We start from the raw sequence: 57,671 nt of genomic DNA on the forward strand, positions 1-57,671 counted from the left end.
TTGTAGCCGGCGAAGCGTTAGTGCCATTTATGGTGAAGGTGGCATTGGGATCGGTTGTTATGGCGGTTAGGGTAACTGTGCCAACCGTATCAGGTACTACTGTTGTATACTCCACATTAGTTGGCGTTGCGCTTACCAAAGCCAGTGCTGAATGAGGATTTAGTACCAATGCGTTTAACCGGGCATTATTTGAACCCACTTTGTTTACTGTAACATAGTAGGTTTTGGTGGTTACGCCATCCGGCGCTGTTACCACGGTAGTTACAATCGTAGGCCCGCTGTTAAGCGTTATCGCACCAGAAGTGGAACCGCTGTTTACCGCAACGCCATTTATCGTTGCGGTTGCGCCGGTTCGCAGCCCCGAGGGGGTAAAGGTTACACTGCTCACGGTTGGATCAACAGAGGTTGTGTAATTTACGGTAGTGGTGTTTGAATTGGTAAGAAAAAGCGTCGACCCCGGGTTCATGACCAATGACCCCAATGTGGCATTGTTTGATGCTGTGTGGTTCACGGTAACCAGGTAGGTTTTTGTAGTGCTGCCATCGGCCGCTGTTACCACAGTGGTTACTAAAGTGGGACCGCTGTTCAGCCATATTACTTCTGAAGCAGAACCGTTATTTACAGGTACGCCATTTACCATTACTGTGGCGTTTACATCCTGGGGCGTTGGCGTAAAAGTCACGTTGCTGACAGAAGGGTCAACATTTGTGGTATAATTCACATTATTGGAAGTTGCATTTGCGAGGATGAGCGCTGAACCCGTATTTATAAGCAACGAGGCCAACGTGCCGTTATTTGAACCCGTTCTGTTTACTATTAGCGAATAGGTTTTGGTGGTTATGCCGTCTGCTGCGGTTACTACAGTAGTTATCGCCGTAGGCCCGGTGTTCAGCAATATCGGTGCTGAAGCTGACCCGCTGCTAACCGGTATGCCGTTTATGGTTATCGTAGCGCCTGCGTACGGAATTGTTGGGGTTAAGGTAACGCTGCTGACAGAAGGATCTACACCGGTGGTATAATTCATTACGCCCAGCGTTGAGCTTGTATAGATCAGGGGCGAACCCGGGCTAAGTACGAGCGAACTTAAAGCGGCGTTATTTAAAGTGTTATTTACGGTAATATTAAAGGTAGTTGATGCGCCGCTGCAATCTGAACCACCGACAAGTGCTATTCGACCCGCACTATGCGAAAGAGTGATAGTGCCTGTTATTGTATTTGTTGCTGTACTGATTACATTGACCAGGTTTGAAAATGTATAGGAAACATACAAAAGCTTCCCATCGGGGCTGATTGAAAGATTCTCGGGGGCAGCACCCAGCGGGATGACTACTACAGCGTTGGTAGCTGTGTTGAATACCGAAAGCGTATTCATACCGGAGCCGAAGCTTGGACCGACGATATATATCTTGCCGCCATCCGGACTTATCACCATTGAGGTTGGAAATTTTTCGATTGGTGTAGCAGATATAAGCTCGTTGGTAGTCGCATTTACGACACTAATATTGATATCACCCATTAGATATAACCGGCTACCATCAGGACTTATTGCAAGTTGTTTAACATAGGTGGTGTTGGTGATGGTAGATGTGCTGTTGGTTGCAGTGTTTATAACAGCAATAATATTTGAAAGGTAGTTGGTTACACATGCTTTGCCTCCATCCGGGCTTATCGTAATGCTTGTAGGAGAGTTGCTGCTTATGGGTATGGTGGATATGATAGTGTTTGTTGCAGTATTGATAACAGAAACTGCGCCAACATTTGCCGAAGTAGCACCTGCAACATATAAACGGGTGCCATCGGGGCTAAACGCAATAGCACGAGGGTAGTACGCCCCCAAATCAATAGTAGCGGTTTCTGTGTTAGTTGCAGTGTTTATTATGGATATATTTTTGTATACCTGATGTGTCACATAGATGCTGCTGCCATCCGGCATTGCTACGATCTTTGAAGGGCCCGGACCTACCACAACAGTCGCTGCCAGCAAATTTGTTAAAGTATTGATCACCGAAATATTAGAGGGGCCCGGGCTTTCCGTCCCCTGAGTTATATATGCAAATCCGGCTTTTACAGGGGTAGCCGTAATAGTAGCCGTAACCGGGCTGCTGCCCGCATTTAATGCATTAAATGAAGGGATGTTACCTGTCCCGCTTGCTGCCAGGCCTATGCCGGGCGTATCATTAACCCAGTTAAAAGTGTTACCAGTGCCGGTAAAATTAATTGCAGCGGTAGCAGTGCCATCGTTAAGTGTTTGATTTGATACGGAATTAATAGTCGGTATTTCGTTTACGATACCGCTTACCGCCACATTTTGACTGCTCACTCCTGTAGAGGCCAGCACTACATTGCCGGATATATTTCCTGCCGGGGCAGTAGCCGCCGACCGTACATATATCAAAGTCGTATCAACCTTACCTGCTATTTGTGTAAGTGTTACATTGCCGCCATAACCGCTGGCGGCCGATAAGGACATTTCGAAGCCGGTTGGCGCAGTTGCAGTAATATCGCCGGATAAGCCTATACCGGCAACTGTAAACTGCTGGATGTTGGGGCTCGTTGAAGCGAAACCGGCACAAGCAGTAATAATGCCGTCTGGCGTACCGGCTATTATAGTTCGCGGTGCCGGGTTCACCGTTATTGTAAACGTGACCGACACTCCGCTACAACCTGGACCACCAAAAAAATTCCCAAATGACATAGGGGCCTGGCCTACAGGTATGGTTGATATTACTGTGTTAGTAGCTGTGTTTATTACTAAAACCACGTCATTAGCTGTTACGTACAAAAGACCGCTGGCAGGATCTACCTGCGAGTATTCGGCAAATAAACCGACCGGAATAGTAGCTATGACTGAATTGTCAGACGTATTAATTACCGACATTACTGTACTATAGACATTCGTTACATACAGCCTGGTGCCGTCCGGGCTTATAGACACTCCATTTGGACCATCGCCGACATTTATACTTGCCGTTACTGTATTGTTTGAGGTGTTAATAACAGTTATGGTGTGGTAATTAAAATTTGCCACATATGCCCGGTTGCCGTCGGGACTCAATGTTATTTGACTCGCGCCAGCATCTACTCCGATGCTGGCTAGCCGTGCGTTTGTGGCTAAACTTATTACAGAAACCGTATTTGTACGGTTATTAGTTACATATAAGCGTGCACCATCGAGGCTTACAGCTACGCCATAACATCCCGCAGGGGAGGCAAATATAATCCCGGTCACAGTATTGGTCGTGGTATTGATTACAGAAATCGTTCCATCATCATGATTTGCAACATAAACCCGTGCGCCATCCGGACTTATGGCTATCCCCACCGGCAGGGCCCCTACCGGGATAGTGGCAACGACTGAATTGCTGAATGTGTTAATTACGGAAACAGTACCCGGAGACTGTGTTTGAACTACATAAACAAGGCTGCCATCAGGGCTTACTGCTACTCCCTGGATACCCAGCCCGACAGGAATTGTAGCTACAACTGTTTTGGTAATTGTGTTAATTACCGAAACAGTCCCGCTATTTCTGTTTGTAATATAAGCAAACCCCCGTGATAGGGGAGTGGCTGTAATGGTAGCCGTTACCGGGCTGCTACCGTTATTTATAGCAGCAAACGATGGTAAATGGCCTGTGCCACTTGCAGCCAGGCCAATAGCCGGAGTATTGTTAACCCATGTATAAGCACCTGCTGTACCGGTAAAATTTACAGCCCCAGTTTGTGAGCCGCCATTAACGGTTATATTCGGTACCGTATTTATAGTAGCTAATACGTTTACTATACCGCTTACCGCCACATTTTGCCTGCTCACTCCTGTAGAGGCCAGCACCACATTGCCGGATATAACCCCTGCCGGTGCAGTAGCCGCCGACCGAACATACACCGCGGTGCTGCTTACCACGCCGCCTGACTGTGTAAGCGTTACATTGCCGCCATAACCGGTGCCGGAGGCAAGTGATAACTCGAAGCCTGTTGGGGCAGTTGCTATTATATTACCTGTTAAACCGGTGCCTGCAACTGTAAACTGTTGCAGGTTCGGGCTTGCCGAAGCGGTACCCTGGCATGCAGAAATATTGCCGGTAACAGCACCTGCGTTAATAGTTTGTGCTTGTACTTTGGCGAACACGGCAGATAATAATATTATTAAACTCACAGTGAACAGGCGGTGTAGGTTTTTTTTCATAATGTTGGTTTAAAAAGCAGGAAATTTTAATAGCAATTAATACCTCTGCCACTATATATAAACCGGGAGTCGGGGATAAAAAATAAAACCATGCCCATTTACACCGATAAGTGCAGCCTACGGCCTGGGTTGATCAACTTTTACCTGTACTTTTTTTGATTTTTGGTTCCTGGTGCTTGATTCAATTTTTTTTATAAAGTGACTAAGGTCAGATATGCCCTGTTCCTAAAAAAAGATATAACCCCAAAACAGCCGTAAAATAACATCGTGTTTTAACTGTTTGGTATGCCTTATTTAGGAATAGTTAATATTCAGTCGAAAATACTTAAAATGTTTTGAATCAGGCAGTAATTAGAAAAAAAAGTGCGCTGTAAAATAACGGGGAGGAAAAACCGTTGCCAGGCCATTGAAGTCATGATCATTACGTATTGAAAGCTTGTGGAGCGGCCCTGAATGTTGCGTTTGTTATATTTGAAAATCCGCCGCAAATTTTAAAAACCAAACAACCCAAACCCAATTCTCACCAATGACCAATGACCAATGACCAATGACTAATGACCAATGATTAAAGATTTATTTCAAATTTATCGGCGTCTTTTAAAAACGGCAGGGCACGGCGGGCTTTTTGCACCTCATCGGCGATGATGGAGAAGGTGTATACATCGTCCTCATCGCGCTTGTAGTAAACCACGTTGCCGTTTGGATCGATACAGGTTGAATCGCCTGAATGGTAAACTTCGTTGCCATCATGGCCTACCCGGTTTACACCAATTACATAGGCCTGGTTTTCAACGGCGCGGGCGGGCAGTAAGGTACGCCAGTGCGGGGCCCGGCGTTCGGGCCAGTTGGCCACAACTATTAGCAAATCGTAGGGGTTATCGGCAAGGTTGCGTAGCCAAACCGGGAAACGCAGATCGTAGCAAATCATGGGGCATATTTTCCAACCATTCAGCTCTACCATAATTTTTTTGGTGCCGGCAGTGTACGTATTGTGTTCTTTGCCTAAAGCAAACAGGTGGCGTTTATCATAATACTCATAAGTACCGTCAGTACGCATCCAAATCAGGCGGTTGTAATAATGATCGTTTTCTTTGATGATGATACTGCCGGTAACTACACAATCGTGCTGTTTGGCAGTTTGGTGCATCCATTGCATGGTTTTGCCTTCCATTGGTTCGGCAAGTGCAGCGGCATTCATGGTAAAGCCGGTGCTAAACATTTCGGGCAGGATGATAAGGTCTGTTTTTTCCCTTATTCCGCCAGATAAGCGTAAAGTGATATTTTGTAAATTTTTATCAGTATTTTCCCAAAAAAGGTAGCCTTGAAAAACGGTAATTTTAAGATTATCCATAAGCGGTGTTTAGTCGATAGACCATAATTGATGGCCTATAGTTTTTAAAGTTAATGGATGATAGCTAATTATCTTTAACCAGATTATTCAGTTCTGTGCTTTTACCATGGACTATCGACCATGGTTTATTAACTCAAAATTAAACTTTCAATAACCTATCAACGGCTTTATCTAAAGTTTCTTGCCTTTTGGCGAAACAAAACCTTAACACATGATGATCAATCCCCTTGCTGTAAAAGGCCGAAACCGGTATCGCAGCTACCCCAAACTCCTTAGTGAGGCGTAGTACAAAATCGGCATCTTTCTCGTCGGTGATGTTGCTGTAACGTACTGATTGAAAGTACGATCCATAGCAAGGTAGTAGTTCAAAACGTGTTTGTTCCAACCCCTGGCGAAAGTAGTCTCGTTTTTGCTGAAAAAACTCCGGTAAACCCGTATAAGTTTCTTCATTTTTTAAATGCTCGGCAATGGCATATTGTATCGGCGTATTAACCGCGAATACTAAAAACTGGTGAATTTTCCTGAATTCCTGCATCAGGTAAGCCGGCGCCATACAGTAGCCAACTTTCCAGCCGGTAGCGTGAAAAGGCTTGCCAAATGATGCCACTATAAAGCTGCGCTGCTGTAAGTCGGGGTAGCGGGCCATGCTGTGGTGCGTTTGGCCGTCATATATCAGGTGTTCGTAAACCTCGTCGCTTAGTATTAAAATATCCTGGTTTTTAACCAAGGCGCTTAATTCGTCAATATCCTCCTTATGCAAGATAGTTGCAGTTGGGTTTTGCGGCGAATTAAGGATAATCATTTTGGTTTTATGATTGATGAGCCTTTTTACCATATCCCAGGCAATGCGGTAGTTTGGCGGTTCAAGCGGTAATGATTTTACCACGCCGCCCATCAGCTTTATGGCAGGGGCATAGCAATCAAAAGCAGGCTCAAAAATAATAACCTCATCATTAGGGTGTATAACTGCGCTAATGGCTGTAAATATAGCCTGGGTACCGCCCGCGGTGATGGTTATTTCAGTTTCGGGGTTGTAAACGGCGCCGTAAAGTTTCTCGGTTTTTTCGGCAATGCGCTCCCTTAAGCTCATTACACCGGCCATAGGCGCGTATTGGTTATGGCCATCGTTCATAGCCTTGTTAACCAGCCCGATCAGGTCGGCCGAGCAATTGTAATCGGGAAATCCCTGCGACAAGTTTATAGCACCAACCTCGTTGGCCAGGGCAGACATTACCGTAAATATGGTTGTGCCCGTTTGGGGTAATTTTGAAACTACAGAAATCATCTAAGGGCTAAAGTAAGCAAAAAACCACGAACCGGTAAACGTAATAATACGTATTTTTAGTTTTTTGAAAGTATTTAGCGTTGTAAGAAATATAATAGCGCTGTTATAAAACTGTAGGTGAGCAGTATTTTAACTTGATAATGATTATTAATGCCGATGCGCAATTTACCCCTTAATTTTACCTCGACATCGAACAGCAAGGTTATAAAAAGTGCTTCACGATCTCTCAAGCCGCAATCCCAATTCAAAAAATAATCCTATTTTTGCACCTCAAAATATACAATCACTTTGTAGGTGATTGTGCAAACGTAATTTTATAAACTTTAAATCATAGTTGTAGATGATTAGTATTACACTTCCCGATGGTTCCGTTCGTCAGTACGACAAGGGGATCTCTTCTGCCCAGATCGCGTTGTCGATCTCTGAAGGGTTAGCACGTAACGTTTTAGCAGCCGAAGTTGATGGCGAGGTTTGGGATTCCAGCCGCCCTATCGAAAAGGATTCGCACGTTAAATTATTAACCTGGAACGATGCTTCAGGCAAATCAACCTTCTGGCATTCATCAGCCCACTTATTGGCCGAAGCTTTGGAGGCGCTTTATCCGGGTACCAAATTTGGCATTGGCCCTCCGGTTAAGGACGGCGCCGGGTTTTATTACGATGTTGACTTTGGCGATAAGGTTTTATCAAGCGATGAGTTTAAACAGATCGAAGATAAAATGATCGAGCTGGCTAAAACCAAATCGGAATACATCCGCAAACCGGTTAGCAAAGCTGACGCTGTTGAATATTTTACCGAGAAAAATGATGAGTATAAGCTGGACCTGATTAAAGACCTGGCCGATGGCGAAATCACATTTTATACACAAGGAAACTTTACCGATCTGTGCCGCGGGCCGCATATCCCAAACACTGGTTTTATAAAAGCTGTGAAGATCATGAGCCTTGCCGGTGCTTATTGGCGCGGCGATGAAACACGCAAGCAATTAACCCGTATTTACGGTGTTACTTTCCCTAAAGCCAGCGAGCTTACCGAATACCTGCACATGATTGAAGAAGCCAAAAAGCGCGATCACAGGAAACTAGGTAAAGAGCTGGAACTGTTTGCCTTCTCAGAAAAAGTAGGCATGGGCTTGCCCTTATGGTTGCCTAAAGGAACAGCCCTGCGCGAACGCCTGCAAAACTTTTTGCAAAAAGCACAGGTTAAAGCCGGTTACGAGCAGGTAATTACACCGCACATCGGCCACAAAAACCTGTATGTAACATCTGGTCACTATGAAAAATATGGTGCCGATTCATTTCAGCCTATAAAAACCCCGCAGGAAGGGGAGGAGTTCTTTTTAAAACCGATGAACTGCCCGCACCACTGCGAAATTTATAAAACAAAACCTCGCTCGTACAAGGACCTTCCGGTTCGTTTGGCCGAGTTTGGTACTGTATACCGATACGAGCAAAGCGGCGAATTGCATGGCTTAACCCGTGTGCGTGGCTTTACACAGGATGATGCGCACTTATTTTGCCGCCCCGACCAGGTGAAAGACGAATTTAAAAAAGTAATTGACCTGGTATTATACGTGTTTAAAGCACTGGGTTTCGAAAACTATACCGCGCAGGTATCGTTACGCGATCCGGAGAATAAAGCCAAATACATCGGTACAGACGAGAACTGGGCCTTGGCTGAGTCGGCTATTATTGAAGCGGCAGACGAGAAAGGACTTATTACCGTGGTAGAATATGGCGAAGCGGCATTTTATGGCCCTAAGCTCGATTTTATGGTGCGTGACGCCCTGGGCCGTAAATGGCAATTGGGTACCATCCAGGTAGATTATAACCTGCCCGAGCGTTTTGAACTGGAATACACCGGCAGCGACAATTTAAAACACCGCCCGGTAATGATTCACAGGGCGCCGTTTGGCTCGATGGAACGCTTTATTGCCGTGTTAATTGAGCATTGTGCAGGTAATTTTCCGCTTTGGTTATCTCCTGAGCAATTTATTATTTTGCCGATATCAGAAAAATACGAGGAATATGCAAAAAAACTTTCTGATGTGTTAAAAGATTCCGATATTTGCGGGCTGATTGATTTCAGGGATGAGAAAATAGGGCGTAAGATACGCGATGCTGAAGTCAAAAAGATCCCTTATATGTTGATAGTGGGTGAAAAAGAAGCTGCCGAGGGCATGGTTTCTGTAAGGAAACATGGTTTGGGCGACTTGGGAAGTATGAGCATAGAAGATTTTAAAGAACAAATAATTAAAGAAATAAAAGTATAACTTGGCATTAAACAAACCTTTCAATAGAGGACCAAGGCTTCCTTTCAAGAAGAAAGAAGCTGAACACAACATCAATCAATTCATTAGGGCTCAGGAAGTTCGCCTTGTAGGTGATAACGTAGAGCAAGGTATTTTTTCATTAAGAGATGCCCTTGCTATAGCGCAGGAGCAGGAACTTGACCTGGTTGAAATATCTCCGAACGCCGTACCTCCGGTTTGTAAAGTAACGGACTATAACAAGTTCATTTACGAGCAGAAGAAAAAGCTTAAAGAGATAAAGAGCAATGCCAAGCAAACTGTTATAAAGGAGATCCGTTTCGGGCCTAATACTGATGACCATGACTTTGAATTTAAATTAAAGCATGCCATTAAGTTTTTGGAAGCCGGCGAAAAGGTAAGGGCTTACGTACACTTTAAAGGCCGCGCCATTGTTTACAAGGAGCAAGGCGAGATATTACTACTTCGTTTTGCGCAGGCATTGGAGGATGTAGGTAAAGTAGAGCAGTTACCAAAGCTTGAAGGTAAAAGGATGTTTTTAACCCTTGCGCCTAAAGCTGCGAAAAAATAAATTAAAGATGTGCTGATGTGTAAATTGTGGATTTACACATCGACATAATCTATTATAAAGACATTTACAGGTCTGCAGGGTTGCACATTTGTAAGTTAAACAAACAATTAAATAATAGTTATGCCAAAAATGAAAACCAATTCCAGTGCTAAAAAGCGCTTTAAGCTTACTGGAACAGGTAAAATCACTCGGAAGAATGCATTCAAAAGCCACATCTTAACCAAGATGTCGACTAAACGTAAGCGTAACCTTGGCCACACCAGCTTAGTTTCTAAAGCTGATAGCGGCAATGTTAAACGCATGCTTTGCATCGGAAAGTAATTCACAATTTTTTTTAACCAGGTATTAGAGTTTTAAGTTCGGCTGTAAAGGCAGGCACTCACTACCAAAATCAAACAACATGCCACGTTCAGTTAACGCAGTAGCGTCGAGAAGACGCCGGAAAAGGATCATGAACCTCGCCAAAGGTTATTGGGGTTCACGCAGCAAGGTTTATACCGTTGCAAAAAACACAGTAGAAAAAGGTTTACAGTACGCTTATCGTGACCGTAAAACCAAGAAAAGAGAGTTCAGGGCTTTATGGATCCAGCGTATCAACGCCGGTGCCCGTCAGCACGGAATTTCTTACTCTCAATTAATAGGTAAATTAGCAGCAAAAGAAATCGGTTTAAACCGTAAAGTATTGGCTGATCTAGCGATGAATCATCCTGATGCTTTCAAAGCCGTTATTGATGCAGTAAAATAATAACATTCGCCGGCCACTTTGCCTTTGAATTTAGAAGCCGCCTTGCATTTTGCAAGGCGGCTTTTTTAATGTACTTGTTTTTAACTTTTAAGATATGATAATAACCTCCGGTGTGTCAAAAGATGCTTCGAATCCGTTATCAAGATCCATATACTGTTTAAAGTTTTGTACATCTTTATCAACCATTTTTTTAAATAACGGGTTCAATACATGAGCTATACCGGCGCCTATGCCTCCTGCAGGTGGCTGGTAACTGATCACAATATCAACTACAGTGCCGGTTCCGTCGATGGTGTCCTGGAAACGTACTTTGCCTGCATTATTAATGGCCGAATCGGGCAACGAGCTCCAGCCTATCATTTCGTTTGGTTCATCCTTTACAATTTCGGCATGCCAGCTTACGGTTGCCATATCAGCAGGTAATTTTAAAACCCAATAAGAATATTTGGAGTCAATCATTTCCACGCTTTCCAAGTGTTTCATAAACAGCGGCAGGTTATCCAGCTTGCGCCAAAAATTGTAAACCTTGTGCCTTGGCTGGTTTACGGTGAATGACGACCGGATATTAACGTTTATAGGGTTGGTAGAAAGTTTGCCGATGCGCTTATAAAGCTCACAATGCCCAGTAAGGCCGCGATTTAACAGGTAACCACCCGCGCCAATTTTTAAAACACTTGAAAACGGACTCGAGAAAATGTTTTTAAAGCCCGACCAGCCGAGTTTTACACCACCAATGATAGATGTATAACGTTCCGGCCAGTTCAGGTTTACCCTGTCATCGCCATAAAGTATGGGGAAATTATCTTTGTATTCAATTATGGTAGTTGCCATGTGCTTGTTTTAATGGTACTAAAACTAAACGCAGGATGGCGAGGTAAGTTTTGTTGAATTGTATTTTATAACACGAATTGGACTAATTGAGGCAAATTGCACGAATTAAGAACCGCAAATTAACTTTTCAATCCGTGTAATTCGATACCATTCGCGGCAATTCGTGTTTATTTTTTTTAGGCCGGTGCAATTCATGTTGATAGATTACCTGCCCAAGGTTTTTCAGAAAGGGGAGGCATACAGTGGCGTACTCGTACTTGTTATCATTGTAAATACCATCTTCGTTTGACTGAACAACGGCTGTGAGTAAAAACTCCACCTTATTTTCAAAATCAACTATATAAGCGTTGTCAATATTGTAGCCGTAGCTGTCGCCGTATTTATTAAATATTCTAATGTTTGCATCGGGCACCGCGGTACTATCGGCACCATAAAACAACAGCTTGCTCATTACAGGATAATTTTGCGGCCGGTTATAGGTGGGTTTAGTACTTTCTGTGGGGAACATGCTCATATACTTGTAGATAAGCCGATAATCTGCCTGTGTTAAATTGAAGCGTTGCGCTGCAGCGAAGGCTTCTGGGAAAAGCAACCGTTTTAAAACCATTTGCTGATCTGCAATGGTATAAACGTTTTTCTGGCTAAAATCAAAGGGCTGCATTACCAGCTTGTCGTTTTTATCCAGGTAGCCTTTTCCTTGCAGCATGTTATCCAGATGCATGGGGTAATCGTTGCCGTCAAATAAGGCTGGTTTTTGGTAAACCAGTTTATCGCCATTGTAAAAATCAATGGGGTTGGTGTGTTTGGTGCCTTCGCCGGTATCGTTTATCGCCAGCCTGCCAATAATGCGGGTATTGTTAAGCCGGTATTTTTTTAATTTTTTGTTAATCTCTTCGCGTCCCACAAACTCGTACAAACGGTTATAAGCATCATTATCGCTTACCAGCAGTATCTTTTTTATATAGTTTTCTATTGATGGCAGACCATTAGCCGACGATGTATCTGTTTTAACTTTAGTTTGCCCAGCGAAAGCGCTGTCGGTTATCATTGTCGCGCTTTTTGTAAGGCCCTTAATTTTAAGCTCGTTAATTTTTTCGAGCGMGAAAATACAGGTTGGCAGCTTTACCGTACTTGCCGGATAAAAATATCGCTTTGGATTAAGCCGGTAACTGTATGATTTAAAATGTGGTATATTGTGTTTGTCCCGGTTGATTTGCGTATACAGGATCTGTACTTCGTTATGCGTTGGATGATTGAGGATACCTTGAAACAACTCCGGGCGAGATTGCAGCAGATTTTTGAGGAAGACGGTATCGGGTTGTTGGGCTAATGTTTTTGAACCGGTTACAATCATTATTAACAGGATGCAATATTGTTTCATTATGATAAATATACACTATGTAAATAAGTTTACGGGTATAATAACACAAATGGCCCCGTAGGAGCCATTTGTGTTAAAAAACAGTTAATGCGCCGGCTTAGTGGCGGTGCCCGTTATTAAACGAATTATACCTTTTTTGGAGGCAAATCAAAAGCGATTGCATCATGCTCAAAATGACCTTTGTGCGAGCCATCGCAAAATGGTTTGTTAGCCGATAAGCCACAGCGGCAGATAGAAACTACTGTTCTGCCTTGTAAGCCGTAGTTGTTGCCCTGCATATCTACTATTTCAAAATCGCCATCGATTTTTACAGATCCGTTGTTATTGATAGTAAGTTTAGTTGTTGCCATAAGTTAAATTTTGGCGCAAAGTTAACCAATGCCATGGCCTTTAAAGGGGCTATTTGCTATTTAGAAGGGTTCCGGATTGAAGGGTAGAGCCAAGAGAAAAGAATCAAGAGTTAAGATGGGAGTGTCTGCTGCCAAAATCACAAATGACAAAATGATGATGCGCGATATCCACGCTACAGAAACAGATGTTTTAGCTTTGTTATATGCGATAAAGGTTTTCGGCCTTTTGCTTTAAAACTTTCTGCTTAAAATTACACTATGGAATACAGACAATTAGGAGCATCAGGATTGAGGGTTCCCGTATTAAGTTTCGGAACAGCCACATTTGGCGGTGGTAACGAATTTTTTAAAGCCTGGGGCAATACCCAGGTTGACGAAGCCAAAGAACTGATTAACTTATGCCTTGATGCGGGTATGAACTTTTTTGATACGGCGAATATATACTCAAGCGGAATATCTGAAGAAATATTAGGAAAGGCATTGGAAGGCCTGCGTAACCAAGTGCTTATCAGCACAAAGGCTACGCTCCCCATGGGCGATGGCACCAATGATTATGGTTCATCGCGCCTGCATTTAATAAAACAGGCAGAGGATAGCCTTAAGCGCCTACAAACCGACCATATCGATATTTACCACATGCATAGTTTTGATGCCACAACCCCGGTTGAAGAAACCCTGCGCGCACTTGATGACCTGGTAACCAGCGGCAAGGTGCGTTATATTGCCTGTTCGAACTTTTCGGGCTGGCATTTAATGAAATCGCTGTCGGTATCTGAACGTTATGGCTGGAGCAGGTACATTGCCAACCAGGCTTATTATTCGCTGTTAGACCGTGAATTTGAATGGGAGCTGATGCCTTTAGCTATCGATCAAAATGTGAGTACCATAGTTTGGAGTCCGTTGGCATCGGGCAAAGTGAGCGGTAAATTCAGGAGGGGACAGCCCATACCGGCAGATTCAAGAACGGTACAAGGCGGCGCTCATGGCCCGGCAACCAACTTCGATCGCCTTTACAACATTGTTGATGTTTTGGATGAAGTGGCCGAAGAAACAGGTAAATCTGTAGCACAGGTTTCCATTAACTGGTTATTGCAAAGGCCAACCGTTGCCAATATCATTATAGGCGCACGTAACCAGGAACAGCTAAGGCAGAACCTGGGTGCCGTTGGCTGGAATTTGACTACCGAGCAGGTAAAAAAACTGGATGCAGCAAGTGATTTAACGCCAATATATCCATACTGGCACCAACGCCAAAATCCCAAACTCATACCTCCGCCAATACAATACTAATGTCATTATCTATTTAAACATCTGTAGCGACAGGCTTAAAACCCATCGCTTAGCTGTTTAACTTACCGGTTTAATTACGTAAAATTACGTGGGTAAACTGCTCAAATACCGTGTTTATACTAATCTGATAACAACAGGGGATGTCTATTTTTACAAAGTAGACAGTTAATAGTTAATAATTTAATGCTCCTAAACATTTATCATTTAAAAAACAAGCAAGGCTACCTGCCGGCTTGTTTTTTTGTTTCCAGGCAAGCCAATTGAGATAACAACGGGTTGAGGTAACAGTTAAATTACAATGGTATTCAAAAAAAACGGCCTGTTTTCTTCGATGCTTTACAAAACTTAGCTAATTTACCTGCCTGCCCTAAAGGGCAATGCTTATAAACCAATTTACCTTTTACCTATGCTTAACCGAAGACAGTTCATTCAGAATACGTCAGTTGCCGGGACAAGTTTTTTACTTGCGCCCCAACTTTCAAAGGCAGCCGGCTTTTTCAAAGGTTCGCCCAACGAAAAAGTAGTTTTAGGCGCTATGGGCACCAATAGCCGCGGCCTGTACCTGGCGCAGAGCTATGCTAAAATTCCTAATGTAGAGATAGGGTACATCTGCGATGTGGACTCCAAAGTAGTAGACAGAACCATTGAAGAGATTTATAAAATAACGGGCAAACGGCCAAAAGGAATTACCGATATCCGCAAAATGCTGGAAATAAAGGATATTGATGCCGTTGTTGTTGCCCCGCCCGATCATTGGCACGCCCCGGCAACCATAATGGCTTGCCAGGCCGGCAAACATGTTTATGTAGAAAAGCCCTGCAGCCATAACCCACACGAAGGCGAAATGGCTGTTGAGGCTGCAAAAAAATACAATCGCCTGGTGCAAATGGGTAGTCAACGGCGCTCATTCTCCAATGTGCAGGCCATGGTGAAGGAATTGCATGACGGCGTTATTGGGCGTACCTATTATGCCAAAGGCTGGTACACCAACCACAGGCTAAGCATTGGCCATGGCAAGCAAGTGCCCGTACCTGCGAATTTAAACTACGACCTGTGGCAGGGCCCGGCCCCGCGTAAACCCTACCAGGATAACCTGATTCACTATAACTGGCACTGGTTTTGGAACTGGGGAACCGGCGAGGCGCTGAACAACGGCACCCACGAACTGGATGTAATCCGCTGGGGTTTGGGTGTGGATTATCCTAACAAAGTAGTATCCACCGGCGGCCGCTTCCATTTTAACGACGACTGGCAAACGCCCGATACCCAAAATATCCTGTATAATTTCCCCAACAATACTGCTGCCGAATGGGAGAGCCGCAGCAGCAACGGTTTTAATATTGAGCAGTTAAGCCGCGGGGTGGTATTTTATGGCGATAAAGGCACCCTGTTTTACGGCAGCGGCAACGGTTACCAGGTTTACGATGGCGATAACAAGCTGGTGAAGGAAGTTAAAGACGATACCAAAGTTGATGGCACCAACAAAGTAAGCCCCACCGAGGCGCTTGATGGTTTTCACCTGAAGAATTTTATCGATGGCGTTAGGGGAGTAGCGCCGCTGAACTGCCCCATTGAAATTGGTTTTAAATCAACCCTGCTGCCGCAATTGGGTAATATATCATACCGGGTTGACCGCGTGCTGCACATTAACCCAACCAACGGCCATATCCTGAATGACCCCGAAGCCCAAAAACTTTGGAGCCGGGAATATGAAAAAGGCTGGGAGGTGAAGGTGTAAACGCCATTATTGCCTCATTCCTCACCAGTATGTCATTGCGAGGAACGAAGCAATCCCGTAGAAATGCATCTCCGCCAAGTAAGCGAAGAGGTTGCCGCGCTACGCTCGCAATGACATAGTTTAATAATTTGAATAACAATACCATACCATGAAAAAATACATCTATCCTTTAGCTCTTTTACTTGCAACAGCCTCATTAACCCAGGCGCAAACAAAAATATTTGACGGCAAAACGCTCAAAGGCTGGAAACGCCTTGCTGGTACCGCCGATTACAAGGTTGAAGACGGGGCCATTGTGGGCACCACTGTTTTAAACTCTGGCAACACCTTTTTGGTTACCGAAAAAGAATACGGCGATTTTGTTTTAGAGCTGGATGCCAAAATTGAAAGTAAACTGAGCAACTCCGGYGTTCAAACACGCAGTCATTATAACCCGGCCGGCCACGATGGCAAGGGGTTGGTTTATGGGCGACAGTTTGAGATTGATCCGTCTGACCGTAAATGGACAGGCGGTATTTATGACGAAGGCCGTCGCGATTGGCTATACCCGTTGGATTTGAATGCCGCCGCCAAARATGCCTTTAAAGTAGGTGAGTACAACCACATCCGCATTGAGTGTATTGGTAACGAAATGAAAACCTGGGTAAACGGAATCCCGACCGCTGATGTGGTGGATACCATCGACACTAAGGGTTTCATTGCCTTACAGGTTCACGCCGTGAGCGACGAAAAACAAGCCGGTAAAAAAGTATATTTCAAAAACTTTAACCTGCAAACTACCAATCTAAAATCAAAGCCATTTCCTAAAAATGTGTATTTGGTAAACCTGCAACCCAACAGCATCACCGCTGCCGAAAAAGCCGCCGGTTGGAAGTTATTATATGATGGTAAAACCAGTGCCGGCTGGCGTGGTGCAACCCTCAAAACTTTCCCTAACCATGGCTGGGAGGTAGCCAACGGAACCATGCATGTACTGCCATCTGCCGGTAAAGAAGAATCGGGCGGCGGCGATGTAGTTACTGATGACAATTACAGCGCCTTTGACCTTTCTTTTGAGTTTAAACTGACGCCAGGTGCCAATAGCGGGGTTAAATACTTTGTTACCCTGAGTGAAGTAACCACAGGATCGGCTATAGGCCTGGAATACCAGGTATTAGATGATAAGCTGCACCCCGATGCCAAACTTGGCCGGGATGGCGACAGAACGCTGGCTTCATTATATGACCTGATTAAAGCCAACAAACAGGAACGCTTTGTACATCCCATTGGCGCCTGGAACATTGGCAGGGTAGTGGTTTATCCCAACAACCATGTAGAACATTATCTTAATGGTGTAAAAGTACTGGAATACGAACGCGGCTCAAAGGCATTTAAAGACCTGGTTGCCATCAGCAAATACACCATCTGGAAAAACTTTGGCGAAGCCCCTCAAGGACACCTATTACTGCAGGATCACGGTAACGAAGTGTTTTTCAGAAGTATAAAGGTGAAGCCCCTCTAAATCTCCCCTAAAGGGGAGACTTCAAAAAGGAAGCATCGAATAAAAGTTCTCTTAAAAGTCTCCCCCTGAAGGGGGAGATTATTAGCATATGATTTGATTTTTGAAGGAACTAATGAGGGCTTCGCCGTTTAGAGGGGGCTTACAACGAATTCCTCAACGTTACATTAAAAGGAACCGCGAAATGTTCATGGCAATTGCTCAACGCAAACTCTGCTGTTTTGCTGCCCATGAGTTTAAAATCGGTTGATATGGTGGTGATACCATCCAAAATGATCTCCTTAAGGGCGGTCTCGTTGTAAGATATAACGCCCACATCCTTAGCTACTTTCAGGTCGGATGCGATAATCTTCTTTATCAGCTCTACCAGGTCATCTTCGGTAAGGCTGATGTATACTGTATCTTTCTGGATGGTTTCTATTGCCGACGACTCAACTACTTCGTAATCAAACGCGTATTGCCTGCAAAAGTTCAGGAAACCTTTCAGTATCTCTTTAGAATGGTAGGTTTTCCCTGGAAAAATCAGTTTAATGTTATGATACTTAGTTAATTTGTGTGTAAGGCTTTTAAGTGCTTCATAAACATCCGACGCAAAATTTTCATAAATGGCGGCAAACTTGCCGTTTATAGCCGGTACCAGGTTATCTAACAAGATCAGTTTATCCTTGGGGATCGTGTTGATGATCTCGTGAGCCTTGGTCTCATTATCTAAAAAATGGGGGATAATAATGTATTTGGCGTAGTCGCTGTTAAAGCTTTCGGCCATGATCTTTTTAAAAAAGTAAAAGTCGTTATTGTAAATGTAAAAATCGATGGTGGCCAATTCGCCGATAGTGTCTACAAAGGCATCGTAAATCAACTTTTTATGGGCGCTTAACTTGTTGAACAGCAGGAAGATCTTCAATGGTTTCTGAAAATCGGTGTTCGATATAAAAAAACCTTTACCCGGAACTGAACTTACTATCCCTTTGTCTTTCAGTTCTTTATAAACTCTTTCTATGGTATTGCGTGAGGTATCTAAAGCAAAACTTAAATCATTGATAGATGGCAGCATATCATCTTTAACGATATCACCACTTTCGATAGCCCTGATAATGGCGTTTGAAAGCTGCAGGTATTTAGGAGTGATGGAATACTCGTCGATAGATAATATTTTAAGATAGTTCTTCACGCTTTACAATTGGGTTACACAAATGTAATATTACAGGGTTGTATTTTTTGTTTAAAAAGATAGTAGGGGATAGTGGAATGTTTGAACCGGAATTTGTCGAATTGAAGAATTTATTGAATTTCAATAATTCAATAATTCAATAATTCAATAATTCAATAATTCAATAATTTTCTCTATTACCTGTCCTTCCGCTGAAAGCTATAATACAAATACCCCAACGCAGGCAATATAAACATACTGCCAACCAATAAACCAATCCCCAAATCATCTATGGTATTTACGGTCGCGTGGTCTGTCAGCAATGACATCGAACTACCCCCTTTAAATATTACAAACCTTGGGAAACGGGTTGATCCTACCGATATCAGGATCATACTTACCTCGAAAGCGGCTAATAGCCTGATCCATTGCCTGTTCTTTTGTTCGGAGATAATAAACCAAAGCAGTACGAGTGATAAAGTGGCAGCTATTACGGCAACCAAACTAATAACATTACCGAAGATCCATTTGGATAAGCCGACATGCTCAATTTCGGAAGCGATGAAAACCAGCCCGCCGCAGATAACGGCTACTACGTTAAATATTTTTGCCTTTTTGATGTAGCGTTTAATATCATCAATACTGTCCGTTTCTCCCACAATATAAATGGCTGCCAGGAAACCGCAAAGCGCCACAGTAAACAGACCTACAGCCACCGAGAACCAGTTAAACCAGCTGAAAATATAGGCATGAACAAAATCTTTAGCTGCCGGATCAATCTGACCGGATAATGCGCTGCCCGCTATAATACCCAGGAACATTGGCGTAACAAAACTTGAGTAGATAAACAGGTGGTTATAAAGGTTTTGTGTTCGCTCGCCTTTAATAGCATCGTAGTTGCGGAAGGTAAAAGCAGTACCACGCGCAATGATACCTAATAACAAAATAAGAAGCGGGATATGCAGATAGGTACACATCTCRCTGTAAATATCCGGGAAGCCTACAAATAATATTACCACGGTAATGATGAGCCACATGTGGTTAGCTTCCCAGATGGGGCCAATGGCCTGGTACATGGTTTTGCGGGTGCGGTGCTTATTATCATCGGATGTAAAAAGCTCGATGATGCCGGCGCCAAAATCGGCCCCGCCCAATAAAAAGTATAGGGTAATGGACGCAAATAAAAATAATATAACGATGTATAACATAATATCAGCAGGTTATTTGTCGTACAATTTGGGCACCATCTCAATTTGTCTTTTCAGCAGGAAAATAACAAATACGCTCAGGGTGAAGTAAATAAATGTAAACAGGTAAAAAGTATACTGGATGCCCGGCATCTTGGTAACCGCCTCGCTGGTACGCATCACACCCTGGATAATCCACGGCTGGCGGCCAACTTCGGTTACTGTCCAACCGGCCTCTAAGGCTATAAAACCCGTTGGCGTGGCAATAATAAACAGCTTTAAAAACCACGGTTTGTTTAACCATTCTTTCTTCTTCCACAGCGCTATAAAGTATAGGATGCCGATAAACATCATCAAAGTACCAATACCCACCATCACCTGGAAGGCGTAGTGTGTAATGGCAACAGGCGGCTGATCTTTAGCCGGAATTTTATCCAGGCCATTGACAACTGTTTTAAAATCATCATGAACCAAAAAACTCAGCAGGCCGGGTATTTCCAGGCCGTAATTAACTTTTTTAGCAGCCGTATCCGGGATACCGCCAATCACCAGTGGCGCATATTCCTGAGTATGGAAATAAGCTTCCATTGCGGCCAGTTTAGCAGGCTGCCGTTTAGCTGCTCCTTTGGCAGATATATCGCCGCTTAGGGGCTGTAAAATGGCTGCAGCCGCACCAAATACGATGGCTATTTTAAATGATTTGGTATGAAAAGTTACATTCTGTTTCCGGTAGATCATCAGCGCGTGAATGCCCGCCACGGCGAAACCCGTTGCCGAAAAGGCCGCTATCGTCATATGTAATGCTTCAGAAAACCAGGCTTCGTTAAACATGGCTTTTAACGGATCTATATTGAGGTATTTTCCGTTTACATAATCAAAACCCGATGGGCTGTTCATCCAGGAGTTGGCCGCCACTACCAATATGCCCGATGCTATCCCGCTTACGCCCACCACAATGCCCGTAACCCAATGAAACCAGGTGTTCAACTTGTTCCACCCGTACAGGAAAAAGCCCAGGGCTATCGCTTCAATAAAAAAGGCGGTACCTTCCAAAGAAAATGGCATCCCGAAAATAGGCCCGGCGTGTTTCATAAAACCCGGCCAAAGCAGCCCTAACTCAAACGACAACATGGTGCCCGATACTGCACCAGTAGCAAAAAAAATAGCAACGCCTTTACTCCAGGCGATGGTAACGTTTTTGTAAACCGGGTTTTTGGTTTTTATCCATTTATAATGCGATATGGCCATAAAAACAGGCATAACCATACCAATACAGGAGTAGATGATGTGAAACCCTAAGGATAAGGCCATTTGCGACCTCGCTGCTATAAAGTCATCCATAGTTGTGATATAAATTATGGTTGAAAGTTAAAAGCTATATCGCACAAATGTAACAGAAATGTTAATTGATATTGAATATGAATTATAGGTATTTTAAGGTGGAGTATTGTATTTGTGGGTGAGATTTTGTAAAAAAAATCTGTAAATGGTAGCTTTCAAAATATTTTAAAGAGGACAGCACAGGACAGTTTTGGAAATTATTAATGATAGTTTAGATTACCCAAATCTGGCAGGCATTTAAATGGATGCTGCCAACCCTTTATAACCTATAAGCAAAAACAAAATGAATCGCCCCAAAAATATATTATTCACGCCGTTGTTGGCTGTTTTGTTGACGATGGTAAGTTTTTTTTCATCAACGGCCCAGGTAGCGCCCATTTTGCCGCCGGCGCAGCAGCTTAACCGCAGTTTTGGCCAGTATGATAAGGCAGCCTTTATGTCGCCGCCAAAAGTTTACTATCCCGAAACCTGGTTCCATTTAATAGGGGGCAATGTTTCAAAAAAAGGCATCACCGCCGATCTGGAAGCCATTGCAAGGTCGGGAATTTCGGGCATCCAGCTTTTTCACGGGCAGTTCGGCGGGCCATGGCCGGGTGTTAGTCCGCAAATTGCATGTTTGAGCCCGTTATGGGAGGATGCTATACGCCATACCGCACAGGAATGCCGCCGACTGGGTTTGCGCTTTACCATGCAAAATTGCCCCGGATGGGCAATGGCCGGCGGGCCATGGATAACGCCGGCCAACGCCATGCGACATTTAGCCTGGAGTAGAATCGATTTAGCAGGAGGGAAGGGAGTAATAAACATACACCTTGACCAGCCGCAGCCCAGCAGCGAACCCTGGCGCGATTACAGGGATATCACCGTACTGGCATTTCCAACTCCATTAGATGATACCGGAAAACCACTTGTAGCACAAACTGTTAAGGGCAGCAGTAATATTTCATGGGAGGGTTGTTTCCTGAAACAAGCAAAAGAAGCTGTGCGCCTTAAACCGGCAGCCGCAGGCGAACCGTATTGGGCTGAAGTGACCTTTGCCGATACCGTGACCATCCGGACTATCGAATTTCCGAGTGTTAACAGCATGGGGCATGCCTGGAATTATGAGCCCGGCGTAAAAATAAAGGCGCAGGCTATCATGGCCAACGGCAAAGTAATAGATATTTTAAATACCAATATCCCCGAAGGGAACTGGCAGGATACGCAGCCGCTCTCTTTTGCCTGCACGGAAGTAAAAGGTGCTAAAACGATAAAGCTCTACATCGAAAACAAACACGATATGGCCCTCGGCTTCATCCGTTTCTTTTCGGCTGCCCGCAAAAATAGCTGGGAGTCAGAAGCCGGGTGGACCTTGCGCAGCATTGACCGCAGCGGCAAAAAGTACGGGCAATCGCCTAAAAGCTATATCGATCCGGCCCAGATTCGCGATATCACCAACATGATGGATGCGCAAGGCAATTTAAAATGGGCTGCCCCACGCGGTAAATGGACTGTTTTACGCATAGGCCATGTAAACAGCGGCAAGCAAAATGGCCCCGCCCCGGCAGAAGGCACCGGCTGGGAGAGTAATAAACTTTCAGAGGCCGGTGCCAACGCACACTTTGCCGGTTATATCGGCAGGCTATCCGGAGCAAATGGTGTGCTGGGCGATGGCCTGTTAAAAGGCATGCTGATGGACAGCTGGGAGTGCGAAACCCAAACCTGGACACAAAATATGGAACAGGAGTTTAACCGTGTGGAGGCCTACCCGCTGCGCAAATGGATCCCTGCTTTGTTTGGCTATGTGCTGAAAGACCAGGAAACCACGTTCAAATTCCTGCGCGATTGGCGTTCGACCTTGAACGACTTGTATACCAATAAGTTTTATGGACGCATGGCGCAGCTGGCCAAACAAAACAACCTGGCTGTATCGTACGAAACTGCTGCCGGGGATGTTTTTCCGGCTGATATTTTAGAATATTACAAGTTTGCCGATGTACCCATGTGCGAATTCTGGCAGCCTTTTACCAATGGCTACGTAGGCTCTTTTAATTTTAAACCCATTAAACCGGCGGCCTCTGCTGCCCATATTTACGGCAAACCCCGGCTGGGTGCCGAAGCATTTACCTCCTTCGCGCTAACCTGGGATGAGCACTGGCAGGATTTAAAGGAAGTGGCCAACGTGAACATTGTTGAAGGCGTAACACACCTGGTATACCATACCTACACACATAATCCCAAAGCCGATTCGCTGAAACCCGGTACCTCATTTGGGTCGGGCATAGGTACCCCGTTCCTGAGGCAGCAAACCTGGTGGAACGATATGCCACAGTTGAACGGATATTTTGCGCGTATTAGTTATTTACAGGAGCGTGGCAGGCCTGTGTCAGATGTGCTTTGGTATCTGGGCGACGAGATAGATCATAAACCCGATCAAAACGCGCCCTTTCCCGAGGGTTTTAAATATGATTATTGTAACCCCGATGTTTTGCTGAACAGGCTTACTGTGGCAAACGGCATGCTGGTAACGCCCGAAGGGATAAGCTACAGGGTGTTATGGTTGCCATCAACCATCCATATGCTGCCACAAACATTAGAAAAACTGGAGGCATTGATCCGTGCCGGGGCAACAATTATTGGCGATGCCCCACAATACCTGGCAACACTAAGCGGCGGCCAAAAATCGCAAGTCCGTTTTAATACAGCCGTGACAAACATTTGGGGCAACGGGCGAACAACAGGCATACGCAAGCTTGGTAAAGGTACTTTAATATCAGGAACTTCGCTGGCCGATGCCTTACAGCAAATGCAATTAACGCCGGATGTTACCGGCGGGGAAGCCATCTGGACACACCGCAAGACAGAAGGTGCCGACTGGTATTTCATATGCGCGCCAAAAGGAAAAGCATTTAAGGGCACGCTTGTTTTCCGCAATACAGGTGCTGCCGAAATGTGGGATCCCCTTAACGGCACAACCAGGGCCGTAGCTGCCGAACAAAAACAAGGTCGTACAACTGTAACTTTTGATTTGCCACAGGCGGGCTCGTGTTTTGTGGTTTTTAATCATACCCCGCAACAAAACGCCGCAAATAAACCCGTCCAAACAAAAGTAATTGCCACCACCAGCCTCACTGCTCCATGGGAACTATCTTTCCCGGAAGGATGGGGCGCGCCGCAATCAACCCGGATCAATGAATTAAAACCCTGGAAAGATCTGGACCTATCGCCCGAGGCAAAAGCGTTTTCGGGCACGGCCGCGTATACCACCACGTTTGCCATTGATAAAATTGAACCCGGTGCGCATTTTTTGATTAACCTTGGCTCGGTAAATATGATAGCTAAAGTTACCCTGAACGGAAAGTTTATCGGTACCGTATGGTGCAATCCTTACCAGCTGGATTTAACCAATGCAATTGTTGCCGGTAAAAACTCGCTTAAAGTGGAAGTAACCAGTACGTGGTTCAACCGTTTGGCCTATGATGCCGGGTTACCGGAAGATAAAAGAAAAACCTGGACGATTAGCGGGCCGGAAAAGGGTTCGCCGTTGAGGGAAAGCGGGTTGATTGGCCCGGTGACGTTGGTGGTGGAGAAGGGGTTGTAGATCTAAATGTGTACACTTCTTTTCAATTGAAGAAAATGTCATTTCGATAGAGCAGGGGAGGGCAAAGAGCGGGACGCGAAAGAGAAATCCTATACGATTTGCATCCCACCACGCAAGTTTGAAAGCCTGATGTCGAAGATTTCTCCTCACCCCACCGCTTAAATCCACCTCTGATTCGTTCGAAATGACAACTTTTTTGATGATGATGAGTTCCAAAAGGATGTACGCCCCGGGTGGGTAGTGGGTGCAATTTTAAACTCCTCAGCTTATCCTTACTTGGCTCAAGTCGGGTTACCGTAAGTAACATTATGGTAACTTTTTATATTATATTTGTACAAATGATGATACAATGCCCGAAGTAATTATAAAATATAAAACAGAAAAAGCTTTAAAGGCCTTACAGGACCTGGCAAAACTATTTGACATGAGTATTAAAACGTCGTCAACCGGTTCTGCGATTAAGGAAAAATCAAAATCTAAAGATTTGCCAATAACTTTTGCAGAAAACCCCGATGTTACCACTCTGGCTGGTATTTGGGAAGGAAAGGATATCACATTAGAACAGTTACGTAAAGATGCCTGGGGGGATAGGGTGTCCTAATATGTAAAGCATATAACGTGTTTACTAAAACCAGCTTTTAAGTTCACCCGTCATTTTGTCCTCTTCTGGTTGTATTACTTTACCGCATATTAAATCATCAATTCCTGCGGCAATGCTGGTAGCTACAGTTTCGTGTCTTATAAAACTGATAATCCAATTGGCTCCGCATAACCACAAAAACGCGGCAATGCCTACCCACCAGGGACCGCCACTTACCAACGAAAAAACGCCCATAATAGTTGAGGCTATGGTTGTGAAAACAAAAAGCTCACTCATATTGATCTTATAATTCAACCACCATGTATCATCTTTATAAATTAAATTAAAAACACCGTCGTCAACACTTCCGAATAAAGATCCTCTCCTGGCAGATGTCGAACCTTTATAGGTTACATGTATATCATCTGCAATAATGTTGTTGGCTTTATCCTCCAATATACTGTTCATTATATATTGCAGCACCTGTTGTTGGTTATCGGGTGTTATTGTTGCTTTTAATCGCCTGTTATAGCTTACGCTGAATGGGAAAATCATATCTAATGATCTGTTAAATAAAGATAACAGGATAATTTGACAGTAAATAATCAAAAACCTGGGGCAAGCATTACAATCTGATCATTGACACTTTCATCTGGTTTGATGAAGAAAATAAATTTGCTTTTTTACCCCTTCCCATTCCTCGCCGTCGACCCCCTGATAATCAATTCAGGTTTTATGCTGATGATTTTTGGCTTGGATGTGGTATCGGTATTGCCTTTTTCCTGGAAGTACAGGTTGGCAACCGTGTTGCCCATATAAATACTAAACTGATCTATCGTAGTTATGGATGGGCTGGTAATTTCCGAGAATCCTTCGTTGGCGTAGCCGCAAACGCCTAACGCTGATGGCACTTTAATCTTCATCGCGTTAGCAACCTCCAAAACACCCAGGGCCGAGAAATCGGAGGTAGAGGCAAATATGGCATCGGGAGGCTGGGGGAGGCTTAATAGTTTGCGGGTACCTTCGGCGCCCAGTTCTTTTGTCCAGGCGTTTTCAACTATCAGTTCGTTAATTACTTCAATGTTATAAGCATTTAAAGCCCGCAGGTAGCCGGTTTTACGCTGTTTAAAAATGCTGAGGTTTTGTGGGCCTTCCAGCAGTGCTATGCGTTTGTAGCCGCTTTCTATCAGGTGCGATACGGCTTCGTATGATGCCTGTTCGTTATCGTTTATAACTTTAAGGGTTTCTAATTCTTCGGCCACACGGTCAAACTGGATGAGCTGGATGCCGTGGTCAATCACGTTTTGCAGGTGCTGGTAGTCGCTGCCATCGGCCGATACCGATATTACTATGCAATCCACATCCTGGTTTATCAGTGTGTTCACGCACTGAATCTCTTTATCGTGCGATTCGCCCGATTGGCAGATGATCAGGTTGTAGCCTTTTTGATAGGTTGCTTCCTCGATACCTGCAATAACGTTGGCAAAAAAGTTTTGGTTAATGCGCGGCACCACAATGCCAATAGTTTTGGAGTGCCCCTTGCGCAGGTTTGATGCCAGGATGTTACGCTTGTAGTTAAGTTCATCGGCTGTTTTCATGATCAGCTCCTTGGTTTTTTCGTTTACCTGGTTGCTGTTATTCAATGCGCGAGACACCGACGAAGCGGTTATGCCCAGTTTTTCGGCGATGTCATAAATGGTGGTGCGTTTTCCCTTTTTCATTATAAAGTGCAAGTTGGAAAAAATATTTTACGCAATCGATTGTAATTTTAAATATTTATTTAATTTCGTGAAGTTAAATGCCAAAAAATAAACCCGTTTTTACTATTCATGCTAAAACCCAAAACAAATCCATGTTATTATTAGGGATTGATATAGGTACTTCTTCAGTTAAAGTTAGTGTTGTTAACGCTGATACGCAACAAATTATAACGTCAGCACAGTTTCCGGACGAGGAATCGCCGATAAAAGCCGTACACCCGGGATGGGCCGAGCAATCGCCGCTCATGTGGTGGGACCAGGCGCAACAGGCACTGGCGCGCTGCCACGCCAAAGGTGGTTACAACTCACAGGATATTGCCGCCATAGGTATAGCTTACCAGATGCACGGCCTGGTTTTGGTTGATAAAAACCAGAATGTTTTACGCGATAGCATTATCTGGTGCGATAGCCGCGCCGTTGATATTGGCGATAAAGCCTTTGCCGCCATAGGTGAAGAAAAATGCTTATCGCACCTGCTAAACTCGCCGGGCAACTTTACCGCATCCAAACTGGCCTGGGTAAAAGAGAATGAGCCGGAGATTTATGCTAAAATAGACAAGATCATGCTGCCCGGCGATTACATCGCCATGAAGCTAACCGGCGAGATCACCACTTCGGTATCGGCTTTATCCGAAGGGGTATTCTTCGATTTTAAAACCAACGGCATCTCTAAAGATGTTATCAATTACTTTGGTTTTGATGAAAGCTTGTTCCCGGTTATCAACCCGGTTTTTTCATCTCACGGAGCCTTAAAAAGCGATGTAGCCGAAAAACTTGGCCTTAAAGCCGGCATCCCGGTAACCTATAAATCAGGCGATCAGCCAAATAATGCTTTATCATTAAATGTATTAAACCCGGGCGAGGTAGCTGCTACGGCAGGCACATCCGGCGTAATATACGGCGTAAGCGATCAATTGGCTTATGACCAGCAATCGCGCATCAACACCTTTGCACACGTAAACTACGCCGAAGAGGAGAAACGTTTAGGCGTATTGCTTTGCATTAACGGAACGGGAAGCTTATACCGCTGGGCCAAATACAATTTTGGCGCAGGCTTAGGTTACAATCAACTTAACCAGGAAGCAAAAAAAGCGCCCCTGGGCAGCGATGGCCTGCGCGTACTGCCATTTGGCAACGGTGCCGAGCGCATGCTGAACAATAAACAGGTAGGCGCCCATTTCCAAAATATCGACCTGAACCTGCATACCCAGGCGCATATTTTCCGCGCAGTACAGGAGGGCATTGCCTGCGCGTTCCGTTATGGTTTTGATATCATGCGCAGCAACGGCATGAACCCAACAGTTATCCGTGCCGGCAAAAGCAACTTGTTTTTAAGCGAGCTATTTACCGAAACTTTCGTGAATGCCACTGGTGTTCCCGTTGAACTATACAATAACGACGGCAGCGTAGGCGCGGCCTTAGGCGCAGGGATAGGTGCAGGCATCTTCAAATCGCCGTCAGAAGCATTCAGCAACACCAAAGCCATCCAATTAATAGAGCCGGATCTTTCCGTTGATTTTGAACCTATTTATAATGAGTGGAAAGAGCTACTTGAGATTAGGTTAAAGGCGAAAGGTTAAAGGACAAAGGCAAAAGGACAAAGGGTTAAAAGCGAAAGGTCGGAGCCGACCGGTTAAAACAGAAGAAATTCAATAATTCAATAACTCAGTAATTCAATAATTAAACAATCAGTAATTCACTAATTAAACAATATGAAAATCATCACAGGCGAAAAGGAATTTTTCAAAGGAATAGGGCAGATAGCTTACGAAGGGCAGGAATCAGATAACCCGCTGGCGTTTCGCTGGTATGATGCCAACAGGGTAGTGGCCGGTAAAACCATGGCCGAGCATTTGCGTTTTGCCTGCGCTTACTGGCATTCATTTAATGGTAACGGCGCCGATCCGTTTGGCGGACCAACCCACATTTTTGCTTGGGACGAAAAAGCCGACGCTGTAGAACGCGCTAAAGACAAAATGGATGCAGCGTTTGAGTTTATCACCAAAATGAATATCCCTTACTACTGTTTCCATGATGTAGACGTGGTAGATTACACCAACGATGTAAACGAAAACGACCGCCGCATCCAGGCTTTGGTTGAATATGCCAAACAAAAACAAGCCGAAAGCGGTGTTAAATTGCTTTGGGGAACATCAAACCTGTTTAGCCACCGCAGGTATATGAACGGTGCCGCTACCAATCCCGATTTTCATGTACTGGCCCACGCTGGTGCACAGGTTAAAGCGGCAATTGATGCAACTATCGCTTTAGGCGGCGAAAACTATGTTTTCTGGGGTGGTCGCGAAGGTTACATGAGCCTGCTTAATACCGATATGAAACGTGAGCAGGAACATTTTGCTAAATTTTTACATACCGCTAAAGATTACGCGCGCAAACAGGGCTTTAAAGGAAACTTCTTTATCGAACCAAAACCTTGCGAGCCTACCAAGCACCAGTATGACTATGATGCGGCTACTGTTTTCGGCTTTTTGCAGAAATACGATTTGCTGAATGACTTTAAATTGAACCTGGAAGTTAACCACGCTACATTGGCCGGCCACACTTTCCAGCACGAATTACAGGTAGCTGCCGATTCGGGTTTATTAGGTTCGATAGATGCCAACCGTGGCGATACCCAAAACGGATGGGATACCGATCAGTTCCCGAACGACATTAACGAGATCACCGAATCGATGATGATTATCCTGGAGGCAGGTGGTTTACAAGGTGGTGGTATTAACTTTGATGCCAAAATTCGCCGTAACTCAACCGATCAGGCCGACTTATTCTACGCCCATATTGGTGGCATGGATATCTTCGCCCGCGCCCTGGTAATAGCTGATAATATTTTGCAAAAATCGGAGTATAAAAAGATCCGTACCGACAGATATGCCTCATTTGATGCAGGTTCGGGAAAAGATTTTGAGGATGGTAAGTTATCGTTAGAAGATTTGCGTAACTATGCAATAACCAATGGTGAGCCAAAAACATTAAGCGGCCGACAAGAATATTTAGAAAATTTGATAAATCGCTATATATAGCTTATAATTGTCAATCTAACATTATTAAAACCAACTTAACCAAACAATGAACCTGAAAACCCTCTCGTACGGCGATTATGCTGTATTTTTTATCTACTTTGTTATAGTATCCAGCTATGGCTATTGGGTATACAAGCGTAAGCATAATGCCGACGCGACCTCGAAAGACTATTTTTTGGCCGAAGGGTCGCTTACCTGGTGGGCAATCGGTGCTTCATTAATCGCCTCCAATATCTCTGCCGAGCAGTTTATCGGCACCAGCGGATCGGCGTTTAAGATGGGTTTGGCTATATCAACCTACGAGTGGATGGCAGCAATTACGCTGATCATTGTGGCGGTGTTTTTTATACCGGTGTATCTTAAAAATAAGATCTTCACCATGCCGCAGTTTTTGCATCAGCGCTATAACGGCACGGTGGCCATGATCATGGCTATCTTCTGGCTGTTGCTGTACATTGTGGTTAACTTAATGTCTATCCTTTACCTGGGTGCGTTAGCTATCAGCGGTATCTCGGGCCTTGATATTCACTTGTGTATCTGGCTGCTGGCTATATTCTCGGTAGTTATTACACTGGGAGGTATGAAGGTTATTGGTTATACCGATGTTATCCAGGTTGCTGTGCTTATTTTAGGAGGATTAATGGCCTCATACCTTGCATTAACGCTTCTAAGCGAAAAAGAAGGTACAACAGGTTTATTAAATGGTTTCAAAATTCTGCATACCGAAGCTACAGATCACTTTCACATGATATTTAAGAAAGATAATCCAAACTATATGGATCTGCCGGGTTTATCGGTGCTGATAGGCGGTATGTGGATTACTAACCTTAACTATTGGGGTTGTAACCAGTACATTACGCAAAGGGCTTTGGGTGCAAACCTTAAAACCGCGCGTGGCGGTATCCTGTTTGCGGCTTTCCTTAAGTTGCTGATGCCGGTTATTGTAGTATTGCCAGGTATAGCTGCTTATCTGTTGTATCAAAAAGGCATGTTCCACCAGGAAATGATGAGCTCATCGGGCGTTATGGATCCTAATAAGGCTTACCCTTCACTGTTAAATTTATTGCCAACCGGGCTAAAAGGTCTTTCATTTGCCGCTTTAACAGCCGCTATTGTAGCTTCGTTAGCCGGTAAAGCAAATAGTATTGCTACCATCTTTACTTTAGATATCTACAAAAAAGCTATTAACCCTGGTGCAACCGACAAAAAACTGGTAAGCTTAGGAAAATGGAGTGTTGTTGTGGCCATGGTATTGGGTATTCTTTTGTCCGAGCTTATTGGTAAAGCATTAATGGGCGAAGGTAAACAAGGCTTCCAGTACATACAGGAATATACAGGCTTTGTATCGCCGGGAATTTTTGCCATGTTTATCCTTGGCTTCTTCTGGAAAAAGGCTACTTCAAACGCGGCCCTGTTTGCAACCATCGGTGGTTTCATTCTGTCGTGTTTCTTTAAATTGTTACCTCGTTTTGCCGATCTGAGCTTCCTGTCGCCGTACGGTTTCTCGAAACTGGCTTTACAGGACGATAAAGTGACCCAACTGTATGAAATCCCTTTCCTTGATCGTATGGGTTTTGTATTCATCATTTGCGTTATTGGTATGTATATCATTTCAAAAATTGACCAGGCAAGAGGTATCACTACTAACGGACTGGAAATTGATGCATCTATGTTTAAAACTTCAAGAGGCTTTTTGGCCGGTGCGGTAATCATTACCGGCATCGTGGTTGCGCTTTACTCTGTTTTCTGGTAGTGGCCAATTTTGTTGAAATATTTAACGAGCGGCGGGTTTTACCTGCCGCTCTTTTTTTTAACCGGTTTCTGAAAATAAAGTTAAAGCTGAAAATCAGAACCCTCTCCTTTGGAGAGGGCAGGGTGAGGCTCCGCAATCGTTATCGTAGATTGTTGCAAATATCGTTTCCATCCTAAACTAATGATGTGTAATTTGCCCGTTCAAACTACAATACCATTAACCTATAGTGAATAATTTAGAAGAAACATTCCGGTGGTTTGGCCCTGCCGATCCGGTTACACTAACAGCAATTTCGCAATCCGGGGCTACCGGCGTTGTTACAGCACTTTACCACATCCCAGTTGGCGAGGTTTGGAGTTTGGATGAAATCATCCAGCGTAAAAATATAATTGAGTCGGCCGGTTTACGGTGGTCGGTTGTAGAGAGCGTAAACATTCATGAAAGTATAAAAACCGCCGGCGCCGATAGGGGTACATACATCCAAAACTATGTAGCTACGCTTCAAAACCTGGCGCAGGCAGGCATCAATATTGTTTGTTACAACTTTATGCCCGTGCTTGATTGGACGCGTACCGACCTGGATTACCTGCTGGCCAACAAAGCAACTGCTTTAAGGTATGATGCTAAAGCTTTAGCCGCTTTTGATTTGTATATCCTGGAGCGCCTTGGTGCCCGCGATGATTACAGCGCTGCCCAACAGCAGGTTGCCAAACAATACCTGGACAATATTGCTGCCGAAGAACGCACGCAGCTGATCAATAACCTGATGGCTGGGTTACCAGGCACCAACAAAACACTAACCATTCCCGAATTTAAGGAGCACCTGAAGCGCTACGCGGATGTTGACGCCGCGGGTTTAAAGGAAAACCTTGCATACTTTTTAAGGGGCATTATACCGGCGGCCGAAAAAGCAGGCGTTAAAATGTGCATCCACCCGGACGATCCTCCCTTCCCGATACTGGGTTTACCAAGAGTGGTATCTACCGAGCAGGATTTGGCCGATCTGGTTAACTATTACCCTTCGCCCAGCAATGGCATCACTTTTTGTACTGGGTCATTAGGGGCAAGGGCCGATAATGATTTGCCGGGAATTGTTGAACGTTTAGGCGAACATATCCACTTCCTGCACTTGCGCAATGTGCAGCGCGAGGCTGATGGCAGCTTTTACGAGGCCGAGCATTTGGGCGGCAGTACCGATATGTATGCCGTGATGAAAAATATTGTATTGGAGCAACAAAAACGTGTGGCCGATGGGCGTAATGATATTGCCATACCCATGCGCCCCGATCATGGACATAAACTGTTGGACGATTTTAACCACAAAACTTACCACGGCTACTCGGCTATAGGCAGGCTGAAAGGGCTTGCCGAGTTACGGGGGCTTGAAATGGGCGTTAAACGCTCTTTATTGGATAAAGCATAACCTACTATTGATGAAAAACTTTTTAGATAAAGACTTTTTATTAACTACCCAAACCGCGCGGCACCTGTACCATGAATATGCCGCGGATTTGCCTATTATTGATTACCATAGCCATTTGCCGCCCGACCAGATTGCCGGCGATATCAACTTTGAAAACATAACCCAGGTATGGCTCAACGGCGACCACTATAAATGGCGGGCCATGCGTGCCAACGGCGTTGATGAGGATTACATTACCGGGACGAAAACCGACCTGGAAAAATTTGAACAATGGGCGGCTACCGTACCCTATACACTGCGCAACCCCCTTTACCACTGGACACACCTTGAACTGCAACGATATTTTGATATTCACGACCTGCTGTCGCCGGTTACGGCCCGGCAGATTTATGACGAGTGCAGCAAAAAACTCCAATCGCCGGCGTATAGTATCCGCAATATCATCAAAAGCAAAAATGTTGAGGTAATTTGCACTACCGACGATCCGCTTGACAATCTGGCTTATCATCAAAAAATAAAAGCCGATGGTTACGAAGTACAGGTGTTGCCAACTTTCCGGCCGGATAAGGCAATGAATGCCGATGATTTGGTAGGATTAAACCTGTACATTGATAAACTGCAGGCAGTAGCAGGCACCGCTATCAATACCATTGATGCTTATTTATGGGCTTTAAAAGGCCGCCACGATTATTTTGCGGCAAACGGAGGCCGTTTATCCGACCATGGTTTGGAGCAGGTATATGCCGAAGATTATACCGATGCTGAAATAGCCGATATCTTTATCAAGATAAGGAGCAACCAGTCTCTGGATGCAACCGAGGTATTGCAATTTAAATCGGCCATGCTGTATCATTTTGCTTTGTGGAACCACGAAAAAGGCTGGGTAATGCAGTTGCACCTGGGTGCCTTGCGCAATAACAACGCCCGCGGATTAAGCGAGCTTGGGCCTGATACCGGCTGGGATTCAATAGGTGATTTTTCGCAGGGCAGGGCTTTGTCTAAATTCCTGAACCGGTTGGATACAACCAATCAGCTTAGTAAAACTATCCTGTATAACTTAAACCCTGCCGATAACGAATTGATGGCATCCATGACGGGTAATTTTAACGATGGTTCGGTAGCCGGTAAAATCCAGTTTGGCTCGGCCTGGTGGTTTTTGGATCAAAAGGACGGCATGACCAAACAGATAAATGCACTATCCAACATAGGCTTGCTCAGCAGGCTGGTAGGGATGCTTACCGATTCGCGCAGCTTCTTATCTTTCCCAAGGCACGAGTATTTCCGCAGGCTGGTTTGTAACCTGTTTGGCGATGATATCGAAAATGGCGAGTTGCCAAACGATATCGCATGGACAGGTAAGATAGTGCAGGATATTTGTTATTACAACGCGAAGAATTACTTTAATTTCGATCAGAGCAAATGAGTGCACCATTTGAGATAACAGCACCAAAAGGCCGCATCCTTTCATTCGGAGAACTGCTTTTGCGGATATGCCCCGATGCAGGTGGTCAATGGCTGAACGATAACCAGCTGCCATTTTTTATAGGCGGTGCCGAACTGAATGTAGCGGGCGCACTGGCGCTTTGGCAATTACCATCGGCATATTTTACGGCCCTGCCGGATAACGCCCTGTCGGCCCAGATAATTGATCACCTGGAGGCAAAAAAGGTTGATACTTCGCCCATACTTAAGCAGGGCGATAGGATAGGGTTGTATTATTTAACCCAGGGTAAGGATGTTAAAAACAACGCCCTTATTTATGACCGTGCCGGCTCGGCATTTGCCACGTTAAAGCCCGGACACGTTAACTGGAACGAGGTTTTGGATGGCGTAAGCTGGTTCCATTTCAGCGCCATATGCCCGGCCATAAGCCAGGATGTGGCCGATGTTTGCCTGGAAGTGCTGGAAGCTGCTTMGGCAAAAGGAATCACCATTTCTGTTGATTTAAATTACCGTTCAAGATTGTGGAAATACGGCAAACAACCGGTTGATATAATGCCACAGCTTGTAAAATATGCCGATTTGGTAATGGGTAATGTTTGGGCCGCCGAGTTGATGCTCGACATCCCGGTAGCGCCGGATATCCATGAATCGGGACAAAAAAGCATTTACCTGAAAGAGGCACTAAAAACATCGGAAACCATCATGGCTCAATACCCCAAATGCAAGGCGGTAGCCAATACTTTCAGGTTTGATGCCGGCGAGGGTATTAACTACTATACGGCCTTATATACCGGCGATAAACTATACAACTCCAGCCAGTATGAAACCGACAAAGTGGTTGACAAAGTTGGCAGTGGCGATTGCTTTATGGCCGGGCTTATTTATGGTTTTTACAATAACGTTGGGCCGCAACAAACATTACAGTTTGCAACGGCCGCCGCATACACCAAACTGTTTATTGAGGGCGATGCCACCACTAAAACGGTTGAAGAAATTATTAATGTCATCTCAATTTCGAAATGACGGATAGTTTTGAGTCTTAAGTTCTAAGTCAAAAGTGACAAATTAGATTTTGGACTTAAGACTCTCGACTTAGAACTCAAGACTCAGAACTCAATACTTGACAAAATTATGAGCAAAAAAGATATAGTACTGGATGCGATATTAACACAGGGCACCTTGCCGCTGTTTTTTTATCCCGATGCTGACGTTAGCCTTGAAATTACCCGCACATTGTATAAAGCAGGGGTGAGGGTATTTGAATATACCAACCGTGGCGCAGCTGCGCTGGCTAATTTTAAAGTGTTAAAACAGGCGCAACAAACTGAAATGCCCGATTTGCACCTGGGTATCGGCACCATTAAAAGTCTTAACGAAGCAACAGCTTTTATTGAAGCCGGGGCCGATTTTATTGTATCGCCAATTGTGAATCCAGAAGTGGGCGAATTTACCGCGAAACAGGAGTTACTATGGATTCCGGGATGTATGACGCCTACCGAAATTTATACAGCGCAGCAGCACGGTGCGGCGTTAATAAAAATTTTCCCCGCCAATATTTTAGGGCCGGAGTTTGTATCGTCAATCCGCGATTTGTTTGCCGGGCAGTTGTTTATACCAACGGGCGGCGTCGACTTGAATATCAACAGCATTAGCGGCTGGTTTAGGGCCGGCGTTTTCGCGGTGGGTATGGGCAGCAAATTGATCAGCAAAAATGTATTGGAAAACAAACTTTACGACCAATTATACAGTGATACCATAACACTGCTTGACATGGTTAAAGCTGCCCGGTAACTTTTGAGCTGAAAGCCGAAGGCATAGTAATTAAAGCTTGATTTTAGCGCGAATTGCCCCTTGTTTGCGCCTATAAACCAATAAAATATAAACCAGTTATATAATGAAAGAAGCCAAAGTTGGAAATTACAGATGGGTGATATGTTCGCTTGTTTTTTTTGCAACAACCATTAATTACCTTGACAGGGCTGTAATTAGCCTGTTAAAGTCGCCGCTAACAGATGAATTCAAATGGAACGATGGGGATTACGCCAATATTGAAATTGCATTTAAAATAGCATACTCGTTAGGTTTACTGGCTGCGGGCGGCATTATCGACAAAGTRGGTACCAAGCTGGGCTATTTTTTGTCGACTTTTTTTTGGAGCATAGCCGCAGTATGCCACGCTTTTGTTACCAGTACATTTGGTTTCGGCGTTGTTCGTTCGGCGTTAGGGATAAGCGAGGCCGGTAACTTCCCGGCTGCCATCAAAACCGTAGCCGAGTGGTTCCCTAAGAAAGAAAGGGCTTTTGCAACCGGCATCTTCAATTCCGGATCAAACATCGGGGCCATTGTTGCTCCTTTAACGGTGCCATTTATAGCCGTTATGTGGGGCTGGCGTTGGGCATTTGTAATTACAGGTTCAATAGGTTTTATCTGGCTGCTACTTTGGTACCTTTTTTACCAAACCCCTGCTAAACATAAATATGTAACACAAGCAGAACTTGATTATATCAACAGCGACCAGGAAACAGCAACGCCAGACGAAAAATTAATTGAGGGCGAAAAAATATCATGGGGCAAACTGCTCACCTTTAAACAAACCTGGGCATTTGTTATCGGCAAGTTTTTAACTGACCCTATCTGGTGGTTTTACCTGTTTTGGTTGCCCGATTTTTTGCAAAGCCAGTATGGTTTAAAAGGTACAGATGTAGCATTCCCCGTGGCGGCGGTTTATACCATGTCGACAGTAGGAAGTGTTTTTGGCGGTTGGTTGCCAATGCGGCTGATCAGGAATAACTGGGCGGTTTTTAAGGCCCGGAAAACATCTATGTTTATTTACGCTTTGTTTGTGATCCCTATTGTTTTTGCGCAGGTTTTGGGCGGCATCAACATGTGGCTTGCTGTATTGGTTATAGGTATTGCCGCATCGGCACACCAGGCCTGGAGCGCCAATATATTTACAACAGTGTCGGATATGTTCCCTAAAAAATCTATAGGATCAGTTACCGGCATTGGAGGCATGTTTGGGTCGATAGGTGGTGTGTTTTTGTCAATGGCGGTACAAAAAAATCTGTTTGTACATTACCGCGCTATTCATAAAATAGAAATTGCTTATTACATCATGTTTTTTGTTTGCGGCAGCGCCTACATACTGGCATGGTTAATTATGCATGCGCTTGTTCCTAAAATGAAGCCTATAAAACTTTAACCTTATATAATAACTGCAAACGCATCCAATTGGGTTAACATAACTTAACACATTTCAGATAAATGATTTATAAGTAATTGATAATAAATATTTTATATTTAATCATGGTTAACATTGAATTGATTGTGCAATTTAGGTAAATCCCAAAATTTGTACCTGTTGTTGGCCAATCCAGGTTCCTTCCGTACCTGGATTATTAAAGAGGATCAGGCAATAAAAACAAGGTATCGTTTGTTGCTTATATCTTCCTGATGCTATCGCTGTTAACGATTAGATGCGTTTGCACTGCTTATATAATCAAGCACTGGTGTTTGCAGCCGGTGCTCGATTATATGATTTTGTTTAAGTTTTTTAAAGCCGACTATTTTTTTGGATGAAGTGACTAAGTCGGGTTAATTGCCAATAATTACTTTCTGCTTTTAACTATATATGAATTCAGCCCACCTGCTCTGCAAGTTCGTCAATCCAACTTGAAAGGTATGGCTCGGTGCCTGTTAACCTGATCCATTCGCCATCGGCTTCCTGCGCTATCACCAGGTACAGTGTGCCATCAACCGACTTAAATTCATATGCTTTTGTAAAACTGCCGTAAGCGATGGGTTGTAATGTACCATCAATTGTACTGTCGGTGCCGGTTAACGTGGCTTCAATTTGCTGTTCCATAATTTATAATTTTAATACTAACACATGTTACTGCTTTGTGTTTGCAGTATATGGGTTAGTATCAGGGTAAATCTTCAATCCCAAAAAACATTATCTTTAACGCGTGAAAAACTTACAACCCGACCCCAAAGTATTGATTGATATTGTACAAACACAAATGCCTTATGGTAAGTACAAAGGCACAATAATTGCCGATATACCAATTAGTTACCTGGAGTGGATGAGCGGTAAAGGTTTTACAAAAGATAAGCTTGGGATGATGTTATCTACCGTTTTCGAGATCAAGACCAATGGATTAGGCGAGATTTTGTTTATGGTGCGCAAATCGTTGAATAAAGGCCAGGGCATTAGCCCGAAACTAAAATAGCTTAACGTGACCAATTGATGACCATCCGCTTGTAAGGTATCCTGCGTATATCCGACTAAGAGTAAAAACATAAATAATTATGAAAAAGTTGATGTTATATATTGCCGGCGTATTTTTATTTATAGGCTGCGCAAACGGACAACCTAACCAGGATGGAATGGCCCAGTTGCCAAAACCCAAAACAGGCGAAGCCCTGGCTACCTTTGGCGGCGGGTGTTTTTGGAGTATGAGCGAGGCCATGTCCGAGCTTAAAGGGGTAAACAAAGTTATTTCGGGATATGCCGGTGGAAATACCAAAAATCCGACCTATGAAGATGTTAGCACCCGCACCACCAATCATGCCGAAACAGTGCAGATTTATTATGATCCTAAGGTGATTAGCTACGCTACAATTGCCGAAGCTTTCTTTTTTGCCCACGACCCAACTACGTTAAACCGCCAGGGACCTGATGAAGGTACAGATTACCGCTCGATAGCTTTTTACCGTACGCCCGAAGAAAAAAATATCCTGCTGGCTACAATCAAAAAAGTAAATGAATCAAAGCATTATAATAATCCGATAGTTACACAGGTTGTTCCGTTCACTGTATTTTACGCCGCCGAAAATTATCACCAGGGCTATTACAAAACTCATTTAAGCCAACCCTATATTGCCTCGGTATCAACACCCAAAGTGCTGAAATTCAGGAAAGCGATGGTTGCAGAGTTGAAGCCAGAGTTTGCGAAGTAACACCTTTTTAACAAAAGAAAATTGTCATTTCGATAGAGCTTGAGGGGGGAAGAGGAGGGCGCGAAAGAGAAATCTTTAACGACTTGCATCGCAACCAGCCTATTGGAATACAGGGTGTCGAAGATTTCTCCTCACCCCCTGCTCTCAAGCCCCTTTCTGGTTCGCTCGAAATGACATTCGGTTTTATTAGTTCGTAAAATCTAAAAGATGCGGATACACGGTAGACTACAGGGGAGGATCCAGGTGGGGCTTACAATTTATTAAACCATCCCTTTTTCCAAAATACATATACCTGTACAATGGCTATCAAAAACATAAAAACTATGGCATAAACATATCCATGATGCCAGTAAAGCTCGGGCATATTATCGGGGATAAGGTGGCCTTTATCGTCTTGCCGTGCAAAGTTCATCCCGTAAATACCGGCTATAAATGTCAGGGGGATGAAGATTACCGAAATAATAGTCAGCACCTTCATAATCTCGTTCATGCGGTTGCTCACCATAGATAAGTAAAGATCGATAATGCTGGAGGTTACCTCTTTGTAGTTTTCAATCAAATCCATAGCCTGGATGCAATGGTCATAGGCATCGCGTAAAAACAGCTTTACCTCGGGTGTTATCAGCGGACTGTCGGAGCGGATCATGTCGTTTATCTTATCACGTTCGGGCCAGCTTGCCCGGCGGATGATGATAAGCGTACGCTTAATTTGCTGCGAATTAAACATGATGCTTTTATCAGCATCGGTATAAACCTTATCTTCAATGGCATCCAGTTTATCGCCTATCTGCGCCAGCAAAATAAAATAGGTGTCAATTATAGTATCTGTAAGGGCATAACACATATACCCGGGACCCGCCGTGCGGATAGCCCCTTTGCCAGCCTTTAAGCGGGCTTTAACGGCCTCAAAGCATTCCACATGGTCCTCTTCAAAGCTGATGATCAGGTTATCCTTTATGATGGCCGAAAACTGGTGGTTCACCAGTTCGTCTTCGCTGTTAAAATGTACAATGCGGCTGGTACTAAAGGCATAATCTTCGTACTCATCAAACTTTGGGCGTTGATGAATATTGGCAATATCCTCTAAAACCAAGGGGTTGATATTCAGGTGCTCGCCAATTTGTTCAATCAGTCGGGCATCGCCAAGGCCATTAATTTTTATCCAGTGGGTATGGTTATCGCATTTTTTCAACTGCGCTAATATCACCTTAATGTCTTTGCCTTCGGAAGTTATCAGCTCATCCTTATTATAGCTAAACATGGCTATATGCGGCTTAAGTGCGCCATCGGGCACTCGTATCATTCCAGGGCTGTCGCCAACATTTCCTGCATTGCGGCGGGCATTGTACTTAACCCTTTTTATCACATTATTCATTTACAAATAATTTATGGCCTGTGGGCCCTGGTTAAACAGTAAATCGACAATGCTCAAATTTTGCAGGAAGCCTTGCCGGTCTTCAAAAACCTGAAAATACGGTTTTTGTTGTAACTCTGTTTCTTTTTTTGGGTGGATGGACGTACGAAAGTCTGGAACCGAAGGATATTCGGCATGATATTCGGAAGTGTAGTTTAGCCCGGTTTTTATTTTGAGGAATTTTAGCAGCATTTGTAAAAGCTCCTGGTTGTAATCAAATAAATAGGTTACCTGTTTTTGCTTGTCATAAAACCGGGCAAAATCGGCCTCGTAATATTCAAAATACGCCGAGCTACGGTAACACRCACCCAGGCTAAGCCAGTGCAGGCGCTGCCAGTCAAAATCGTAGCTTATTTTAACATCCTTAACTTTGGTATGTGTTTTTGAACCTTTTACCACCGGCACCACCAGTGTAAGGATACCCTCGGGCGAATAGATATTTGCCCGGTTACGATATGTTTGTTTGGGGAAATGTTCTTCTCTTTCTATCAGTATATCAGGCTTGTACGTGTTTAATTGTACAAAGTATTCAACCGGCGGAAGATAAAACATAGGTAATACAGCACCTTTTTCAATCATATATTTTATGTTTGTGGTCAAAATTGGTTAAAATAATGGTAAAAAAAGGGTTTATAAGGTTAGGGATTTTATTTTTATACCTTACCTCGTTATTGCCCTTTTGGCTTTTATACATCATATCTGATGTTTTGTTCGTTATTATATACCACATTGTTCATTACCGCAGGGCAGTTGTACAGCAAAACCTGGCCAACGCCTTCCCCGAAAAAACAGAAAAGGAACGCCAGGATATCGAACGCAAATACTACCATTACCTGGCCGATTTGATTGTGGAAACGGTAAAAATGATTACCGTTTCTGAAAAACAAATTCAAAAAAGGGTAGTGGCCACCAATGCCGGATTAGTTCACGAATACTTTGCAAAAGGCAAAAGCATCATAGCGGTAGCAGGCCATTATTGCAATTGGGAAATGGCTGCGTTGAACTTTAACTTTGTGACTGATAACAGGTTCATGATTGTTTACAAGCCCCTGAATAACGAAATTTTTAACGATTTTTTTATTCAGATCCGGTCGCGGTTTGGGGGGCAGCCCATTGCCATGAAACAAACCATGCGTAAAATGGTAGAATACCGCAAAGAATTAACGGTGAGCGTATTGGTAGGCGATCAAACGCCGGGCGTAAACGAAGTAAACTATTTTACCACTTTTTTAAACCAGCCCACAGCAGTTTTCCTGGGCATCGAAAAAATATCGAAAACAATTGATGCCGCTGTTGTTTTTTACGATATGAAACGCGTTAAACGCGGTTATTATACTTATACATTGGTTCCGCTGACAGAAAACCCGAAACAGACCGCAGAGCATGAGTTAACCGAAATGCATGTGCAATACCTGGAAGGAATGATCAGGAAGGAACCTCAATATTGGCTATGGAGTCACCGGAGGTGGAAGTTTAAGCCGGAGGACAAACATAAATGATTAGTGCACCAAAAGTTGCCGTAGTTATTTTAAACTGGAACGGTATCAAATACCTTAAACAATTTCTTCCTTCGGTAATGGCGTCAAGCTGGCCTGGGCTTGATGTTGTTTTGGGAGATAATGCCTCCACAGATGATTCGGTGGCGTTTGTGAAAGAAAACTATCCCACAATAAAGATCATCCAAAACGATGGAAATTATGGTTTTACCGGCGGCTATAACCGCGTGCTGGCCAAGGTTGATGCCGATTATTATATCCTGCTAAACTCCGATGTTGAGGTGGTACCCGGTTGGATTGAGCCGGTGATAAGCCTGATGGAAAGCGACGAAAAGATAGCCGCGGCGGCGCCCAAGCTATTAGCTTATGCCAATAAAGATACTTTTGAACACGCAGGCGCTGCAGGCGGGTTTATTGATGCGTACGGTTACCCGTTTTGCCGTGGCCGCATGTTTTATGAAGTTGAGAAAGACCATGGCCAATACCAGCAATCGGGCGAGATTTTTTGGGCCTCGGGTGCATCGCTGTTCATCAAAAAGAAATACTGGGACCTGGCAGGCGGTTTTGACGAATACTTTTTTGCCCACATGGAAGAGATTGACCTGTGCTGGCGACTAAAAAATATGGGCTATAAAGTGATGTATTGCGCCGAATCTACCGTTTACCATGTTGGCGGTGGTACACTTAATGCCGAAAATCCGTTTAAAACATACCTTAATTTCAGGAACAACCTTTTATTGCTAAAAAAGAACCTGCCTTTCTGGCGAGCATTCTGGGTTATCAATATCCGCTTTTTAATGGATTTGCTTGCCCTTATCCGGTTCATGATGGAAGGTAAACGTAAAGATGCCTGGGCCGTAAGCAGGGCACATCAGGCCTTTGTTTTAGGCTTATTTAAGGTGAAAGGTAAAAGGCAAAAGGCAAAAGGATTAAATAACTCACAACTCATAACTCATAACTCACAAGGCACTTTCCAGGGCAGCGTAGTGTGGCAGTTTTTTGTTAAAAAGAGACGAAAGTTTACTGATTTGCCACAACAGGATCTCGTTTGATTTCTGTCTTGATTCTTAACTCTTGATTCTTGACTCTTCTTCTACCCAACCAGGTTTTCTACCCCCAGCCTGTATGAGTCCATGCCAAAACCGGCAATAACGCCCTTACAGCTCGCGGCCAGCATGGAGTGATGCCTGAACTCTTCGCGTTTGTATACGTTGGATATGTGCACTTCGATAACCGGGGTATTGATAGCCGCGATAGCATCGGCAATGGCGATAGAGGTATGGGTGTAAGCACCCGCGTTTATCACAATGCCATCATAACTAAAGCCAATTTCATGAAGTTTATTTATAATTTCGCCTTCAACATTACTTTGGTAGTAGGCTATATCTACGGCCGGGTAACGCGCACGCAGTTGTTCAAGGTAACCTTCAAAGCTGGTATCGCCGTAAATGGATTTTTCGCGAACGCCGAGCAGGTTTAAATTGGGGCCGTTTATAATTTGTATCTTCATTGCTCCAAACTTAAGTATAAAAATGCGAATCAAGAATCAAGGAATCGAGACAAACACCCAAAAGCCTGATGTAAAAATGTCGCTTTACAAACTATTTTCTTCATCGAAGCTGCGCAGAAATACCCTAATATTGTTTTTTTCTTGATTCTTGACTCTAATATCTTGACTCTTTTCTTAAATACATTAAATTAAAATCAATTTGGATTGGCGTTCGGCAATAAAAGGTTTCCAGGCTTATTTGAAATTAGAGAAATCGCTGGCCGATAATTCTGTGGAGGCCTATAGCCGGGATATAGAAAAACTATACCAGTTTGCCGAAACCAAACCCTTTAAGCTGAAGCCGGAAACCATTACCTTAACCGATTTGCGGGAGTTTATTACCTGGGCGGCTGAGTTGGGAATGATACCATCATCCCAGGCACGTATCCTATCGGGCATCAAGGCTTTTTACAAATACATGCTGATGGAGGATCTGATAAAAAGTGATCCGTCGGAGTTATTGGAATCGCCCAAAATTCGGCGTAAGCTGCCCGATACACTCAGTTACCATGACATTAATAAACTGATAGCCGCCATCGATCTATCTAAACCCGAAGGCCCGCGCAACAAAGCGATATTAGAAACCTTGTACGGCAGCGGTCTGCGGGTTTCTGAATTAACCGAGCTAAAGCTATCAAACCTGTACCTGGATATTGAATTTATAAAAGTTACCGGCAAGGGCAATAAAGAACGCCTGGTACCCATAGGTGCCGAAGCCATCAAAGCCATTAAAATCTATATCGAAAACCTGCGGGTGCACATCCCCATTAAAAAAGGCGAAGACGATATTGTGTTTTTAAACAGGAGGGGGGCAAGGCTTAGCCGCCAGATGATATTTTTGATGATACAGGACCTGGCGCAAACTATCGGCCTTAAAAAAACAATCAGCCCGCACACCTTCCGCCACTCCTTTGCCACCCACCTGGTTGAAGGCGGCGCCGACCTGCGCGCCGTACAGGAAATGCTGGGCCACGAAAGCATCACCACAACCGAAATTTATACGCACCTGGATAGGGAGTATCTGAAAAGCACGATAAGCCAGTTTCACCCGAGGTCGTGAGTTGTGAGTTGTGAGTTGTGAGTTGTGAGTTGTGAGTTGTGAGTTGTGAGTTGTGAGTTGTGAGTTGTGAGTTGTGAGTTGTGAGTTGTGAGTTGGATTATGTTAAATAGTCAAAACAATCTTCTTCAAAAGAACTTTTCCCAATGACCAATGACCAATGACCAATGACCAATGACCAATGACCAATGACCAATGACCAATGACCAATGACCCTAAATAGTATAATGCGCAATCACATCCTCGGGTACCTTGGCGCTTCTTCCGGTAGCCATATCAATCATCACGTAATCAAAATAACCGTCGCAGCATACTTTGCCGGTGGCTTTGTTGCTTAGGCTGAATTTTACGCGGCAGCCTTTGTCGTCGATACTTTCGATGCCGGTTTTTACAATGAAGTAGTCGCCCATGGCGAGGGCACGTTTATAATCAACATGGGCAGTGCGTACTACCCAGCCAAAACCGCGCTCCATAAATTTTTCCATAGCCATGCCGTAGCAGCGTTCCATCTGATCGTACCGGGCGGCCAGTACATAATCAAAATATTTGCTGTTGTGTACGTGCTGAAACATGTCGATATCGTCCGGGCGCACACGAAACTCACTTTCGAAGGTAGAGTAGATTGGAGTATCCATGGGGCAAATATAATGATTGGGTTGAAGAGTGGTTAATTAGGTGAGGGGTTGATTAGGTGAGTGGTTGTATTTTAAGTTATAAAGAGGGGTGGGCTTAGTGCGATAAAAATATATTTGAGCGTTACAAAGTTGCGGCTGTTTTTCTATATTCGAAAAACTCTTATCTGCGATGAAAATACAATACAAATGGTGTTGGCTTGCCACCCTGTTTTTAAGCGTTAACTCCTTTGCACAGCAGCAACCGGTAAATATGCAATACGCTGTTTCGATGGAGAAGGCAGCCGATCATCTTTACCACGTTGAGCTTACCAATAAAACGCCCGGTAAAACACTCGATTTTAAAATGTGTGCCTGGACTCCGGGTTATTACCAGCTTATTGATTTTGCCGCCGCGGTACAAAATTTTAAAGTAACCGATAGCAAAGGCGTAAATCTGAAGTGGCAAAAAGCCTCGGAAAATACCTGGCGTGTTTATCATAATAGCCCTGGCGCGGTAAAAATTTCGTATGATGTTAAAGCCACGGTACCCTTTGTGGGCAATATTTACCTTGATGAAACCAGGGGATATATTACTCCCGGCGGTTTGTTTATGTACCTGGATAACGAACTGCGGCATCCGGTTACCATAAAAATGCAACCCTACAGCAAATGGAATGCGATGGTGGCCACGGGTTTAGATACGGTTGCAGGTAAATATCACCTGTACAAAGCCGATAATTTTGATGTACTGTATGATAGCCCTTTTTTAATGGGCGAACTTGAAGTACTGCCGCCGTTTACAGTTAAAAATAAACCACACAATTTTATTGGTTATAAGCTGCCGGACTTTGACAGGCAGGCATTTATGGACGATTTGAAAAAGATTGTGGTTACCGGCAGTAACATCATTGGCGAAATACCCTATACGCACTACACCTTTTTATCGATTGGTGCAGGCGGCGGTGGTATCGAACATCTAAACTCATCGTCGTTAAGTTTTAGCGGGGGCGAGGGCTTTAATTCGCCTGAGGCCAGGAAAAAGCTTTACAACTTTATAGCGCACGAGTATTTTCATCATTATAATGTTAAACGCATCAGGCCGGTTGAACTGGGGCCGTTTGATTATTCGAAAGCGAACTACACCAACATGCTTTGGGTATCTGAAGGGTTTACGGTTTATTACGAATATATGATAACAAGGCGCTCCGGTTTAATGACGGGCGAAGATATGCTGAAAGATTTTGAAGAAAATATTAAAAACTATGAGAATAAGCCGGGCCATTTTTACCAGTCGGCCACCCAGGCCAGTTATAATACCTGGAACGATGGGCCAAACGGCCGGGTAAATGAAGATATTAATAAAACCATATCCTATTATGACAAAGGCCCTGTGCTTGGCCTAATGCTCGATTTTAACATCAGGCATGCCACGCAAAATAAAAAAACACTTGATGATATAATGCGGCTGCTTTACTACAAGTATTATAAAAAACTTAACCGCGGTTTTACCGAAAAGGAATTTAGGACCGAGTGCGAAAAGATGGCGGGCACTCCAATGCCCGAACTGTTTGAATACGCATCGACAGTTAAACCACCCGATTATCCAAAATACTTTGCTTACGGTGGCTTACGGATAGATACCAATGCTACGGTTACTTATAACTCATGGGCCGGCATAAATTACAGGCAGCGACGCGATACATTAACTATTGGCACTGTTGAACCTAATTCGCCCGCATGGGAAAAAGGCATAAGGGGTGGAACAAAAATATTAACTGTTGAAGGCCAGCCGGCGACACAAAAATTGCTAAACCAAACGCTGGAAGCAAAAAACACGGGCGATGCTTTAACCCTCACCATACAAAAAGGCACCGAGAAACGGGATGTAACTATTATACTGGGCAGCAAAAAAGAAAAAACCTTTAAGATAAGCCCGCTACCCAACCCCGACCCGTTGCAGGCGGCTATTTATAAAAGCTGGATAGGGGATTTGTAAATTCAAAATTCAAAAATGACTTACAATTTTAAAGGTATTTGTTTGTAGCATTGTGGGGGGTAATTAAAACGTTATGAAAATTACAGAACAAACAAACCGGCTTATTGAGCTCGGCCTTGATGCGGATATACTAAACCATTACCGCGAGCCGCACCGGTTTTACCATACGCTGGAGCACCTGGACGATTTGTGCAGTCAACTGGAATTGAAAGGTTTTGCCGATAATGATGCGTTGCTGCTTGCTACAGTATTTCATGATATTATTTATGATCCGCGTTCGGCCACAAACGAGGAGGATTCGGCAAAGTTTTTTAATGAAGTGTTTAGTGGCGAACAGCGATTAAAGGATGAAGTTACGCAGATCATCCTCGATACCAAAACTCATCAGCCCAAAACAGAACTGTCAAAAGTGTTTTGTGATGCAGATTTAAACATTCTCACGCAGCCGTTTGATAAATTGCTGCAATATGAGCAGCAGATATTTAAGGAGTTTCAGTTTGTTGATTATGCCATTTACCGCGAAAAGAGGGCAGAGGTGTTGCGGAGTTTACAGCAAAATGTAAACAACCCCGCGCTGGAGTATTTAATTGATTACGTGCGTACCCGCCAGCCCAGGATAGCGGTTTACCCTGGTAGTTTTAACCCATTCCATAAGGGGCACTTTAATATACTGCAAAAAGCCGAGCAGGTTTTTGATAAGATAATTATAGCCCGCGGTGTTAACCCCGGTAAAGATGCCGCCAGTTATGCTTTACCCGATATTTTAAAGTACCGGCAATTAGCCACGTACGAAGGTTTGCTCACTGATTTTACTGGTAGCCTGGGCTACCCGGTAACAATAATACGAGGCCTACGCAATGGATCGGATTTGCAATACGAATTAAACCAATATCGTTATATGCAGGAGCTTGGCGATAAAAGTATCAATGTGATTGCCATATTTTGTGATATGGAGTTTGAGCATATCTCCAGCACCGGCATCAGGCAGCTGGAAAAATATGGGAAAGCCGGGGAGTATTTGGTTTAGGGGGAATTCGGTTGATTAGACGAGTGGTTGATTGGGTTGGTTAGGTGGTTGGTTTATTCACGTAGTTAATTAGTGTTAAATCCCTTATTCTTTTATTCTGCTTACACATTAAACAGCCAAATTGAACGTTTACCCATTATACTAAACTTATAATCACCTATATCCATCTATGAAACCATTTACCCTGCTATTATTAAGTATATCATTTTTAGGCTGTCAAATTTTATCGGCCCAGGTGCAATATAACGGCAATATGGAACAATTATCTGCCGACAAAACCAAAGCCGCAGGCTGGTCTACCTATTTTCAGGCCGAACAACAAAAAGCTTATCCCGTAAAGGTTGATAGCCTGGTGAAACAGGATGGCAAATACTCATTATCAATTGAAAAGGTAAGTAACGAAAGTAGTTTCGGAGTGATTGATTACCCAATATTGAAATCATTTACCGGCAATAAAATACAGCTTAGGGGTTATATCAAAACAGAAAACGTTAAAAACGGCTATGCCGGTTTATGGCTGCGGATTGATGGTACCCCGGCCTTTGATAATATGCAAAACAGGGGCGTTACAGGTACTACCGATTGGAAGGAGTATGTGATTGATTTACCTTATGATGATGCCGCTGCCATAAATATTCATGGCGGCGCTTTGCTGGTTGGCGATGGTAAGGCCTGGGTTGATAATTTACGGTTGTTTATAAACGGTAAACCCATTGAAAAGGCTACCAAAGTATTAACCAAAGCCGGGATGGATACTGCTTACAACACAGGTTCAAAAATTGATACCATTCCGTTAAGCAAACAGCAAATAACTAACCTTACTGCTTTAGGCCAGGTTTGGGGCTTTTTAAAATACCACCACCCGGATGTAGCCAAAGGCAACCACAACTGGGACGCCGAATTATTCAGGGTGATGCCGCAGGTTTTAAAAGCAACAGACAACGCAGCTCTGAGCCACGCTATCGAAAAATGGGTAGATGGCTTTGAAGTTCCGCCGGTATGTGGCAACTGTAAAATTAAAGCCAGTCCGGATGAAATTAAGCTAAAACCCGATTACGGATTGTTGTTTAATAACCAGGTGCTATCGGCATCGCTTACCCAAAAACTTCAGTATATTCTTGATAACCGTAACACGGGCGATAATTATTATATAGATATGGCCAGGTTTATTGGCAACCCGGTTTTTACCCATGAAGCCGCGTACTCCCAATTTACTTACCCCGATGCAGGCTACCGCTTGCTTACCTTGTACAGGTATTGGAGCATGATCAATTATTTTTATCCCTATAAATATTTGATAGGCGAAGATTGGAACAACGTACTCACAGATTGTATCCCCAAATTTGCCACGGCTGCCAATGCAAGCGAATATGCCCTGAATACGTTGGCATTGATAGCTCGTATTCATGATACGCACGCCAACATCTGGAGCTATAATAAAGCGCTAAACGCATTTAAAGGCAAATATCGCGTGCCGTTTGATGCTAAATTTATTGAAGACAAACTGGTAGTGACCGGCTATTTAAATGATACCCTTAATGTAAAGCAACTGGTAAAGGTAGGTGATGTTATAGAAACTATTAACGGCCAGCCGGTAAGCCAACTGATTGAAAAATACCTGCCATATACGCCTGCATCCAACTATGATACCCAGCTGCGCGATATACCGGGCACGTACCTGTTGCGCGGTAACACCGTTGCCTTAAACCTGGAATTATTAAGAGATGGACAGCCTATAAATACAACAGTAACTGCTTTGCCTGCCGATAAGATAAATTACAGCTCATTATATGACACCAAATCGCCGGGTTACTACGTAATTGATAAGGAAATTGGGTACGTATATCCCGGCAGGTACCATAACAAAGATCTATCTGACATTAAGAAACTACTTAAAGATACCAAAGGTATAATAATAGATATGCGCTGCTACCCATCTGAATTTATGCCTTTCACTTTTGTTCCCTATATTAAAACCGGGAACGCCCGGTTTGTAAAGTTCACCAAGGCACAGGTTAATAACCCTGGCTTAATGGTAATTACAGATCCGCTGGGTATTAAGCCGGATAATGATTATAAGGGCAAAGTAGTGGTTATTGTAAACGCCGTATCGCAAAGCCAGGCCGAATATACTACTATGGCTTTCCAAAGCTCGCCCAATGTGACGGTTATTGGTAGTACCACCGCCGGTGCCGATGGTAATGTTTCGGCCATTATTTTACCCGGGGGTATTTCAACAATGATTTCGGGCCTGGGTATTTACTACCCTGATGGCACCGACACGCAGCGCAAAGGGGTAAAAATTGATGTTCCGATAAAGCCAACCATTAAAGGCATTAAAGAAGGCCGCGATGAGCTGTTGGAGCGGGCCAAAGCAATTATTTTAACAAATGATGAAGCTAAAACTAAATAACCGCGCGAAAATGATTTTTATAACCCCGGGGTCAGCAAGCGTATCAGCTACCCAATCAACCACTCACCAAATCTTTTGAATTTTGAATTTTTACTTTTGAATTTAATCACTATCTTTGCACCCACAATTAACAAAAGTATTTAACGCTTTAATATTATTCAAGTAATGTATTTAGGTAAAGAGTCAAAGGCAGAGATCTTTGCAAAACACGGTAAGAGTGCTACAGACACTGGTTCAACCGAAGGTCAGGTAGCATTATTCACACACCGCATCGCGCACTTAACTGGTCACCTTAAGAAAAACAAACACGATTTTTCTACCCAGTTATCACTGCAAAAATTAGTAGGTAAACGCCGCGGTTTGTTAGCGTACCTGTACAAAAAAGACATTGAAAGATATCGTGCTATCATCAAAGCTTTACAGCTAAGGGATATCATTAAATAATTCTCATACTTTTTATTGAAAAGCCATCCCGATTTTGTGGATGGCTTTTTTACTTTTGAAAAAATTATACACACACACATAAAAACCGGTGCGCTCCGAAAGATGAAAAGTGCACCACAACAAAAAGAAGATGAGTTTAAACGTAATTAAAAAAGTTATTGATTTAGGTGACGGCCGCACCATTGAGATCGAAACAGGTAAACTGGCCAAACAGGCAGATGGCTCTGTAGTTATTAAAATGGGTGATACCATGTTATTGGCTACCGTAGTATCGTCACCAGAGGCGAAAGAGGGAGTTGACTTTTTACCCCTTTCTGTTGATTACCAGGAAAAATACGCTGCTACCGGCCGTATCCCGGGTGGCTTTTTACGCCGCGAGGCACGTTTGTCAGACTATGAGGTTTTAATCTCGCGTTTGGTTGACCGCGCATTACGCCCGTTATTTCCTTCAGATTATCACGCTGATACACAGGTGATGATCTCTTTAATTTCGGCCGATAAAGATATTATGCCCGATTGCCTTGCCGGTTTGGCAGCATCAGCAGCATTATCTGTATCAAACATTCCTTTTAATGGCCCTATTTCTGAAGTTCGTGTTGCTAAAATTGATGGTCAGTTGGTAATTAACCCAACTTTAAGCCAGCTTGAGCGTGCTACTTTAGAATTTATTGTTGCAGGTAGTGAGCATGACATCAACATGGTTGAAGGAGAATCGAAAGAGATCCAGGAAGCCGAATTGGTTGAAGCTATTAAATTTGCGCATACGGCTATTAAAATTCAATGTTTAGCTCAAAAAGAGTTGACTATTGAAGTTGGTAAAACCGAAAAACGTGTTTACAACCATGAGCACAGCAACGAGGATTTGAAAAAAGCCATCTACGCTGCTACTTATGAGCAGGTTTACGCTATCGCGTCTTCTGCATCTGCAAAAGACGAGCGCTCGGCAAAATTCAAAGAAGTTCGTGATGCTTATATCGCTACTTTAGGCGAAATTGATGATATCACTAAAGGGCTTGCAAAAAAATATTATCATGATGTAGAGTATGATGCTATCCGTAACCTTGTATTAGATGAAGGYAAACGTTTAGATGGCCGTACAACTACCCAGATTCGCCCAATATGGAGCGAAGTTGGTTATTTACCATCTGCTCATGGTTCTGCGGTATTTACCCGTGGCGAAACCCAGGCATTAACCACCGTTACTTTAGGTGCTAAGGATGATGAGCAAATGATTGATGGTGCGTTCATCAACGGTTACCAAAAATTCTTGTTGCACTACAATTTCCCTGGTTTTTCAACCGGCGAAGTTCGTCCGAACAGGGGTGCTGGTCGCCGCGAAATTGGTCACGGTAACCTGGCTATGCGTTCATTAAAACAAGTATTGCCATCTGAGGACGAGAATCCATACACCATCCGTATCGTTTCTGATATTTTAGAATCTAACGGTTCATCGTCAATGGCTACGGTTTGTGCCGGTACATTGGCTTTGATGGATGCTGGTATCAAAATCAAATCGCCGGTATCTGGTATCGCGATGGGATTGATCACCAACGAAATGGGTACTAAATATGCTATTTTATCTGACATCCTGGGCGACGAAGATCATTTAGGTGATATGGACTTTAAAGTAACCGGTACTGTTAATGGTATTGTTGCTGTACAAATGGACTTGAAAATTAATGGCCTATCGTACGAAGTGTTAACCAACGCTTTAAACCAGGCTAAAGATGGTCGTTTACATATCCTTGGCGAGATGGCTAAAACCATTACAGCCCCTCGTGTTGATCTGAAACCACACGCACCGCGTATTGTTACCATTAAAATTGATAAAGAATTTATTGGTGCAGTTATCGGGCCCGGTGGTAAAATCATCCAGGAAATGCAACGCGAAACCGGTGCAACTATTTCTATCGAAGAAAAAGACAACCAGGGTATCGTTCAGATTTTTGCCGACAACAAAGCGTCTATCGACCAGGCTCTATCGCGCATCCGCAACATTGCTTCTAAACCAGAAGTTGGCGAGATATACGAAGGTAAAGTGAAATCAATTATGCCGTTTGGTGCATTTGTTGAGATTATGCCAGGTAAAGATGGCCTGTTACACATCTCTGAAATTGACCACCGCAGGATCGAAAAAATGGACGGTATATTTGAGGTTGGCGACGAGGTAAGGGTTAAACTGCTTGATGTAGATAAACAAGGTAAACTTAAGTTATCGCGCAAAGCGTTATTACCGAGGCCGGAAGCCCCAAAATCAGAAAAATAACTGTAAATATCACATATGCAAAACCCTCTTTATGAGGGTTTTGCTATTTTATTTGGTTTTTTTATACTTTTTTTGAGAAAAATTAAAACAAAAGTTGGATGTTTAAACTTTGTATTAGTTAATAGATAGTTGAATAAGCCATAAAATCCGATCCTGCTTGTAAAAACGATGACCCCTGCTACAAACGATCCTTTAGATTTTCTTAACAGTAATCCGCAGGGAATGCAACCGGCTACGCAAACCGATTTGGTTCAGTTGTTGCTCTATGAGATCATCCGGGTTAAAGAATTAATATTGTATTATGACTCCATTCCCAATGGAGGAGGGCAACTTGGTTCATCAATTTTGAATGAACTGGTATCAGAGGCCTATCAATCGCTTGTAAACTACGATACGGTACTGATGAAAAAGTACTATGATTTGTTGCTGAACTGCGATTAAGCTGGATATGTGCAGATATGCAGATTTTAGATGTGCAGATGTTTACTCCGTTTTTTTTAAGATAAAACTTTACAAATAATTGCCGGTTGCAATGTTGGGGATTTATATATTTGCACATGAACCATCTGATAGCGCCATCTATTTTAGCAGCCGACTTTGCCAACCTGCAACGCGATATTGAAATGATCAATAACAGCGAAGCTGATTGGGTGCATGTTGATATTATGGATGGTATGTTTGTGCCAAATATCTCTTTTGGCTTCCCGGTTGTTGCTGCCACAAAAAGGCATGCCACCAAACCGCTGGATGTTCACCTGATGATTGTTGATCCTGATAGGTACCTCAAGGCGTTTAAAGATGCCGGTGCCAATGGTATCACTGTTCATTACGAAGCCTGCCCGCATTTGCACCGCACTGTACAAGCTATTAAAGAGCTTGGCTGCAGGGCAGGAGTAGCCCTTAACCCGCATACGCCTGTTGCTTTATTGGAGGATATTATTGCCGACCTTGATATGGTGCTTATCATGTCTGTTAATCCTGGTTTTGGCGGCCAAAAGTTTATTGCCAATACCTACAAAAAACTTAAAGATTTAAAGGCGCTGAGTGAAAAGAAAAATCCGGGCTTATTTATTGAAGTTGATGGCGGCGTAGATCAAAACAATGTTAAAGAATTGTTGCAAGCTGGTGCAAATGTGTTTGTTGCGGGCAGTTCTGTGTTCTCGTCGGCCATACCGGCCGATGCGATATATAACCTCAAACACCCTTAAAAGTTATTACAATTGTAATAATTACTACCAACCTTATAGGATAAATTTGATATTTGCAATCAAAAAGGCTTTTGTTGATTAATTGTATATTTTTTCAAAAAACGTAAATTAATCCTATGAATTTTGTCAAATTGATTAACTTCGGCCCAACTAAATACAAAGTTCCTAATCAAGTATTCAGAACCTACAATTCGTTAATTATATGAAACATAATTTTGGTGCCGGACCAGGCATTTTACCTCAGGAGGTTTTAAAACAAGCTTCCGAGGCGGTTATTGATTTTAATGGTACAGGATTATCATTGCTGGAGATCTCTCACCGGTCGAAAGAATTTGAAGCAGTTTTGAATGAAGCTGTTGCATTGGTAAAAGAATTATTTGCTGTGCCAGAGGGTTATTCGGTGTTGTTTTTACAAGGCGGCGCCAGCACGCAGTTTGCCATGGCCCCTTACAATTTATTGCCATCAACAGGCAAAGCCGCTTACCTGGAAACAGGTGTTTGGGCTAACAAAGCCTTAAAAGAAGCTAGGTTTTTTGGCGAAGTAGAGATTATTGCCTCTTCAAAAGCCGATAATTTTACTTACATCCCTAAAGATTATACCATTCCTGCTGATGCGGCTTACTTCCACATCACTTCAAACAATACCATTTATGGTACACAGTTACAGGAGTTTCCAAAATCACCGGTGCCGGTTGTTTGCGATATGTCGTCAGATATTTTCAGCCGCAAAATTAACGTTGCCGACTTTGGTTTAATTTATGCCGGCGCTCAAAAAAACATGGGCCCTGCAGGTGTTACCTTAGTTATTGTTAAAGACGATATTTTAGGTAAAGTTGACCGTAAAATTCCGGCGATGCTTAATTACCAGGTACAAATTGAAGGCGGATCGATGTACAATACGCCTCCGTGTTTTGCTATTTACGTATCGATGCTTACGCTGCAATGGTTAAAAGCCAAAGGCGGTGTTGAAGTTATTGAGCAGGAAAACATAACCAAAGCCAGGGTATTATATGACGAGATTGAACGTAACCCGTTATTTAAACCTGTTTGCGCTACAGAAGATCGCTCGCACATGAACGTAACCTTTGTAATGGAAAATCCTGAACTGGAAAAACCATTCCTGAAACTATGCGACGAAAGAGGTATAGTAGGCATCAAAGGCCACAGAAGCGTTGGTGGTTTCCGCGCGTCAATTTACAATGCATTGCCAATAACCAGCGTTTACGCCCTGATTGACGCAATGCAGGAGTTTGCTGAAGGAAATAAATAATTTAGTCATCAGTCATTGGTCATTAGTCATTTTGGATGGCGGATAGACCAATGACTAATGACCAATGACTAATGACAAAATAAGATGATCAAAATATTAGCTAATGACGGTATCGACCCAATTGGAAAACAGCTTTTAGAAGAAGCCGGTTTTATTGTTGATACCAATAACATTCCGCAGGATGAATTGCCTGTAAGGTTACAAGAGTACGATGCCATTACTGTACGCAGTGCAACTAAAGTGCGTAAAGCGCTTATTGATGCCTGCCCAAATCTTAAAGTGATTGGTCGTGGTGGCGTTGGTATGGATAACATTGATGTAGAATACGCAAGAGAAAAAGGCCTGAGCGTTTATAATACACCTGCATCTTCTTCACTATCCGTTGCCGAACTTGTTTTTGCCAGTTTATTTGGCGCGGTTAGGTTTTTGCCAGATAGCAACCGCAAAATGCCGGTTGAAGGTGGTACTAAATTTAACGACCTGAAAAAGGCTTACGCAAAAGGTATCGAACTGCGCGGTAAAACTTTAGGTATTGTTGGCTTTGGCCGTATCGGCCGCGAGGTAGCTAAAATAGCTATCGGCGTTGGTATGGAAGTTTTGGCTTACGATTTGTTTCCGTTTAACCCAGAGTTGGATATTGTTTTAGGTGGTGGTACAACTGTTAAGGTAAGTGTAAAAACTTCATCTTTAGAAGAGGTAACTAAAACGGCCGATTTCATTACTTTGCACACGCCATTTATTGACGAGGCTCTGTTTGGCGCCGAGGAATTGGCATTAACCAAAAAAGGTGTTGGCTTTGTAAATATTTCACGCGGTGGTTTAATTGACGAATTGGCTTTAGTTGACGCGTTAAACAGTGGCCAGGTTTCATTTGCAGCCTTAGATGTATTTGATAACGAGCCTACCCCTCGCGAAGAGATCCTGAAACACCCCAAAATTTCTTTAACCCCTCACATTGGCGCAGCCACCAACGAGGCCCAGGAAAGAATAGGTGTGGAGCTTGCGAACCTGATCATAGATCATTTTAAGAAAGCATAAATACTAATTTCACGGATTGAATCGAATTTCACGAATTTGATTCAATTCGAATTTTTAAATAAAGCAAATGGCACGAATTCTTATTATGAGTTTGTGCCATTTGCTTTTGGTCTATTTATCTTTAAATTAAAGAAAGCAGTATTTACACACTAATTAGTTCAATTTGC

Annotated in this window: 47 protein-coding genes; 31 read left to right on the forward strand and 16 right to left on the reverse strand. The window is 43.6% G+C overall.

What is annotated here, in order from left to right; translation table 11 throughout:
* The 3 genes from AC1DV1_RS22440 to AC1DV1_RS22450 all read right to left on the reverse strand — a co-directional run.
* Nucleotides 1-4,183: cadherin-like beta sandwich domain-containing protein (locus AC1DV1_RS22440; RefSeq protein WP_477363742.1), on the reverse strand; the 4,183-nt coding region annotated here is incomplete at its 3' end.
* A gap of 565 nt (nt 4,184-4,748) precedes the next feature.
* A complete protein-coding gene (locus AC1DV1_RS22445; protein ID WP_477363745.1) occupies nt 4,749-5,534 on the reverse strand; it encodes an amidohydrolase in 786 nt (261 codons plus the stop codon).
* Between the two features lie 139 nt (nt 5,535-5,673).
* The gene (locus tag AC1DV1_RS22450) at nt 5,674-6,819 is read right to left on the reverse strand and encodes a methionine aminotransferase (RefSeq protein WP_477363748.1); all 1,146 of its coding nucleotides are present in this window, start codon (nt 6,817-6,819) and stop codon (nt 5,674-5,676) included.
* Nucleotides 6,820-7,159: 340 nt separating this feature from the next.
* Here AC1DV1_RS22450 and thrS point away from each other — a divergent pair, with 340 nt between their 5' ends.
* From thrS to rplT, 4 genes are all read left to right on the forward strand, one after another.
* On the forward strand, nt 7,160-9,091 hold the full coding sequence (gene thrS / locus AC1DV1_RS22455) for a threonine--tRNA ligase (RefSeq protein WP_477363751.1): 1,932 nt from the start codon (nt 7,160-7,162) through the stop codon (nt 9,089-9,091).
* Nucleotide 9,092: 1 nt separating this feature from the next.
* Entirely contained in the window at nt 9,093-9,659 is a 567-nt protein-coding gene (gene infC, locus AC1DV1_RS22460; RefSeq protein ID WP_090647343.1) for a translation initiation factor IF-3, read from the forward strand.
* A 120-nt stretch (nt 9,660-9,779) separates the two neighbouring features.
* The gene (gene rpmI / locus AC1DV1_RS22465) at nt 9,780-9,980 is read left to right on the forward strand and encodes a 50S ribosomal protein L35 (protein ID WP_090647347.1); all 201 of its coding nucleotides are present in this window, start codon (nt 9,780-9,782) and stop codon (nt 9,978-9,980) included.
* Between the two features lie 79 nt (nt 9,981-10,059).
* Entirely contained in the window at nt 10,060-10,404 is a 345-nt protein-coding gene (rplT, locus tag AC1DV1_RS22470; protein ID WP_076369188.1) for a 50S ribosomal protein L20, read from the forward strand.
* 87 nt (nt 10,405-10,491) lie between these two features.
* Here rplT and AC1DV1_RS22475 read toward each other — a convergent pair whose 3' ends face one another.
* The 3 genes from AC1DV1_RS22475 to AC1DV1_RS22485 all read right to left on the reverse strand — a co-directional run bounded on the left by AC1DV1_RS22475 (nt 10,492) and on the right by AC1DV1_RS22485 (nt 12,966).
* Nucleotides 10,492-11,235 (reverse strand): SRPBCC family protein, encoded by a 744-nt coding sequence (locus tag AC1DV1_RS22475; RefSeq protein ID WP_477363755.1) that lies wholly within the window; start codon nt 11,233-11,235, stop codon nt 10,492-10,494.
* 127 nt (nt 11,236-11,362) lie between these two features.
* Nucleotides 11,363-12,616, reverse strand: coding sequence for a serine hydrolase (locus AC1DV1_RS22480; RefSeq protein WP_477363758.1), 1,254 nt, complete (start codon nt 12,614-12,616; stop codon nt 11,363-11,365).
* Nucleotides 12,617-12,741: 125 nt separating this feature from the next.
* Nucleotides 12,742-12,966, reverse strand: a complete 225-nt coding sequence (locus AC1DV1_RS22485) for a CDGSH iron-sulfur domain-containing protein (protein WP_091375341.1) — start codon at nt 12,964-12,966, stop codon at nt 12,742-12,744.
* Between the two features lie 258 nt (nt 12,967-13,224).
* Here AC1DV1_RS22485 and AC1DV1_RS22490 point away from each other — a divergent pair, with 258 nt between their 5' ends.
* From AC1DV1_RS22490 to AC1DV1_RS22500, 3 genes are all read left to right on the forward strand, one after another.
* Nucleotides 13,225-14,256, forward strand: coding sequence for an aldo/keto reductase (locus AC1DV1_RS22490; protein WP_477363761.1), 1,032 nt, complete (start codon nt 13,225-13,227; stop codon nt 14,254-14,256).
* 406 nt (nt 14,257-14,662) lie between these two features.
* Complete coding sequence (locus tag AC1DV1_RS22495) at nt 14,663-15,994, forward strand: Gfo/Idh/MocA family protein (RefSeq protein WP_477363764.1); 1,332 nt, start codon at nt 14,663-14,665, stop codon at nt 15,992-15,994.
* Between the two features lie 148 nt (nt 15,995-16,142).
* Entirely contained in the window at nt 16,143-17,495 is a 1,353-nt protein-coding gene (locus tag AC1DV1_RS22500; protein ID WP_477363767.1) for a 3-keto-disaccharide hydrolase, read from the forward strand.
* A gap of 139 nt (nt 17,496-17,634) precedes the next feature.
* Here the strand turns inward: AC1DV1_RS22500 and AC1DV1_RS22505 are convergent, their stop codons facing one another.
* The 3 genes from AC1DV1_RS22505 to AC1DV1_RS22515 all read right to left on the reverse strand — a co-directional run bounded on the left by AC1DV1_RS22505 (nt 17,635) and on the right by AC1DV1_RS22515 (nt 21,170).
* Nucleotides 17,635-18,663, reverse strand: a complete 1,029-nt coding sequence (locus tag AC1DV1_RS22505; RefSeq protein WP_477363771.1) for a GntR family transcriptional regulator — start codon at nt 18,661-18,663, stop codon at nt 17,635-17,637.
* Nucleotides 18,664-18,839: 176 nt separating this feature from the next.
* Nucleotides 18,840-19,850, reverse strand: a complete 1,011-nt coding sequence (locus AC1DV1_RS22510; RefSeq protein ID WP_477363774.1) for a cytochrome d ubiquinol oxidase subunit II — start codon at nt 19,848-19,850, stop codon at nt 18,840-18,842.
* Between the two features lie 12 nt (nt 19,851-19,862).
* Complete coding sequence (locus tag AC1DV1_RS22515; protein ID WP_477363777.1) at nt 19,863-21,170, reverse strand: cytochrome ubiquinol oxidase subunit I; 1,308 nt, start codon at nt 21,168-21,170, stop codon at nt 19,863-19,865.
* A 283-nt stretch (nt 21,171-21,453) separates the two neighbouring features.
* Between AC1DV1_RS22515 and AC1DV1_RS22520 the strand changes: the two genes are divergently transcribed.
* Together AC1DV1_RS22520 and AC1DV1_RS22525 are read left to right on the forward strand one after the other, a co-directional pair.
* A complete protein-coding gene (locus AC1DV1_RS22520) occupies nt 21,454-24,750 on the forward strand; it encodes a glycosyl hydrolase (protein ID WP_477363780.1) in 3,297 nt (1,098 codons plus the stop codon).
* A 349-nt stretch (nt 24,751-25,099) separates the two neighbouring features.
* Entirely contained in the window at nt 25,100-25,351 is a 252-nt protein-coding gene (locus AC1DV1_RS22525) for a hypothetical protein (protein WP_477363783.1), read from the forward strand.
* A 24-nt stretch (nt 25,352-25,375) separates the two neighbouring features.
* On the opposite strand, the gene AC1DV1_RS22530 is transcribed toward AC1DV1_RS22525, so the two are convergent.
* Together AC1DV1_RS22530 and AC1DV1_RS22535 are read right to left on the reverse strand one after the other, a co-directional pair.
* Nucleotides 25,376-25,885, reverse strand: coding sequence for a hypothetical protein (locus AC1DV1_RS22530; RefSeq protein ID WP_477363786.1), 510 nt, complete (start codon nt 25,883-25,885; stop codon nt 25,376-25,378).
* A 128-nt stretch (nt 25,886-26,013) separates the two neighbouring features.
* Nucleotides 26,014-27,051 carry a LacI family DNA-binding transcriptional regulator gene (locus AC1DV1_RS22535; RefSeq protein ID WP_477363789.1) on the reverse strand — a complete coding sequence of 346 codons (1,038 nt, stop codon included), beginning with the start codon at nt 27,049-27,051 and terminating at the stop codon, nt 26,014-26,016.
* Nucleotides 27,052-27,182: 131 nt separating this feature from the next.
* Between AC1DV1_RS22535 and AC1DV1_RS22540 the strand changes: the two genes are divergently transcribed.
* The 8 genes from AC1DV1_RS22540 to AC1DV1_RS22575 all read left to right on the forward strand — a co-directional run bounded on the left by AC1DV1_RS22540 (nt 27,183) and on the right by AC1DV1_RS22575 (nt 37,952).
* Nucleotides 27,183-28,670 carry a xylulokinase gene (locus AC1DV1_RS22540; protein WP_477363893.1) on the forward strand — a complete coding sequence of 496 codons (1,488 nt, stop codon included), beginning with the start codon at nt 27,183-27,185 and terminating at the stop codon, nt 28,668-28,670.
* 132 nt (nt 28,671-28,802) lie between these two features.
* On the forward strand, nt 28,803-30,131 hold the full coding sequence (xylA, locus tag AC1DV1_RS22545) for a xylose isomerase (RefSeq protein ID WP_477363792.1): 1,329 nt from the start codon (nt 28,803-28,805) through the stop codon (nt 30,129-30,131).
* Between the two features lie 52 nt (nt 30,132-30,183).
* Nucleotides 30,184-31,884 (forward strand): sodium/sugar symporter, encoded by a 1,701-nt coding sequence (locus AC1DV1_RS22550; RefSeq protein ID WP_477363896.1) that lies wholly within the window; start codon nt 30,184-30,186, stop codon nt 31,882-31,884.
* A 226-nt stretch (nt 31,885-32,110) separates the two neighbouring features.
* Nucleotides 32,111-33,307: a mannonate dehydratase gene (gene uxuA, locus AC1DV1_RS22555; RefSeq protein ID WP_477363795.1), complete on the forward strand. Its 1,197-nt coding sequence runs from the start codon at nt 32,111-32,113 to the stop codon at nt 33,305-33,307.
* 10 nt (nt 33,308-33,317) lie between these two features.
* On the forward strand, nt 33,318-34,730 hold the full coding sequence (uxaC, locus tag AC1DV1_RS22560) for a glucuronate isomerase (protein WP_477363798.1): 1,413 nt from the start codon (nt 33,318-33,320) through the stop codon (nt 34,728-34,730).
* On the forward strand, nt 34,727-35,773 hold the full coding sequence (locus tag AC1DV1_RS22565) for a PfkB family carbohydrate kinase (RefSeq protein WP_477363801.1): 1,047 nt from the start codon (nt 34,727-34,729) through the stop codon (nt 35,771-35,773). The genes uxaC and AC1DV1_RS22565 overlap by 4 nt, the downstream gene beginning before the upstream one ends.
* 108 nt (nt 35,774-35,881) lie before the next feature.
* The gene (locus AC1DV1_RS22570; protein WP_477363805.1) at nt 35,882-36,541 is read left to right on the forward strand and encodes a bifunctional 4-hydroxy-2-oxoglutarate aldolase/2-dehydro-3-deoxy-phosphogluconate aldolase; all 660 of its coding nucleotides are present in this window, start codon (nt 35,882-35,884) and stop codon (nt 36,539-36,541) included.
* 103 nt (nt 36,542-36,644) lie between these two features.
* Nucleotides 36,645-37,952, forward strand: a complete 1,308-nt coding sequence (locus tag AC1DV1_RS22575) for an MFS transporter (RefSeq protein ID WP_477363808.1) — start codon at nt 36,645-36,647, stop codon at nt 37,950-37,952.
* A 435-nt stretch (nt 37,953-38,387) separates the two neighbouring features.
* Here the strand turns inward: AC1DV1_RS22575 and AC1DV1_RS22580 are convergent, their stop codons facing one another.
* On the reverse strand, nt 38,388-38,615 hold the full coding sequence (locus AC1DV1_RS22580) for a hypothetical protein (RefSeq protein WP_477363811.1): 228 nt from the start codon (nt 38,613-38,615) through the stop codon (nt 38,388-38,390).
* A gap of 103 nt (nt 38,616-38,718) precedes the next feature.
* Between AC1DV1_RS22580 and AC1DV1_RS22585 the strand changes: the two genes are divergently transcribed.
* Both AC1DV1_RS22585 and msrA read left to right on the forward strand, forming a co-directional pair.
* Nucleotides 38,719-38,982, forward strand: coding sequence for a DUF3820 family protein (locus AC1DV1_RS22585; RefSeq protein WP_477363814.1), 264 nt, complete (start codon nt 38,719-38,721; stop codon nt 38,980-38,982).
* Between the two features lie 79 nt (nt 38,983-39,061).
* A complete protein-coding gene (msrA, locus tag AC1DV1_RS22590; RefSeq protein ID WP_477363817.1) occupies nt 39,062-39,712 on the forward strand; it encodes a peptide-methionine (S)-S-oxide reductase MsrA in 651 nt (216 codons plus the stop codon).
* Nucleotides 39,713-39,962: 250 nt separating this feature from the next.
* On the opposite strand, the gene corA is transcribed toward msrA, so the two are convergent.
* The gene (gene corA, locus AC1DV1_RS22595; RefSeq protein ID WP_477363820.1) at nt 39,963-41,087 is read right to left on the reverse strand and encodes a magnesium/cobalt transporter CorA; all 1,125 of its coding nucleotides are present in this window, start codon (nt 41,085-41,087) and stop codon (nt 39,963-39,965) included.
* Nucleotides 41,088-41,726 carry a WbqC family protein gene (locus AC1DV1_RS22600; protein ID WP_477363823.1) on the reverse strand — a complete coding sequence of 213 codons (639 nt, stop codon included), beginning with the start codon at nt 41,724-41,726 and terminating at the stop codon, nt 41,088-41,090.
* Between the two features lie 14 nt (nt 41,727-41,740).
* Here AC1DV1_RS22600 and AC1DV1_RS22605 point away from each other — a divergent pair, with 14 nt between their 5' ends.
* Complete coding sequence (locus AC1DV1_RS22605) at nt 41,741-42,625, forward strand: lysophospholipid acyltransferase family protein (RefSeq protein WP_477363826.1); 885 nt, start codon at nt 41,741-41,743, stop codon at nt 42,623-42,625.
* Entirely contained in the window at nt 42,622-43,674 is a 1,053-nt protein-coding gene (locus AC1DV1_RS22610; RefSeq protein WP_477363829.1) for a glycosyltransferase family 2 protein, read from the forward strand. The genes AC1DV1_RS22605 and AC1DV1_RS22610 overlap by 4 nt, the downstream gene beginning before the upstream one ends.
* Nucleotides 43,675-43,715: 41 nt before the next feature.
* On the opposite strand, the gene aroQ is transcribed toward AC1DV1_RS22610, so the two are convergent.
* Nucleotides 43,716-44,132: a type II 3-dehydroquinate dehydratase gene (gene aroQ / locus AC1DV1_RS22615; RefSeq protein WP_477363832.1), complete on the reverse strand. Its 417-nt coding sequence runs from the start codon at nt 44,130-44,132 to the stop codon at nt 43,716-43,718.
* A 199-nt stretch (nt 44,133-44,331) separates the two neighbouring features.
* On the opposite strand from aroQ, the gene xerD reads away from it, so the two are divergent.
* Nucleotides 44,332-45,231 (forward strand): site-specific tyrosine recombinase XerD, encoded by a 900-nt coding sequence (gene xerD, locus AC1DV1_RS22620; RefSeq protein ID WP_477363835.1) that lies wholly within the window; start codon nt 44,332-44,334, stop codon nt 45,229-45,231.
* 212 nt (nt 45,232-45,443) lie between these two features.
* Here the strand turns inward: xerD and AC1DV1_RS22625 are convergent, their stop codons facing one another.
* Entirely contained in the window at nt 45,444-45,863 is a 420-nt protein-coding gene (locus AC1DV1_RS22625; protein WP_477363838.1) for an acyl-CoA thioesterase, read from the reverse strand.
* A 169-nt stretch (nt 45,864-46,032) separates the two neighbouring features.
* Between AC1DV1_RS22625 and AC1DV1_RS22630 the strand changes: the two genes are divergently transcribed.
* From AC1DV1_RS22630 to AC1DV1_RS22670, 9 genes are all read left to right on the forward strand, one after another.
* Nucleotides 46,033-47,838: a M61 family metallopeptidase gene (locus tag AC1DV1_RS22630; RefSeq protein ID WP_477363841.1), complete on the forward strand. Its 1,806-nt coding sequence runs from the start codon at nt 46,033-46,035 to the stop codon at nt 47,836-47,838.
* A gap of 73 nt (nt 47,839-47,911) precedes the next feature.
* Nucleotides 47,912-48,865 (forward strand): adenylyltransferase/cytidyltransferase family protein, encoded by a 954-nt coding sequence (locus AC1DV1_RS22635; RefSeq protein ID WP_477363844.1) that lies wholly within the window; start codon nt 47,912-47,914, stop codon nt 48,863-48,865.
* Between the two features lie 169 nt (nt 48,866-49,034).
* Nucleotides 49,035-51,278, forward strand: coding sequence for a S41 family peptidase (locus AC1DV1_RS22640; RefSeq protein WP_477363847.1), 2,244 nt, complete (start codon nt 49,035-49,037; stop codon nt 51,276-51,278).
* Nucleotides 51,279-51,443: 165 nt separating this feature from the next.
* A complete protein-coding gene (gene rpsO / locus AC1DV1_RS22645; protein WP_477363850.1) occupies nt 51,444-51,722 on the forward strand; it encodes a 30S ribosomal protein S15 in 279 nt (92 codons plus the stop codon).
* A 130-nt stretch (nt 51,723-51,852) separates the two neighbouring features.
* Nucleotides 51,853-53,988: a polyribonucleotide nucleotidyltransferase gene (gene pnp / locus AC1DV1_RS22650; RefSeq protein ID WP_477363853.1), complete on the forward strand. Its 2,136-nt coding sequence runs from the start codon at nt 51,853-51,855 to the stop codon at nt 53,986-53,988.
* Nucleotides 53,989-54,156: 168 nt separating this feature from the next.
* Nucleotides 54,157-54,429: a hypothetical protein gene (locus AC1DV1_RS22655; protein ID WP_147060658.1), complete on the forward strand. Its 273-nt coding sequence runs from the start codon at nt 54,157-54,159 to the stop codon at nt 54,427-54,429.
* 116 nt (nt 54,430-54,545) lie between these two features.
* Complete coding sequence (rpe, locus tag AC1DV1_RS22660) at nt 54,546-55,196, forward strand: ribulose-phosphate 3-epimerase (RefSeq protein ID WP_477363856.1); 651 nt, start codon at nt 54,546-54,548, stop codon at nt 55,194-55,196.
* A gap of 202 nt (nt 55,197-55,398) precedes the next feature.
* The gene (gene serC / locus AC1DV1_RS22665) at nt 55,399-56,466 is read left to right on the forward strand and encodes a 3-phosphoserine/phosphohydroxythreonine transaminase (protein WP_477363859.1); all 1,068 of its coding nucleotides are present in this window, start codon (nt 55,399-55,401) and stop codon (nt 56,464-56,466) included.
* 84 nt (nt 56,467-56,550) lie between these two features.
* A complete protein-coding gene (locus tag AC1DV1_RS22670) occupies nt 56,551-57,504 on the forward strand; it encodes a D-2-hydroxyacid dehydrogenase (protein WP_477363862.1) in 954 nt (317 codons plus the stop codon).
* The last annotated feature ends 167 nt before the right edge of the window (nt 57,505-57,671 follow it).

The organism is Mucilaginibacter sp. P4_D1 (assembly GCF_056401935.1).

What these genes read in the sequence shown, in the direction of transcription:
- AC1DV1_RS22445 (WP_477363745.1), bottom strand. Translation starts at nt 5,534, where the DNA reads ATGGATAATCTTAAAATTACCGTTTTTCAAGGCTACCTTTTTTGGGAA.
- AC1DV1_RS22450 (WP_477363748.1), bottom strand. Translation starts at nt 6,819, where the DNA reads ATGATTTCTGTAGTTTCAAAATTACCCCAAACGGGCACAACCATATTT.
- thrS (WP_477363751.1), top strand. Translation starts at nt 7,160, where the DNA reads ATGATTAGTATTACACTTCCCGATGGTTCCGTTCGTCAGTACGACAAG.
- rpmI (WP_090647347.1), top strand. Translation starts at nt 9,780, where the DNA reads ATGCCAAAAATGAAAACCAATTCCAGTGCTAAAAAGCGCTTTAAGCTT.
- rplT (WP_076369188.1), top strand. Translation starts at nt 10,060, where the DNA reads ATGCCACGTTCAGTTAACGCAGTAGCGTCGAGAAGACGCCGGAAAAGG.
- AC1DV1_RS22475 (WP_477363755.1), bottom strand. Translation starts at nt 11,235, where the DNA reads ATGGCAACTACCATAATTGAATACAAAGATAATTTCCCCATACTTTAT.
- AC1DV1_RS22485 (WP_091375341.1), bottom strand. Translation starts at nt 12,966, where the DNA reads ATGGCAACAACTAAACTTACTATCAATAACAACGGATCTGTAAAAATC.
- AC1DV1_RS22490 (WP_477363761.1), top strand. Translation starts at nt 13,225, where the DNA reads ATGGAATACAGACAATTAGGAGCATCAGGATTGAGGGTTCCCGTATTA.
- AC1DV1_RS22495 (WP_477363764.1), top strand. Translation starts at nt 14,663, where the DNA reads ATGCTTAACCGAAGACAGTTCATTCAGAATACGTCAGTTGCCGGGACA.
- AC1DV1_RS22515 (WP_477363777.1), bottom strand. Translation starts at nt 21,170, where the DNA reads ATGGATGACTTTATAGCAGCGAGGTCGCAAATGGCCTTATCCTTAGGG.
- AC1DV1_RS22520 (WP_477363780.1), top strand. Translation starts at nt 21,454, where the DNA reads ATGAATCGCCCCAAAAATATATTATTCACGCCGTTGTTGGCTGTTTTG.
- AC1DV1_RS22525 (WP_477363783.1), top strand. Translation starts at nt 25,100, where the DNA reads ATGCCCGAAGTAATTATAAAATATAAAACAGAAAAAGCTTTAAAGGCC.
- AC1DV1_RS22530 (WP_477363786.1), bottom strand. Translation starts at nt 25,885, where the DNA reads ATGATTTTCCCATTCAGCGTAAGCTATAACAGGCGATTAAAAGCAACA.
- AC1DV1_RS22535 (WP_477363789.1), bottom strand. Translation starts at nt 27,051, where the DNA reads ATGAAAAAGGGAAAACGCACCACCATTTATGACATCGCCGAAAAACTG.
- AC1DV1_RS22540 (WP_477363893.1), top strand. Translation starts at nt 27,183, where the DNA reads ATGTTATTATTAGGGATTGATATAGGTACTTCTTCAGTTAAAGTTAGT.
- xylA (WP_477363792.1), top strand. Translation starts at nt 28,803, where the DNA reads ATGAAAATCATCACAGGCGAAAAGGAATTTTTCAAAGGAATAGGGCAG.
- uxaC (WP_477363798.1), top strand. Translation starts at nt 33,318, where the DNA reads ATGAAAAACTTTTTAGATAAAGACTTTTTATTAACTACCCAAACCGCG.
- AC1DV1_RS22570 (WP_477363805.1), top strand. Translation starts at nt 35,882, where the DNA reads ATGAGCAAAAAAGATATAGTACTGGATGCGATATTAACACAGGGCACC.
- AC1DV1_RS22580 (WP_477363811.1), bottom strand. Translation starts at nt 38,615, where the DNA reads ATGGAACAGCAAATTGAAGCCACGTTAACCGGCACCGACAGTACAATT.
- msrA (WP_477363817.1), top strand. Translation starts at nt 39,062, where the DNA reads ATGAAAAAGTTGATGTTATATATTGCCGGCGTATTTTTATTTATAGGC.
- corA (WP_477363820.1), bottom strand. Translation starts at nt 41,087, where the DNA reads ATGAATAATGTGATAAAAAGGGTTAAGTACAATGCCCGCCGCAATGCA.
- AC1DV1_RS22605 (WP_477363826.1), top strand. Translation starts at nt 41,741, where the DNA reads ATGGTAAAAAAAGGGTTTATAAGGTTAGGGATTTTATTTTTATACCTT.
- AC1DV1_RS22610 (WP_477363829.1), top strand. Translation starts at nt 42,622, where the DNA reads ATGATTAGTGCACCAAAAGTTGCCGTAGTTATTTTAAACTGGAACGGT.
- aroQ (WP_477363832.1), bottom strand. Translation starts at nt 44,132, where the DNA reads ATGAAGATACAAATTATAAACGGCCCCAATTTAAACCTGCTCGGCGTT.
- AC1DV1_RS22625 (WP_477363838.1), bottom strand. Translation starts at nt 45,863, where the DNA reads ATGGATACTCCAATCTACTCTACCTTCGAAAGTGAGTTTCGTGTGCGC.
- AC1DV1_RS22630 (WP_477363841.1), top strand. Translation starts at nt 46,033, where the DNA reads ATGAAAATACAATACAAATGGTGTTGGCTTGCCACCCTGTTTTTAAGC.
- AC1DV1_RS22635 (WP_477363844.1), top strand. Translation starts at nt 47,912, where the DNA reads ATGAAAATTACAGAACAAACAAACCGGCTTATTGAGCTCGGCCTTGAT.
- AC1DV1_RS22640 (WP_477363847.1), top strand. Translation starts at nt 49,035, where the DNA reads ATGAAACCATTTACCCTGCTATTATTAAGTATATCATTTTTAGGCTGT.
- rpsO (WP_477363850.1), top strand. Translation starts at nt 51,444, where the DNA reads ATGTATTTAGGTAAAGAGTCAAAGGCAGAGATCTTTGCAAAACACGGT.
- AC1DV1_RS22655 (WP_147060658.1), top strand. Translation starts at nt 54,157, where the DNA reads ATGACCCCTGCTACAAACGATCCTTTAGATTTTCTTAACAGTAATCCG.
- rpe (WP_477363856.1), top strand. Translation starts at nt 54,546, where the DNA reads ATGAACCATCTGATAGCGCCATCTATTTTAGCAGCCGACTTTGCCAAC.
- serC (WP_477363859.1), top strand. Translation starts at nt 55,399, where the DNA reads ATGAAACATAATTTTGGTGCCGGACCAGGCATTTTACCTCAGGAGGTT.
- AC1DV1_RS22670 (WP_477363862.1), top strand. Translation starts at nt 56,551, where the DNA reads ATGATCAAAATATTAGCTAATGACGGTATCGACCCAATTGGAAAACAG.